Raw genomic sequence first — 57,671 nt, 5'->3', positions numbered from 1 at the left:
CCGTTCCATCGGTATAGCCAGCTGCGTCACCCTCACCCCAGGTAGCATTGCTGACCAAGTTGAATTCTCCATACAACGAAGTGTTTGCAGAACCTGGAAAGACCTGAGTTCCGCTCATCCCGTAGCGTACAAAACCCTCTTGCCATGCCACTGAACCTGGTTTTATCGGGCCACCCTGATTGTAACTTTCGTCGCTATGAAAGAAACCCACAGCCCCTTGAACATTCAATTTCAATGTAGTGTCAGAATCGGAGTATAACTCGTAGGCCCAAGCACCTGAGTTCATGGTACTCAGGGCGGAGAGCAACAACACGCTACGGTGAAACTTGCACATATCGAACCCTCTTTATGCTTATGTGTTGTGAAAGGCAGAATGTTTTGCATATAGCCATCTCACCACAAAAAAATTAGAGGGTCTTGACGATAGCAGCCATGCAACTTGTACCAGCCTGCCAGCCCGAGGGGTCAGTACGCTGCTATCGGGCAACTTTATGTACAAAGAAATTGATGGTCGAGCGAACAGCGACTCAGAGCAGTGGCTGAGTGAATCGGGTCAGAAGTAGTCTACGGGCGGCGGCAAACCTCGAGAGCAGCACCCAGCCAATCCGGTACAGAGTGTCCATGCTTAATCATGAACTCAGTATCAAAAGACGTATCACGCGTCCAACGTCACAAGAGTCGGGGTCTGAGGCAACGAGCCATTGCCAAGATGCTTGATGCCTATGGCGCACCCGTCCTCAATGTTCTTCGATCGTAAGCGTCCGGTCATCCCGTCTGGTTTCTTTGACTGTGGCTGTCAAACAGCGAGATGTCCAACGTCAGCCAGCGGGTCATGGGTAGCCTGTACTATATTGAGACTGCAATCTGTCTGATCGCATGGTGTGAGGCTTGGTGCCGTGTCTTGATAGACTTCTTACCTTCTCCACTGCTCCCTATCCGAGGATCTCTAATGACAAATCAACCCATATTGATCGAGTTGGTTCGAGAGACAAATCCGGTATTGCTCAAGTCTTTGAATGACCTACTCCCCCAGCTTTCCATGAATGCGAAGGCGATGACAATGCAAGAATTGCAGCAGATCGTAGGTGCAGAATGCTCGGATTTATTAGTCGTAAAGGGGGCAGGTGGAGAAAATATCTTGGGAGCGCTAACCCTCATTCATTTCCGTATTCCGACAGGAGTTCGTGCGTGGATCGAGGACGTTGTTGTGGATGCTGGTGCCCGGGGACAAGGGGTCGGCAAAGCACTCATTCAGGCAGCTGTAGAAAGAAGTCATGCTCTGGGCGCAAAAACACTGGATCTCACGTCTAACCCAAATCGAGAATCTGCTCATCGTTTATATGAGGGAGCAGGATTTTCTGTTAGAGAAACAAAGGTCTATCGCTATCTTCCCGCTTGATGGATGTTCCCAACGATCAGCCTCCCTGTTTGACCCAGCGAAAAGGGAGCAAGTCGGTAATTTCGCTTGCCCGCTGCGTCGGCAGCCGCATCAGCACGTCCTTCAAATATGCATACGGATCATGCCCATTCATGCGTGCAGACTGAATCAAACTCATGATTGCTGCCGCCCGTTTGCCGCTGCGTAGCGATCCGGCGAACAACCAGTTGGAACGCCCAAGTGCCCACGGCCTGATCTGGTTTTCGACTTGGTTGTTGTCAATGGGCACAGCCCCGTCGTCCAGGTAGCGCGTCAGCGCTATCCAGCGTTTAAGGCTGTGATCCAGGGATTTGGCTGTTGCCGATCCGTTGGGCACCAGATCACGCTGGGCCAACATCCAGTCATGCAGCGTTTTGATGATCGGGGCTGCCTTTTCCTGGCGTATTCTCCAACGATCCCTACGGCCATTCGGCGCATCGTCTGCATGAGACGCGTGCGAAATAAGACAGGCGATGACTGGGGGGCTCTCTTACGACTGCACGACCTGACAACCATGAGCAAGATGGTCGTTTGGATCTCCTGCAGTTATCCTCGCCCGACGTTGACGCGGACACATCCCTACCGATGTGCGATACGCACCAATCCCTGGTCATGCAACGCGCCGAACTCGCTACTGCTCAACCCCAGCACGTCCATCAACACCGCCTCGGTATCAGCCCCCAATTGAGGTGCCGGCTGCGGCGTGCGGTAGTGGCCGTTGAAACGCAGGGGCATGCCGGGGGTGAGTATTTGGCCGATGCCGGGTTGCTCCAGCATTTTGAACAAGGGGTTTTGCTCGGAGCAGGACGGGTCTTCTTCGAGCAGTGTGCTGATGCTCTGGTAGTGGCTCCAGCACACGCCGCTGTCTTCAAAGAGGGCGGTTATCTCTTCCAGGGTGCGCTCCGCCACCCAGGGGCTGACCAATGAGGCCAAGGCCTCACGGGCGTGGAAACGCTCACCTTCGCGATTTAGATCGACCTGTAGGTGTCGACCCAAGGCCGCCACCTGTTCGGTGATAGCTGTGACCTCGCAGAGGCTGCGCCACTGTTTGAGGGTCAGACCAACCACCATAATGCGCTGCCCGTCACGGGTCACGAAGTCGCGGCCAAAGGCGCCGAACAAGTCATTGCCGTGGCGTTGCCGTTGTACGCCGCGCTGGGCTTCGGCAAGAAAGCCCAAATGGCCCATCACTGCCAGCGCCACATCTTCCAGAGCCAGCTTCACCTGCTGACCAATGCCCTGCCGGCTGCGCTGACGCTCAGCAGCAAGTAGCCCAACGGCCGCCATTTGTCCAGTGATCAAATCCCAGGCTGGCAGCACATGGTTGACCGCGCCATCGACGTCTTGGGGGCCGGTGAGATAGGGCAAACCAATGCGCGGATTAATCGTGTAATCAACCGCCGAGCCGCCATGTCGATCGCCCTGAATGGTCAACTGAATCAGGTCCGCGCGCTGGGCACGCAGGGTGTCGTAGTCCAGCCAGCCTCGGGGCGGAAAGTTGGTCAGCAGCATGCCGGCATCCGTGCCCGGCGCAGTGATCAGAGCCTGGGCCAGCTCACGGCCCTCGGGGCGATTGATATCAATAGCCACCGAGCGTTTGCCTTTATTGAGACCGGCCCAGAACAAGCTGGTGTCGTCGTCGGTGACCGGCCAGCGGCGATAGTCCAGGCCGCCGTCGAGACCGTCGACGCGGATCACATCGGCCCCCATCTGCGCCAGGGTCATGCCACCTAGCGGAGCGGCGACAAAGGCCGATACCTCAATTACGCGCATGCCCTTGAGAATTGCCTCGCTCATCAGGCGACCTCGGCTTTCAGTGCGGCTTCCAGCAGGCTGCGGCCAATGACTTTCAACGCCAGGGTTTCTTCGGCGCCCTCAAAAATTGACAGCACCCGTGCGTCAACAAAGTAGCGGCTCACCGCCACTTCCTCGGCATAGCCCATGCCCCCGTGAATCTGCAGGGATTCGCGCGTCACCATTTCCGCGCTGCGGCAGGCAAACAACTTCACCAGGCTTGCTTCCATTCGGCCCTCGCCCTGAGCCAGCATGCGTCCCACCGAATAGGTGAGATAACGGCTGGCGACATAACGTGCAGCCATTTTTGTCAGCTTGGCGCCGGTCAGCGGATAATCCGCCAGTGGGGCTCCGAACACCTTGCGCTCCGTCGCATATTGCAGCCCCGCCAATAGAGCCGCCCGCATCACGCCGCTGGCCCGTCCGGCCGTTTGCATACGCCCGCCTGTCATCCCCGCCATGGTGTAGTAGAAACCTCTGCCCAGGCCCTGAGTCTCGCCAATCACATTACCGTCGGGCACAAAGAAGTCCTCGAACGACAGATCGAACGAATGCATGCCACGGTAGCCGATGGTAGGAATTGCCCGCCCAGTAAGGCGCCCTCCCCCCGGTTGACGAAAATCAAAGTCATGGCCGTCGTAACTAGGCTTCTCCGCCAGCAACAAACTGAGGCCGCGGTGCCCCAGTTTTTTGTCGGGATGAGTACGGGCGACCACCATCAGCACCCCTGCCTTTCCGGCAAAGGTACACCAGGTTTTCGCTCCATTCAGGCGCCAGCCGCCCTCGCAGGGAGTTCCTCGCAGGGTCAGGTTGGCCACATCGGAACCATAATCAGGTTCGGTAATTGCAATCGCGCACAACGGCTCTCCCACAGCCAGTCGCGCAAGCCAGTGCTGCTTCTGGGACTCAGTGCCGCCGCTGAGTAGCGCTCTCGAGAGAATTTCCGGACGAGTGATCAGGCTGCCTGCTGCAGCCAGTGAAGCCTGAGACAGGGCCTCGGTGACCACAATCATGGTTAACGGATCTTCCTGATCGTCTGGAGCGCTGCCGCCGTACTGCTCGGGAATGGACAGCCCGAAGACGCCCATATCGCGCAAGGCTGCCAGCAAGCTGTCGGGGATGGTGAGGTCTTCGCGATGAATGTGCTCGGCAAGTGGTGCCACGGTGTCAGTAGCGAAGCGGCGGAACTGATCCTCAATCATCGACAGTTCGTCCCCCATCGCCACCTGACCGATCTGCTCTGGACGTTCTGCCATTAAACGCGCACTGTCATGCAGGGCAGCACTCGATAAAACACTACGACGCAATGCACGCAGTCTAGGGTCTGCCGCGATGGCATGCAGGGCGCTATCAGCCAGATCCAGCTCTGCACAAATTGCCTCCAAGCGATTGCGCACCAAGGTGATGGCCTCCACAGCAAACACCAAAATCAGGCGTCGATCCACCGCGCTAGTACCGGCATCAATGGCCTGCAATGAACGCTCGGCGGCCAACAATTCGGCACTGGCCCAAGCGAGTTCGAAAGTCGGTACTTGCATCAGGTCCAGCAGGTCAGCATCCAATTGCTGGCCCTTGGTGCAGCGTGAAGCCAAGGCACTGGTGGCCTGCTCCAGTACGCCGCGCAACTGTAACAGCAGGCCCAGCAAATCGTTGGTAGCGGTAATTGGCAGCATAGGTCGAACTCCAAACATTATTTAGCTGGCAGTCGTTGGCAGTGAATGGCAGACATGTGGCGGGTCAGCAGCTCTCGGGCACGGGCGACGATCGGCGCATCGATCATCTTGCCGCGGAAGGCAAAGGCGCCTCGCCCCTCGGCTTCGGCACAGGCATACTCAGCCAGCAGAGCGACGGAGTATTCAACCTCGGCATCGCCAGGAGAAAACACCTCGTTAAGCACTGCCACTTGCTCAGGGTGAATGCAGAAGGCGCCGATCATTCCCAGCTGCCGCCCCAGTACGAGGGTCTGACGAAAACGTGGGATGTCACTGAAGTCGGCAATCGAGCCTGGAAAACCAAAGGGCAGAATTCCTGCGCGGCGGCAGGCAAAGGCCACCTGCTGGTTGGGCCACAGTAACGTTTCCGGCACAGGTTCCATTCCCGCGGACACGGAAAAATCTTCCGGGCCCAGGCTCATGCCCATCAGCCGTGGCGAGGCCGTGGCAATTTCATCCAGTAAGGGCAACGCCGCTACGTCTTCGATCTGCGCGAGGATCAGCGTTTGTCCCACGACCATACCGCGCTCGGTTTCCAAATGGTCCAGTTGCAAGGCCACGTGGCGCACCACCTCGGCAGAGGCCACTTTGGGCAGCACCACGGCACAAACGGCTGGGCTGACAATTGCCTGCAAATCCAACACCCCGCCGCTATCGAGCGTATTGATACGCACCAATACATCCAGGCCATGGTTGGAGATGTTCTGTGCGGCGCTGCTGGCAGCGTCGCGAGCTTGTGTCTTTTGCCCGGGAGCAACACTGTCTTCGAGGTCTAGGATGCAGGCATCAGCGTTTCGCTCATGGGCTTTTTCAGTGAACTTGCCAATATGTGCGGGGACAAACAGCAGCGAGCGCCACATTGGGAATGCACGACTCATTGCGACACCTCCACGTTGGCGGTGGCGATCATGGTGACAAAGCCATCCTGGTTCTGCGTCCACAGATCAACACGATCGCCACTGCGTTTGCTGCACAGCAATAAGTGGTCAGTGTCGAACACCGGGCGCACAGCACGAAAACCAAAACTGCTTACCCGTACCTCGGGCATTTGTATCGTCACCTGCTCGGCCAGTAAGGTCGCCAACAATGGGCCATGCACCACCAGCGCCGGATAATGCTCCTGCCGCGTGGCGTAGTCGCGATCGTAGTGAATGCGGTGACCGTTGAAGGTCAGCGCGCTGTAGCGAAAGAGCAGTACCGGGTCAGGTTGAAACGGCTGCTTGACATCCGCTTCATCTGGCGCCGGCTCGCCGGGCAGCGACGGGCTGGGGCCGTTGGCCATTTCCCGGTAGACCAAGTGTTGTTTCTCCACGAGACAGCGTCGTCCCCGCTGGCTGATCTGATGTTCCAGGCTGACAAACACCAGGGCCCCGGTTTTTCCCTCCTTCAGCTCAACAGAAGTGACCACCGAGCGCTGTTCGGCCAGTTCGCCGATGCGCAATGGTCGCTCACACATGAACTCACCCGACGCCCACATACGTCGAGGCAAGGGCACCGGTGGCAGGAAGCCTCCGGTTCTGCCATGGCCGTCAGCACCCAGGTTGGTACGCTGGGCGCAGTCATTGAAGTACAGCCATTGCCAGGTAGGTGGCAGCGTCTCGCCTTGCATAGGCACCTGTTCGCGATCCAGCGTAGCGCTCAGCGCCTGGACGGCGAACGGCGCCAACAGTTCTTCACGCACACGCTCGCGGCCTACCCAGCCACGCAAGTAGTCGATATCAATTTCAGTCATCGCGCGCTGTCTCTGCGGTGAGTAACGAGAGCCCCAATGCCGCGCGCCGGGCCAACCAGGGGCTGGGGCGGTAACGCGGGTCACCGCTGAGCTCATGCATGCGAGTAAGAATGTTCATCACCCGCTTGCCACCAATGGCATCGCCAAGGCTTAGCGGTCCTTGCGGGTAACCCAGACCAAGGCGCACCGCATCTTCGATGTCAGCGACGCTGGCGATACCCCGTTGAACAATATCGGCAGCGATATTGACGATAGTCGCCAACACTCGCTGGACAACGAACCCGCAGCTGTCGTTGATCACCGTCACTGGTGTGTCTTGTGCGGTCAGCATCGCCCAGGCGGCATCGCGCACCTCTGGACGGGTGACGCTGCTGAGCATCAGGGTACGGTGGTTTTCCAGGCCAGGCAGCGGGTCCACGGCCACCGTTCGGGTGGGGTCGAGACCGTGCACGGCGCAGTAACGCGAGACGTCATCGCCCCAGAACTGCACCAGCGATATATCCGCCTCATCAGGTAGATGGTGCAGCATCATGCCGACCTCCAACACCAGACCTTGCAGGCGTTCGTAGTCGTCGGCAGCCGGGTCCACCCAGACCAACAACTCGTGGTTGAGCGCAGGAACAGGCCGAGCAGGTGCCACCTGTTTTTTGAGGTTGTCGCAGTAGCGATACCAGCCTTCACCCGTCTTGCGTCCATAGAGGCCAGCACCCAGGCGCGGCGCGACCAGAGGCGATGGACGAAAACGCGGCTCTTGGTAAAACTGCTGGTAGATGGACTCCATCACCTTGCCGGAAACATCCAGCCCGGTAAGGTCGAGCAGCTCAAATGGGCCCATGCGAAAGCCACCGGCTTCGCGCATCAAAGTGTCGATGTCCTGTACCGAGGCCACCTGCTCCTCGAGGATGCGCAAGCCTTCGGTGTATAGCCCACGGCCGGCATGGTTAACCAGAAATCCCGGCTGGTCTTCGGCCACCACCGCGCGGTGACCCGCCCCCACTACCACTGACTGCAAGGCAGCGACTGTGGCGGGCGCAGTACGCACAGCGGCGATGACTTCGACGACCTTCATCAAGGGTACCGGGTTGAAAAAGTGCAGTCCGGCCACGCGTTCGGGACGGCGGCAACCGGCAGCGATATCAGCGATCATTAGCGAAGACGTATTGCTGGCCAGAATCGCCGTATCACCCAGCACCGCTTCCAGGGCACGGAACAACTCACGCTTGATACCGAGGTCCTCCACCACCGCTTCAATAGCCAAGTCGCAACCGGCCAAGTCTTCGATGTGTGTGCAGGCGGACATGCGCGCGATAATCGCGTCGCCTTGCTCGCGGCTGTAACGTTCTTTGCTAACAGCCCTGTCGATCAGGTCACGGACAAACTCGATGGCGCTCTGCGCGGCGCCCTCGACAGCGTCATAACAACGCACCGAATGGCCGGCTTGGGCGAATAACTGAACGATTCCGCGGCCCATGGTGCCGGCGCCGATCACGGCGATACTGTGGATACTCATATTTAGTTTCCCGTGTAACGCGGCGGGCGTTTATCAAGGAATGCACGCATGCCTTCGGTTTTGTCCTGCGTGTCGAACAGCAGTAGGAATTCGCGGTTTTCCAAGGCCAGTGCAAGGTCCAGCGATTGATCGGCGCCCAGTGCCAACACCCGTTTGATTGCTCGCAAGGCCTTGGGCGGCATGGTTGCCGTGGCTTGGGCGAGGACGATAGCGCGCGCCAAGGCGCTGCCCTCCGTCACCAACTCGCTGACCAAACCCAACTGGCTAGCGCGCTCGGCGCTGAGCAGTTCACCGGCCAACAGCATCAGGCTGGCCACTGGTTTACCCACGGCACGCAGCAAACGCTGAGTACCGCCAGCGCCGGGCATAATGCCCACCCTCGCTTCGGGCTGACCGAAGCGCGCCGAGTTGTCGGCGACCAGGATGTCGCACATCATCGCCAACTCGCAGCCCGCCCCCAGGGCAAAGCCGCTGACCGCCGCAATCAGCGGCTTCTGGCTTTTCGCCACAGGCGCCCAGTACTGGCCCAGGTCCAGCTCCGCCACTTGTTGGGCGTCTTTATCCACCAGCAGATTGAGATCGGCGCCAGCGGCGAACACGCTATCACCGCCGGTAATCACGATCACCGCCACACCGTTGTCACGCTCCAGTTCCTGCATGGCGCTGGCGATGGCGGCACGCATGCTGAGGTCCAGTGCATTGCGCTTTTCAACACGGTTCAGCCGCAAGATAGCCACCGCGCCATTGCGCTCTACCACCACCGGTGCGCTCATACGAGGTAGTCCACGGTGCTGGTGAACTGCGGCTCGCGCTTCTCTGCAAAAGCGGCAAAACCTTCGCGAAAATCGGCACCGAGCAACAGCACCGCCTGGTCGTCTTCCTCGCGCTGCAGCTCTTCGGCCAAGCTCGCCGACGGGTGATCCAGGCGATTTTTCATTCGAGAAAACGCGTCGCGCGGTAAACGACTCATCCTGCACGCCAGGCTGACTGCTGAGTCCATCACATTTAGACCAACACATTCATCCGCCAAACCCGCGACGACGGCCTCCTCGGCGGATATGTATTGGCCGTGGGTCAGCATGCGCTTTGCTTCGGCGACACCCACTCGGGCAGGTAGTGTTCGCAGCAATCCCCAATCGGGAGAGAGACCCAGCTTCAGAAAAGGGAACAGAAACCGAGTCTTGGTGCCGGCGAGCACAACGTCTCCCAGCAATGCCAGTCCAACCCCCGCTCCTGCACAGATTCCTTCTACTGCCGATATGACAGGCATCGGGAATTGCCCCAACAAACGGCAGAGCTGATGGATGTGCTGCATTCGCTCACGCGCACCGGACTCGTCCAGATCGGCCATGGTCGCGATGTCGCCACCAGCGGAAAACATTCCTCCAACGCCTCCCAAGATAATGGCTCGACAAGCCGCCTGCTCACGCGCCTCAGTCAACGCATCGATGAGTGACTGGCGTACGTCATGGTTTATCGCATTGCGCTTCTCGGGGCGATTAATCAGCAACCGCCGGACGCCGGGGGCGGGATCATCAATCAGGATGGCCATCAGTCTTCTTCTCTACCAATGATGGAAATCGAGCAAACGTTCTGTGATGGCTGCCCGCCAAGGTTGTGAATCAACCCAGTACGCGGGTCTGGCAACTGTCGCGGACCGGCGCGCCCTTGTAGCTGCAAGTAGATTTCGTAGAGCATGCGGATCCCGCTGGCGCCAACCGGGTGACCGAAGCACTTGAGACCGCCGTCAATCTGGCAAGGCGCTCGGCCTTCAGCGTCGAAGTCGCCATCCAGTACGTCGCGCACCGCCATACCTGGCTCAGAGAGAAACAGATCCTCCATGGTCACCAACTCGGTGATGGAGAAGCAGTCGTGTACCTCAGTCAGACTGATCTGTTCGCGTGGCCGGGTGATGCCGGCTTCGGCGTAGGCTTTCCTGGCAGCAATGCGGGTGGTATGCACATAGCTGCCATCCCAGCCATTGCCCTGCATTTCCCAACCGTTGGAGACCGCCACTTGCAGGGCCTTGAAGGTCACCAGATCGGTCTTGCCCATGGCCCTGGCAATGTCCGGGCGGGTGACGATCACTGCCGCTGCCCCATCGGAAACCCCACAGCAATCAAACAAGCCCAGGGGCTCAGCGATGATCGGCGCCTTCAGGCACTGCTCTTCAGTGATGATTTTGCGCAGGTGCGCCTTGGGGTTTTTGGCACCGTTGGCGTGGCTTTTGACCGACACATGGGCGATGGCCCGTTTGAGTAGCTGCGGGTCAACGTTAAAACGCGCCTGGTAAGCCGAGGCCAGTTGAGCGAAATTGGCCGGGGCCACGGCGCTGGGGTACCACTGCGGAATATAGGTACCGACTGTTGCTACCGGCAGGCCGCCGTAGCCGGTGTCTTTCAGCTTTTCCACGCCCAGGGCCAAGGCGATATCGCAGGCGCCAGAGGCCACCGCATACACCGCCGCGCGAATGGCTTCCGAACCTCCGGCGCAGAAATTTTCTACCCGAGTTACACCAATATTTGGCAACCGCAAGGCAATGCTCATCGGTGTACCGCCACGGCCGGTGCCCACATCTTCCATGTGGGTGGAAAACCAGGCGGCGTCGATTTGCTCCGGGGAGATGCCTGCATCAGCCATGGCCTCACTGTAAGCCTCGACCATCAAATCTTCCGGGCTGGCGTCCCAACGCTCGCCGAAGCGGCAGCAGCCCATGCCGAGAATCGCAACTTTGTCTTTGATACCAATGGGCATGACGAATTACTCCAACGGCGCTTGCGGCGCGGGGGTGTGAACGGGGGTGGCTTTCCAGAAGTAGCGCTTGAAACCGCGCAGGTCGTCGATGTCTTTGATGCGAAAGACCATCTCCACCTCGAGCGCGGTCTGCACTTCGCCCTTGGCGACGTCGGTGAATTCCATCAGGATGCGACCGCCCCCCTCGAAGTCGATTTGCCCGTAATGATGGGGCGGCGCCATATAGGACGACAGCGACTCGGCGGACCAGCTCAGCACCCGGCCAAGGCGGTCAGCCAGGGGATGGGCGTCCTGCGTATCCAGGGCGGCGGCATCGGGGGTGTAGGTCAGCCGTGAGGGTGGGAAATGCACGTCACCACTCACACGGCAACGCCCGGCCACCAGGCCGAGAATGGCGCGACGATGGCGATAGGCTGTGCTCAGCGCGGTCTTTTTGTCTTGCTCACCGCGCACACCGCGCTCCAGTTGCAACTGGCCCTTGTAGGTGAGAAAGCGCGTATAACTGAGCTCTTCACGGCCACGGGCCAGCCAGCCGGACACGCCACGGCGAGCGGTGAAGTGTTTGATTTCATCGGTCACCCGCAGTACCACGGCGCGAGCACCGCTGCCAAATTGGGCGAGCACGATCACCTGCCCCGGCTCGGCACTTTCCAGGACATTGGCCAGCAGCAACAGGCCATGGCCGACGCCAGTGTTACCCACTTCTGCCGCCAGGCCATCGACCACCGCTTCGGCAGGGATGCCACAGGCCTGGGCCAGTTGCGCATCCATCTTCGCCAGCGAGGTGGGGAAGATGAAATGTGCCACCGCTTCGGCGTCCACGCCGCTGTCGCTCAGGGCGCGTTTGATCACCTGGGGCATGCAGCGACTAACGCCTTCATCACGCACCCAACGCTCTTCGCCGAAATAATCGATCTCGCGGCCAGTGAGGCGGAAGTGGTCGATAAAGTCGACGCTCGACGCCGCCTGGCCGAGCACTTCTGCGATCACCTGTTCACGACCGAACAACAGCGCGGCAGCGCCATCACCGTAATCCAGCTCCTGCGCGCTGGCGGCGCGGGTGCGGCGGTTGTCGGCGGCTGTCAGCAACACAGTGCCTGGGGCGCTAGCGGCACTGGCCAAGGCTTGGGAAAAACCGGCCAGGGCCGCGCACTGCGAGCCGGTGACGTCACTGGCGCCAGTGTACTCACCCAGGTTTAGCGCTTCGGCAACCACTGCCGCGTTGAGGCGCTCGGCAAACGGCAGGGTGCACGAAGCGAGAATCACCTCGCGCACTCGGCCCTGCAGGTCCTGTCCGCCCAAGGCATCGCGTGCAGCCGCGACCGCCATGGTAATGCTGTCCTCATCCCAGTTGGCCATGGCGCGATGGCCACGGGCTTTGCCTTTCAGCTCGGGGGCGTACCAGGCATTGGCCGCTACCACGGCTTGCCGGCTCAAACGCAGGCGCGGGATATAGGCGCCGAATCCGGTGATACCGATACTCACAGTGCAGTCCTCATTTTAGGTTCCAGTGCTTGCGTAAAAACGCACCGATGCAAGCGATGGCCTCGCGTGCTTCCGCCAGCTCGGCGGCGAATTGTTGGAAAACGTGGAACATTTGCGGCCATACCTGCAACTCAACCGCAACCCCAGCTGCGCGGGCCTTGGCGGCAAACAGAGTGCTGTCGTCCAGACCGGTTTCGCGGTCGCCGACTTGGAGCAGCAACGGCGGCAAACCGGTCAGATCGCCGTGCAGCGGCGAAGCCAAAGGGTCGAACGGATCGCCGTCCTTCCCCAGATACTGCGCGGCCAGGGCAACAATCATTGGGCGTTGGTGAATGGGGTCAGACTCGGCCCGGGTCAGGTAGCTTTCGCCACTGGCGCTGAGGTCGGTCCAGGCCGACAGCAACACAGCGGCGGCCGGCAGCGGGCGGCCTTTGTCGCGTAGGGCCAGCAAGGCCGCGGCGGCCAACCCACCACCCGCGGAATCCCCCGCGATGGCCAGTTGATCGGGTTCAAAACCCTGGGCCACCAACCAGTCGTAGACCGCAAGTACATCAAGCAGGGGTTCGGGAAAACCATGCTCAGGCAGCAGGCGATAATCGACACCCAGGATCCTGCAACCCGCGGCCACAGAAAGGCGCACCATCAGGTCATGGTGAGAGGTGAGCGAGCCCATTTTGAATCCGCCGCCATGCAGATAAATCAACACCTGCTGCTCGGCGGCACCGGACGTTTTGATCCAGCGCACCGGCACACCGTTGGCCCTGGCGTCTTGGGTTTCACACGTCAGCTTATCGGCCCAAAACAAGTCATCCCAATCGCGGCGCAGGGTTTCAATCGGCGTGTACCGACGCCAGCGGCCGTACACGGTCTGGATGCGGGCAATTACCCGTTCCACCGCCTCGTTTTGACCGCGCATCAGCAACCCATCCCACCAGAGACACCAAGGGTTTCGCCGGTAATAAAACTGGCGTCACGACTGGCGAGAAACACCACGGCAGCTGCCACTTCATCCGGCTCGCCCAAGCGCCCCACCAGGGTGGAGGACTCCATGGCCGCCAACAATTTTTCACCGCCACGGTCGAGGGCTTTGCGCAGCAAAGGCGTATCCACTGGTCCTGGCGCGACCACATTGACAGTGATGCCATAACGGGCATTTTCCCGGGCAATGGATTTACTGAAGGCGATCACGCCGCCCTTGGCAGCGGCATACACGGCACCACCTTTGGAGCCCTGACGGCCAGCCTCTGACCCGACATTAATGATTCGCCCGTAGCCGGCCGCCTGCATCGCCGGTAGCGCGGCGTGGGTTGAGGCAAATACGCCTTCGAGGTTGACCGCCAACAAGTAGCGCCACTGCTCCACCGTGGTTTTGGTGAAGAAGTCATGCTGGTCATAGCCAGCGTTGTTAACCAAAATTTCGAATGGACCTAGCATGGTCACCACACGCTCTACTTCGAGCAGGTCGGTGACATCCAGGCGAACGGCCAGGCCGCCCACTTCATCGGCCAGCCGCTCGGCGCTGATCATATCCTGCGCGGCAATCACGACCTTGGCGCCCTCGGCTGCCAGACGCCGCACGATGGCTTCGCCAATACCTTTGGAACCGCCGGTGACAAAAGCCCGTTGACCGGTCAATGCACGCATGGTCATTGGCCCTCGAACTGCGCGGTGCGCTTTTCGATCACCGCCGCCAGCCCTTCACGCACATCACGGGTGCGGCACAGCTCGGCAACGGTACGGCTTTCTTCCGGCATCGCGGCATCGACGCCAAGACCAATGCCCGCCCACAGCAAACGTTTAGTCGCGGCCAAAGCCAGGGGAGCAGCCTCGGTCATCTGCTGGGCGTAGGCCATGGCGGTGGTCTGCAACTCAGCATCTGCGACGACTTGGTTGATCAAGCCCATTGCGAGCGCTTCCGGGGCTTTCACCACCGGGTTCATGAGCAACATTTCAGTGGCTTTGCGTGGTCCTACCAAGCGCGGCAAGGTCACCGACAAACCAGCGTCCGGCGCCATGGCCACGCGAGTGGCGCCGGCAAGAAACTTGGCTGACTCACCCGCGATCACCACATCTGCCGCACACACCAGCCCCATGCCGCCGCCACCCGCAGCAAAGCCCTGCACAGCGGCAATTACCGGTGCATCCAAATGGATCATGGCGCTGATGGCAGCCTGCAAATACACCGTGGCTTGGCGGATGTACTCCGGTAAATCGTCACCCTTGCCGACAAAGGTATGCACATCGCCGCCGGCGCAGAAGTTAGCGCCGGCCCCGGTGAGCAACACCACACGCACACGCCGTTCGCCATGACAGCACATTAGCGCCGCGATAAGGTCTTGCAGAGTGGGAATATCCAGACCATTGGCGGCGTCCGGGCGATTCAGGTGCAAGTGGGCAACGCTGCCATGCAAGCTCAGCAGCACGAAGCCGGAGGTGATCAACAGTTCAGGCTGGCTCATCAAAGGGCACTCAAATCAGGAATGAAAGGGTGTAGAGGGCTTTGTCGGTGTTGACCAACACCACCTTTTTTTGCGGGCCATGCGCAGGCCAACTGATTCGCGGCGCGCCAGACTGTTTCGGCCCGCAGGTTGGGCTCGAAGACCCTGACGTTGGCCGTCACGCGAATTTCGTCGCCACCGGTTTCAACGCTTCGTACTTTAGGGATGGAGGGCGCGCGTCCAATCGTCGTTTTGGACGAATTTCGTTCGAACCATTGGTCAATCGACCTTTGCGGGTCGAGGCGGAATCGGAATACCGCCCATCCCTCCCACGACAAAGCGCATTCCCTGTACGGAGACTTCAGCCTCGATGCTTTTGATCCTGGGAGATGGAGGCCTTAAGCGCGGTGGCAACTCGGCCCGTGACATACAGTTCGCCATGCAGGCGCGATTGAGGTGGCGCAGGGATGCCGGCAAGCCGCGAAATGCTGGATAGACACACCTCCAGGGCACGCGCTTCGGGCAATGCCTCGCCAGCGCAAACACCCTGCAACACGCAGAACATTGCCAAGCACGTGTTACGCAGGTCCTCAAACTGAAAAAAACCTCGCTGTTCACCTGTCTGCAGGATCGTTTCCAGCTCAGCGTCATACTGCGATCTCAGTTCGCTGACCTGCGCCCTACCCGCTTCATCAAGGCTACGAAAATCCAGCTGAACGATGCGGCTTTCAGCCCGCCTTGCGTAATGAAAGCTGACGTAGACGCTCACAAAGCGTTGCAACATCCGCACACTGTCCAAGCGCTTTGGGCGTTGTTCCAACCAGGTAGAAAGTAGGTCTTCCAAGAACTCACAGTGCACATCCAAGAGCAGTTGACCTTTACTTTCGTAGTGGGTGTACACCGAACCGGAGCGCACCCCGAGCGCCGCCGCGAGCTGGCGCAACGACATGGCCTCGAAACCCTTATCCGCCATCAGGCGCACAGCCTGTCTTTTGACTTCTTCCACCCTGCTCATATTTTTCACGCCCTCTGCTGATTTCTGAGGGCGCTCAGAGTCTGCGCGAGGTGTCTGGGTCAACTCGTCGGTTCCGACGGTTTTGCAGCGGGTGAAGAAAATTGTCCGACCGGGGGCATAATCGCTCAAGGACGGCGCTTACAAGCAATCCCCCATGGATTTCCAAAAGTGGATTGGCACGATGAAAAATTACTAACTGATTCATTGAGTTAGCTCGTCGCTGCGCCAGCTCGCCGGCGGCGATGCAGGCCGGTGCCAGCGGGCGTCCGGAAGCCTCGAAAGTGATGACGATAAAAAGCGATGGGCTGGCCGAGGCCCTATCTCGTCGGAAACGACGACAGGTAACCCGCCGTGAAGATTGAAAATAACCCAAACAAAACCCGGCGGCGGATAACCGGGAACAACAAACTGGAGTGCTCCATGAATCAGAATGTTCTGTTCATTACCGGTGCCGGTAGTGGCCTCGGGCAACTCAGCGCCAAGCGCGCGCTGTCCGATGGCTGGGCTGTCGCAGCCATGGACATCAACGAAGCCGGCCTCAACCAATTGGGCTCCTCACCCAGGCTGCTGAAGCTGGTAGTTGACATCACCGACCCCAGCGCTGTGGAAGCAGCGGTCGAGCGCTGCGAAACCGAGCTGGGCCCCATCACCCGACTGACCAACGCCGCCGCAATCATGCCGCTGGGGCTGCTGATGGAACAGCCGCGCGAGGTCATTCAGAACATCATGGCGATCAACTTCGGCGGCATGGTCAATCTGTCCAAGGCCGCACTGCCTAAGATGATCGCCCGTGGCCGCGGGGAGTTCGTCAGCTACGCCTCCATGGCGGGTCATTGGCCGATCATCTACATGGGTGCCTACAACGCCGCCAAACATGCAGTCACCGCCTACACCGAAGTGCTGTTCCACGAGACCCGCAACAGCGGAGTGCGCATCGTCTGCGTGTGCCCACCCATCGTTGCCACGCCGCTACTGGATCAAGCCAAATCGACGGTATGGCCAAAGATCTTCGACGTGTTCCCGCCTATTACCGCCGAAGTGGTACTGAACAAGATTGAGCGTGTACTCAAGGGCAACAAATTGTGGGTGTTTCCCGGACCGATGACTGCCATGTCCTGGAGACTGCGGCGCTGGATACCCAACATCCTGTGGTGGACTGTGCATCAGGTCGAAAAAATCTAAAGCTGTTGGGTGCGCTTCGCGCATCCGTCGGTCTGCGCTTGATAGCCTTGGTGCATACAGCCCCATGCATGGAGCGCGACCACCCTCACAGATTCGTCGGATGCGACGATACCGCCGCTCCCCGCTGTTTCCACAATAGCTGCCAGGCCGCTACGCATGGGCGTTGCGGACCTTTATTGAAACAGCGAAGGAGCACCATCGATGTCCGAAACCAATGCAGCAGAGTTTCCCACCCATAAGTTTGTCACCCATCGGCGCACCATCACCGAGACCGACATCGTCAATTTCGTCAACCTCACGGGCTTTCATGAGCCCTATTTCATCGACATGGAATACCTGAAGGCCAACATGTCCGGCGCCCACCAGAACCGCTTTGCCCCGGGGCCAATGATCATCTCCTACTCGATGGGTTTAGTCTCACCGATTCTGATGAAGGTTGTCGCCGACGTCCTCGAAGGCCATGCCGTGGGCAACTTTGCAGGCATGACTGGGCTGCAGGCACGCATTCATTCCGCCGCATTCCCTGGTGACACCTTGCACGTAGAAGGCGAAGCCAAGATCAAAGCCATCAGCAGTAGCGGCTTTACCATTCTCGACCTGCTGCACGTTACCAAAAACCAGCGTGGCGAAAAGGTCGTGGAATTCACCGAAACCGTACTGTTTCACAAACCCGGTACGACTGAGTAAACCGCACTACCCCGCTCGCCCCCCCCTACCTCGTCAGCGCATCAAGTTTTCGCGACATGGGCGGGTTGCCCGCGAGCGGCGGCAGAACCTTATGTTGCGGCCTGCTGTATCAACCTTGCCCTCCTGCCCTGACGGGCGATCTCGCTACGCGCATGCACCAGACTAGCTCGTGTCGATGCGCGTAAACGGACTTGCGCACCCATGCTGCATCGCCACAGCATAGGTGCGGAAAACGTCAGACAGATGCCCTCACACTCTCAGCACGGGTCGAATGGCCAGTCGCCTGAAGCCTTCCCATAGAATTGCCTTGCTCGGCAAAAGCCTTCGCCTGGAATACATGAAAATGCCGGCCATTAAGCAAAAAGTGCGACAGCGCGGGAATCAGCACCAGCGCAGCCAGCATGTTCCAGAGGAACATAAACGCCAGCAGGATCCCCATATCGGCCTGGAATTTGATCGGTGACCATACCCAGGTGACTACACCCACCGCCAAGGTGACGCCGACCAGGGCTACCATCTTGCCAGTAAATTGAATGGCCCGACGGTATGCCTGCTGCAGGGAAAGTCCCATACGCTGGCCTTCCAATTGGACGCTGAGCAGGTACAGGGCGTAGTCCACCCCGACGCCAACGCCGAGTGCAACCACTGGCAAGGTGGCCACCTTAAGGCCGATGTTCAACTGCACCATGAGCGCTTCGGCCAGCAGGGAAGTGAGCACCAACGGTAGGAGGGCTACCACTACAGCACGCCAGCTGCGGAAGGTCATCAGGCACAGCAAGGCAACGGCGAAATAGACGGCCAGCAACATTTCCAACTGCACACTTTTCACAACGATGTTGGTCGCCGCCTCGATGCCCGCACTGCCGGCAGCCAGCAAGAACTGGCGGTCCTTCACAGTGTGTTGTTCCGCGAACTCGCTTGCCACCTTCAGCACAGCCTCCAGCGTGGCGGCTTTATGGTCTGAAAGGTAGGCCAAAACAGGCATCAGTGAGCACTCGCTGTTGAGGAACTGGGAGTTCCACACCAAGGCATTATTGACCTGCGGCCAGAGAACCCCCTTATTGTCGCTGATCGTGAACCACTTCGGACTGCCTTCGAAACCACCAGAGGTGTAGGCTCGTACCGTATCGGCCAGCGAGGCGGTGGCCTGGACGCCAGGTACTTGGGACAGCTGCCGGGCAAGTCGGTCAGCCTCGATGAGAGCCTCGTACGAGCCACACTGGTCTGCGGGCGTCTTTATCATGACTGCAAACACATCGCTGGAGACGCCGAACCTCGAAGTAATGAAGGCATTGTCTCGGTTGTAACGCGAGTCGGGACGTAGCTCAGGACTGCCGGCGTGCAGATCGCCCACCTGCAGTTTGCTGCGCTCTACCAACGCCAACACCGTAAGGCCCAGCGCCACGGCAATCGCCAGGACAGCCCAGCGGCGCTCGGTGAAACGGTCGAGGCTGTTCCAAACCCGATCGATGCCCAGCTTATGGATAGTCGTATCGTGCTCGATGATGTGTCGACGCGCCGCTTCCTGGCTGATACCGGTAAACGACAGCAGCACCGGCAGCAGGATCAAGTTGGTGACCACCAGCATGGCGAAACCGAGACTAGCCGACAGTGCCAACTCGCGGATGATCGGAATATCCACCAATACCAGCACGGCAAAACCGACGCCATCGGCAATCAGCGCGATCAGCCCCGGCAGGAACAAGCGACGGAAGGTATAACGGGCAGCGACCCAGGGGTGGGTACCACGGGCGATATCCTGAGCAATGCCGTTCATTTTCTGAAGGCCGTGGGATACGCCAATGGCAAATATCAGGAAGGGAATCAGGATGGTGAAAGCGTCCAGGACACCACCGAAGGCGATCACCAGCCCCTGCTGCCAAAGCACCGCAATAACCGAACAGAGCAGCACCAGGGTGGTGCTGCGAACACAGCGGGTGTGGAAGTAGATGATCAGCGCCGCCACCAACGCGGCGACAATGAAGAACAGCATAACCTTGTAGATGCCATCGATCATGTCACCGGAGATTTTGGCGAATCCGGTGATGTAGATGCCGAGATCAGCCCCCTCGTACTTGACGCGAATGCGTTCGAGGGCCTCGGACAAGTCCTGGTAACTCAGCGGCTGGCCGTCCACGGTCGCCAGCAATGGAATCTCGATCATGCTGGAGTGATAGTCGGTGGAGATAAGACTGCCCACCACCCCCGCACGGGCGATGTTCAAACGCAGTTGTTCGATAGTCTCGGGAGAACCATCGAAGTTGCCCGGCATCACAGGACCGCCGACAAACCCCTCCTCGGTGACCTCGGTCCAGCGCACCACAGGCGTCCAGATCGACTTGACCCAGGTCCTGTCTACGCCCGGGATACGGAAGAGTTCATCGTTCATCTGGCCGAGCGTCTTCAAGTATTCGGCATCGAACACGTCGCCCTTGCGGTTCTCGACCACAAAGCGCACGGAGTCGCCGAGCCCGCGCAGCTGCTCGCGGTTGTCCAGAAAATTGCGAATGAAGGGATGACTGTGCGGCAGCATCTTGTCGAAGCTGGTGGTCACTGTCAGGTTACGTGCCTGCCAGGCTGAGAGCAGCGTGGCGATGACGCAAAAGGCAATGATGAGCAGCCGATGGTTGAAGATCATGCGCTCGAAAAAGTTGCCGGAAAGCCGGTTGAATAGCGCGGGATCACGGATGACGCTCATCAGTCCCGCGCCTTCATGCTTGCTGTCGATCATCAGGTTCTTCTCATTGTTGTAGAGGCAGCGATCAGAGGTCTTCGACCCTGATCCCCAAGGCACCGACAAGCGCCAGGCGGCTGTCGCCCAGCAGAACGGCACCGTAGTAAGGCATCGGCTGGCTCAGACGCAGCGGCTTGAAAATCTGGGCTCCGTCGTCACTCAACAGCGCCTCTCCACTCTGCGCGACTACAAGTAGACGCTGCGCGCCGAGCGGCAGTACCCGCATCAGATTGCTGCCCAGTGGCAACGTGGTGCGACTCCAGTTTTGCCCCTGATCCGCGCTGCGGAAGAAGCTACCGCGCATCCCATAGGCATAGACCTCGCCCTCGGTCGCAGTAACGCCGAACAAGGTGCCGTTGTAGGGCGTATCTATCGAGACGAAATGCTCGCTCTGTGCATCGCGACGCCAGACATGGCCCTGCTCTCCAGACAGGTACAGCTGGCCATTGCGTCCCGTGACAGCGTAGAAGTGCCACTCCTGTGGGTTATTGGTCAGATGCATCTGCGGAAGCCAGCTACGCCCACCATCCTCGGTAGCGAAGATGCGATTGAAGGTGCCGACCACATAGCCGTGAAGCTCGTCGGCAAAGTAAACGTCGAGAAATGGCTGGGTCTCATGATCGACCGCCAGCCGCTTCTCCTTCTCCAGGTAACCCGCCGCATCCGCTACTCGAGCGGCGCTCGCGGTATAGAAATCGATGGCCAGCTGGCTGGCCTGCAGGCCATCGAGCTGTTTCTGCCAGGTGGCTCCAGCATCATCGCTGTGCAGAATCACCCCACCGTGCCCTACGGCCCACCCTTGGGTCGCATTAGCAAAAGCAACAGCGACCAGATCCACACTTACCGGAACCTGCGCCTGACTCCAACTGCGCCCTTGATCGTCGGAAAACAGGATGGCTCCACGCAAGCCAACGGCGACCAGACGCTCACCGGCGCGGGTAATCGCCAGCATCGGACCGGCAGCCATGCGCTCGCTATGCACGGCAGCGACCTGTAGCGGAGGCTCGAACGCGTGCACAAAGGGCGTCGCCAGAGACAAGCAGACAAATAGCAGACGCCCGAGAATCGAGCGAGGCAGAGGGGCAGAATAAAACAGTATTCCAGCAAGCATGACAAACCTCACTTCAGGGCTTTCGAAACGCACACCCATCAGGAACGACCGTCCGCGCGCGCAGGCGATCGCTCCTGGTAGTCGACTCGACCTGTCAGAACGTGGTCTTGAAGGTCAGAGATACCCAGTCACGATCCCAGTACTTACCCAGGGAGGAGTTATTCAGGCTGCCAGCACCGAGCTCATCGTCCGAATGCTTGGAGATGAAACCGTTGTACTTCAGATCAACGCTGTACTGGGCATAGATGTCCGCAGACACGCCCATGCTCCAGGTGCCCTGCCCTTCGTTGCTACCGAACATGACCGGCGAGTTACCGTGCAAACCGATATCGACAAACAACGGCATGGACAAATCGATTCCCGGCATTACCTGGTACCAGGTCGGCCGGAACATCAGAGACGCGCCTAGAGCATCGCGAGTCTGGCAGGCAATCTTGGTGGCGTTATGGTCGTCGGCGCAATTGTAGCCTTTACCATTGTACGTCTGCGCGTTCTCGGTGACTTCGTCCAGATAGGAGTAGTTCAGCTCAGCGGTCAAGGAAGCAGCATCATAGAATGGCGTCTTACTGAAGTAGGCCACACCGTTGAACACGCCGGACCACAGTTTGCCGCGTGGCACCCAAGTATCCGGGGCGGTACCTTCCGGCACAAAGTTAGAAAGCGGCGTAGTAGCCAGCACCGCATCCTCGCGGTAAGTAATGTCGGTACCCCAGGAAATACCCCAGACCTGCTTGGACAGGCTCACGCCGTATAACTTCTCCCGCTTGTTCGAGGAGTAGTCGATACCCGCTCCCGCCGGAAAGGCACCCACACCGGGAATGACCACCATCTTGGTCAGCACCAGCTGTGGGAAGCGGTTGGTGTACTCGCGGTAATAGAAACCCAGGGTGCCATCGAGCCACTGCGGCGACCAGCGGGCCGAAACGCCCCAGTCGCCGTGTTTCTTGTCCGGCTCATCGGTGACCTCAAAGGGCAAGCCGAAGACGCTGCCCCCACTGCCCAAGCTCAGGCCATCGATCGCGCCAAAATAGGTACCGCCGTTGGGGACCAGCATCGGCTTCCAGTCCAGGAGGTACTGCGCGGCAACGGTCAGATCCGGCTGCAACTGGGCGATCATGGATATCTGGTTGAGCGGTTTGAACAGTTCCTTGGCCTCGGTGCCCGGCGTGGCGAGCGCCTTGCGGATATCCACCGGGCCCTGCTGGTAAGACACGCCGTTGACGAAGGAGAACAGCGATTCGCCCCAATACACGTTATGTTGGCCGGCCTTGAGGTTGACCGGCACGCTGCCCAGGTCGAAGCCGGTAAACACGAAGGCATCCAGGATCTCGCCAGAGGGGCCGTTGTTCCAGCGATCGGTGTAGCGGCTGTAGTTGTCACCGTCACGTCCCGCACCGTTGCCAGCACCACTGGCATCGAGTGCACGGTCGCCCTCGACATCACCGTCATAGGCCTGATCGTACCAGCCGCTGGCACTCAGACGCGCACCGTGACGGTCTTTGTAAATGAAGTCCATCTCAGTGAGGATATCAACTCGATTGGTGACCACGTCGCCGGCATCAGAGAACTTGCGGTCGGACTGGTAGGCCGTCACATCGCCCGCGCCCGCGTCGTTTCCACAAATATCCTTATCGCAGTCATTCACCCGAAAACCCACGTTGTAGCGCACGGTGTTATCCCAGCGCAGCGACATATCAGGATTGCCGAGATCGACCGTAACCGCATTTGCCGGCCCAGCCACACAAAAAACCATCATTGGCGCGACCAGCAGGTTGCCGCCCACTGCCCGGTATCGACTTGCCATATTCATAGACTTGGCTCCTTCTTGTTATTTATTAGCCCACTCGCACATCCCGAACATCGCGGCGGAACACTCCTGGCAGAGGAGCATGAATGCCCCGTACGATGACTACTGGCAGACGACGTTACGCTCCACGGCCCCCACCCCTGTCGTCGGAACCGACGAATCCAGTTAGCGGGACGTGAGTCGATAGAAGTGGCCATAGGAAGCCCGGAAACAACAAGGCCCGCCGAAGCGGGCCTGTCTGCAGCCATCCATCGTCCAAATACATCGGATAGGCAGGCATCTGCACCTAGGGAGCGGCACCTCCGGCCTCCAGCGATCCTTTTTGCAGATAGCACCAGGCCGCCCCCGAAACGAATTGCGGCCTGTACCGTTACTCATTCAACGGATACCCGTCTGCCCCATGTTTTCGGGGGACCAGGTGGACTCCGGGGGTTTGCCAATCGCTGCGTAGCCGCCCCCCTTGAAACCCGTAAAGGACGGCAGAATGTAAGCACCTCGCTCCAGATCGAACGTCAGCGTATTGTCCGGAATCAGTCCATAGCCGTACACATAGTTCGGGATGGTCAGCATGCTGTCGATGCGAATCAGCTTGCCGGTGACATCGTAGCTGTCGGCAGTACCGGCCCCGCTCGCATCTTCATCGATGTAGAAGCGCCGCTTGGGTAGCAGATGACGGAAGCCCGGTTTCAGCGTGGCCTCGACCACCCGCACACGGTGCAGCTCCCAGCGGATGCACTCCGGATTCGGGAAACTCTTTGTGAACAGCTTGTCTTCCGAGCACGCCTTGTAGTCGTAGACGGCGAAGTTGTTGTAGTTGATCAGCTTCTCCTCCACTCCCAGATACTTGAAGTCGTAGCGATCCTGTTTCCCCAGGATCAAACGCTGCTGATCCATGGTGGTGATGCCGCCCGCCACTGGCGACGGTGTGTCATAAGCCAGATCCGGGGCCAATTTGACCCGACGCTGGCCAGGAAGGTACTGCCAAGCGCGCTGTTCGCCGCTAACCTGGTAGCGTGCCAGCGTCTGCTCGCCGTTACGCCGGGCCGGGTCGTACACGAAGAAGCGTACGCGCCAAAACTCGGCACCGCTGCCTTTCGGACCGTTGTCGGTGGTATCCAGAAACTCGCTGGATTCCAATACCTTCAATGCATTCAGCAAAATCCGCCGAGCACTACCATCGACCAGATAGGATCGGGCGTTAGCTTGCAAGGGCGGGGAGTACTGCAACTGGTGGTTCCAGATCACTTCGTTGCCGGTCTTCGGCAGCGGGAACGGCAGACCCGCATAGCAGCCCTCGATACTGACCCCGGCGTTGGCGGTCTTACAGGCGTCCACGTTCTTGCGCGTATTGTCCTGATAGGTTTGCGGGAAACGCACAGTACGCCGAGTCTGGTACACATTCATCTTGTACTCGGGGTAGCGCGCGAACAGCGCCTTTTGCCCCTCGGTCAGGCGCTCGGCGTACTGGGAAAGGTTCTGCGACGTGATGGTAAATATCGGCTTATCGTTCCACGGATCACAGAAGTTGGTCGGCTCACCCTTGTCGTAGCAGGCTGGCGGGCTGAGCGGCTCGTCCGAGTAGGCCGGGATACTGCCGTCGGCATTACCGCTACGCTGCGCACCGAACGCCGTCAGCTCAGGCCCACCCAGTTGCCCGGCCTCGCTGGCGAAAGCTGATTGAACGGCGCCGGCCAGGGCGGCAAGCGCCAATACGCTGGCTAGGTTGCTTCGCTTCATGTTTCCCTCTCTTGTTATAATCATCGGGTGGCGCCACCGCGGCAGCACCAGACTAGGGGTCAACGGGCTCGAGGACTTTCGCCCAGTACCCGCAAGCATTTCAGGCATTGGTGCAATCCGTCCGCCCCCAAGCTACGCGCCCGGGTCGCGGGGGGGCGTTGAATTTAACTTACGCTCAGCCCCTCCCGTTTCGGTCGTCGAAAGCGACGAATTGCGCCGCCACCAGGGTTAACGCAGTTCTTCACCTTTGGCGGCCTTCTCCAGCAGCAACACCGGTGGCGTAAAACGCTCACCATAGGTCTGCGCAAGCTCACGGGCACGCTGAACAAAACGCTCGACGCCATAGCCGTTGACAAACTGCAAGAAGCCACCGGTCCAGGTCGGCGCACCAATGCCGAGGATCGAGCCGACGTTACCGTCCGCCACCGAGCGCAACACACCCTCCTGCAGGCACTTCACCGCCTCGATAACCTGACGGAACAACAGACGCTCCTTGATATCCTCGACCGGCAGCACCACCTCCGGCCTGACGAACAGCTCGTAGAGCCCCGGCCAGATGGTCTTTTCGCCGCCTTCCGGGTAGTCGTAGAAGCCACCGCCATAGTGACGCCCCGGGCGGTTGTACTCTTTGATCAGGATGTTGCCGACCGCGTCGCTGTGGCTGTTGTCGAAGACGGTGGCAAACACGCCCATCTCCTTCTGCGTCTCGTTGACCTTACGCATCAGCTCCAGGCTGACTTCGTCGAGTACGGTCAATGGCCCTACCGGCATGCCGATCTGCTTGCCTAGGTTGTCGATCAGCAGTGGATCAACACCTTCCTGGAGCAGCTTGCAGCCTTCGTCGAAGTAGCTGCCGAAGGTGCGCGAGGTAAAGAAGCCCAGCGAATCGTTGACCACGATGGCGGTCTTGCCGATCTGCCGGGCAAAGTCGAAGGCCCTGGCCAAGGCCGCGTCACTGGTCTGCTCACCACAGATGATTTCCACCAGCGGCATTCTCTCCACCGGCGAGAAGAAATGGATACCGATGAAATTGGCCGGGCGCTTGGAGGCCTTGGCCAACAGGGAAATCGGCAGGGTCGAGGTGTTGGTGCCAAACACGGCAGACTCAGGCAACTGCGCTTCAGCCTGCTGGGTGACCTTGCCTTTCAGATCGACGCTTTCGAACACGGCCTCGACGACGAAGTCGACGCCCTGCAGGTCGGCATAGTCCACGGTGGGCTTGATCAGGGCGAGAATCTCGTCCTTCTTCGCTTCGCTCAGGCGCCCCTGGCTGACCGTCTTGCTCAGCAGCTTCTCGACATTGGCCTTGCCGCGCTCGGCGGCCTCCAGACTGACATCCAGCAGCATCACCTCGATGCCGACCTTGGCCGACACATGGGCGATGCCGTTGCCCATCATGCCGGCGCCAATGATGCCGAGCTTGCTCACTTTGCTCTTGTCGAAACCTGTCGGCCGGCTGGAGCCACCGTTCACTTCGTTCATCTGGAAGAACATGGTGTTGATGATGTTCTTCGCCTGCACGCTGGCGGCCAAGTGGGTAAGGCCACGGGTTTCCACCAGCAGCGCGGCATCGAAGTCCAGCAGGGTAGCCTCCACCGCCACAGCGAGAATACGCTCCGGCGCCGGCAGCAGGCCGCGGGTGTTCTTCGCCGTCATCGCCTGAGCCCCGGCGATCATCTGCGCCACATGGGGTTGCTGCGCAGTACCGCCGGGAATCTTGTGCCCCTTGTGATCCCAAGGCTGCAGGCTGGCGCCATCATCGCCGACCTGCGCCTTTATCCAGGCCTTGGCCGCCGGCACCAATGCATCAGTCTGCTCGATCAGTTCATTGACCAGCCCCAGGGCCAGCGCCTCCACTGGCTTCATGCGCTTGCCTTCAAGCAGCAACGGCAGAGCTCTTTCCAGACCCAGATGGTGCACCAGACGAACGATGCCTCCGCCCCCCGGGAGCAGACCGAGGGAGACTTCGGGCAGGCCGACCAACGCGGCAGGGCTGTTGAGCAGCACCCGGTAGTTACAGGCCAGGGCGATCTCGAAGCCGCCACCCAGGGCCGCGCCATTGATCGCGGCGACCACCGGCACCGGCAAACGCTCAAGACGACGCAGGTCATTCTTCGTCAGCTCGATCTTGGCCTGAAAATCGGCTTCGTCACCGGGCTTGAAATCGGTCAGCTCGTTAAGGTCGCCACCGGCAAAAAAAGTGCTTTTCGCCGAGGCGATGACGACACCGGTCAGGCCGTTTTCCTGCTCTAGGCGATTCACGGTCGCGGCCATGGTTTCGCGGTACAACTGGTTCATCGCGTTGACCGGCCCCGGCATATCCATGGTCACAGTGACAATGCCGTCGGCGTCCTTCTCGTAATTGAATGCGCTCATAGGTTGTTTCTCGTAGAAAGAGTGATCCGCCACGGCACAGACTCGCAGCGGCTTTGAAGTGGCTCAGAGGCGTTCGATGATGGTGGCGATACCCATGCCGCCACCGACGCATAGGGCGATCAGGCCGCGCTTGAGGTTGCGCCGCTCCAGCTCATCCAGCACGGTGCCGACCAGCATCGCGCCGGTGGCGCCGATCGGGTGGCCGAGGGCAATGGCACCGCCATTGACGTTGGTGACTTCCGGCGAGATATCGAGGTCGCGCATGAAGCGCAGCACCACCGAAGCAAAGGCCTCGTTGATCTCGAACAGATCGATGTCCTGCACGCTCAGGCCCGCCTTGGCCAGGGCCTTCTTGGCAGCCGGACCGGGGCCGGCCAGCATCAGCGTCGGCTCGGTGGAGAGCACCGCGGTGGCGACGATCCGTCCGCGCGGAGTAAGCCCCAGTTGCTGACCAATACGTTCGCTGCCCAATAGCGTGGCGCTGGCGCCGTCGACGATGCCCGAGGAATTGCCGGCCGTATGGATGGGCTCGATGCGCGCCACCTGAGGGTACTTGCGCAGGGCTACGTCGCTGTAGCCGAGCTTACCCATGGCCGCGAATGAAGGCTTGAGCTGGCTCAGGGCCTCCAGGGTGGTGGCTGGTTTAATGAACTCGTCGCGCTCGAGAACGACCAGACCATTAAGGTCGCGCACCGGCACCACCGAGCGATCGAAGTAGCCACTGTCGCGTGCATGAGCGGCACGCTGCTGGGAAACCAAGGCGAAGCGGTCAACATCCTCGCGCGAATAGCCGTCGAGCGCGGCCAGCAGGTCTGCCCCGATGCCCTGGGGTACCGACTGCAACTTGAAGGCGATTTCCGGATCCTGAATCCAGGCCTGGCCGGCGGCGCCCATTGGCAGGCGCGACATCGACTCAACGCCACCTGCCACGATCAAGTCCTCCCAACCGCTGGCAATGCGACTGGCCGCCTGATTCACCGCCTCCAGGCCAGAGGCGCAGAAACGGTCGATCTGTACACCGGGCACGCTCTCGTCCCAGCCGGCGTACTGAACCACGCATTTGGCAACGTCGCCACCCTGCTCGCCCACGGGCTGGCCACAGCCGAGCACCACGTCATCGACACGCGAGGTATCCAGATCGTACCGCTGCTGCAGCTCGGTCAGCAGCCCGGCGGCCATGTGCACGGGTTTGACGCTGTAAAGCGCGCCATCTTTCTTGCCCTTACCACGCGGCGTGCGTACGGCGTCGTAAATGAATACTGCCTGTGACATTGGGAGGCTCCTCTTGGCGATTTCGGTTGCATGACCGAAGCCTATGAGCCTCCCTGACCGACCACATCGTCGGAAGCGACGATCACCGCAGTACTGCCGCACCAGACTATGCCAACCCGTATCTGCCGCCAGTGCCATACGACCGCGGGCGGTAGCCCGATAACCAGCCCAGAACTCGTTCACGAGTTCCTGGCCGTCGGCCATACGGTGTTTGAAACAGCCTCGAAATGCTCATTTACACCTCGTAGACTCCGCTTCCTCGGCTGCTTTAACCTTGTCTGGTTTTAGTCACAAGCGTTGAAAGGGCTTGCGCCAGGTACCGCTTGCCCCATAGTTTAAGAAACCAATAAGAACAGGCGGAGGCATCGCACCTCCATGAAGGACTCATGATGTCGTCGAATCACCGCTCCTTGCCCTACATCTCGCGAGCCAAGGTGACGCCTCCCGCCACCTCGCACTTCGAAGTCCCGCGTCAGGCCATGCTCGACCGCGCGGGCCAAGCCGAGACCAGCCGTGCCGTACTGGTGCATGCACCAGCCGGCTTCGGCAAGACCACCTTCATGACCCAGCTGCTGGCCCGCTATCGCCAACAGCGCATGACCACCGTCTGGCTTACCCTCGACGCTGGCGACAACGATGTTTCGCGCTTCCTCAGCGGTTTCGCCACCGCCATCGCCGGCCTACAGCCAGACGCGCCGCAACAGGACCTGGGCCAGTTGCGCAACACCGATCTGGTTGCCTGGATCCTCGACCAGATCGGTACACACCAGACCCCGCTGGCCATTTTCTTCGACGACTTCGAGGCCATTCGCAACCCTGTCGTACTCGGCCTGGTGGCTCGCGGCATCGAGGCGATTCCGCACAAGACCTGCCTAGTCATAGGCAGCCGCACCTTGCCGGATATAGGCCTGGCCCGTCTGCGCGCACGTGGCAGCCTGACCGAGATCGATGCCGCCAGCCTGCGCTTCAGTGTCGAGGAAACCCAGGATTTCCTCACTCAGCGCCGCGGTGTCGGCCTGAGCAGCACCCAGGTCGAGCGCCTGCAGTGCAGCACCGAAGGCTGGGTCACTGCCCTCTGGCTGGCCTCGCTGGCCCTGGAGAACCACGGCGACACCGACAAGTTCCTCGATTCCTTCTCCGGTTCCAATGCGGCCATCGCCGCCTACCTAGCCGAGGATGTGCTGGCCGCCCTGCCCGAGCCACTGCGCCTGTTCCTGCTGCGCAGCAGCCTACTCGACGAGTTGAGCCCGGCTTTGTGCAACGCGATCTGCGGCTGCAGCGACAGCCTCGACATGCTGCGCGAACTGGAGCGTCACCAACTGTTCCTCGTCCCGATCGACGAGCAGCGCGACCTTTACCGTTATCACAGCCTGTTTCTCGACTTCCTCCGCCACCAGATGCAACGCCGTTACAACGAAGAGCTGCCAGCCCTGCACCTGGCCGCCTGCAATGCCTATCTTGCGCAAGGACGGGTCATTCCGGCCATCCGCCATGCTTTGCAGTGCGGCAATACACAGATTGCCATCGACCTGCTCCACCAGCATGTCGACATGCTGCTCAGCCAGGGCCGTCTACGCCTGCTGGCCGAGTGCATCGGTCAACTACCGAAGGCAGAGCTTCAGCGTCACCCCCGACTGCAATTGATCCGCGCCTGGTGCACGGCCTTCACCTGGGGCCCCAAGGAGGCCCTGACCCTGGTGGCCGATATCGACAGCAGCACCCTCTCGGGCGAGTCCGCAGCCTATCTGCTGGCCTTGCGCCCGATGCTGCTGGTGATGATGGACCAATCCGAACAGGCCTACGAGATGGGCACGCAGTCCCTGGCCCAGGTAACCACCGCATACCCCTTCGCCTGGGCCATGCTCAACCAGGCGCTGACGCAGACCAGCATCCTCCTTGGCCGACATCAGGAAGCGCACCAATACGTCGATGAGGCTCGTCGGGCGCAGAGCGATTCCGCTGGCGCGTTCGGTTTCGTCCTCGCCGAATCGGCCGAAGCGCTGCTTGACATGATGGCCGGCCGCCTCAAACAAGCGACCGCGCGCCTGCGCCTGGCCACGACCATGCTCGAAGGCTCGCGCCGACGTGATCGCAATGGCAACGCCCTGGCCGCCGTCCAGCTGGCCGAGACGCTCTATGAAAGCGACGAGTGCGAGGAAGCCCTGCGCCTGTTACTGATCTATACCCCCCTGGTGCAAGATCTCGGTCTCTCCGACGGCCTGATCACCGCCCATACCCTGCTGGCCCGCATCGCCGACGACAAGGGCGACCGTGATCGCGCCCTGCAAATGCTCAGCGAACTGGAAAACGTCGGCCACCGCCTGGGTCTGCCCCGCGTCTCGGCCAGTGCGCGCCTGGAACGGGCCATGCAAACGCTGGCCCATGGCGACCAGAACGGCGCCCTCGAACAATTGGCCCTGGCCGAACAGACCTTTCCCTGGACCGAGACCGCGACCCACTGGGGCATCGCCAACGACACCCTGACCCCGACCATCGGCCGCCTGCGCTGGATGATCCGCAGTGGAGCGTCCGGCAAGGCCATCGCGCCGCTGCGCAGCGAGTTGGCCGAAGCCGAACGCCTGCAACGCGGGCGCCGGGCGCTGAAACTGCGCATTCTGCTGGCCGAGGCGCTGTACCGCGACAACCAGGCGAAAATGGCCCTGCGCACCTTGGAGCGGGCCCTGAAGTTCGCCCAGACCGAAGGCTTCGTGCGTACCTTCCTGGAGGAAGGCGCGACCGTGCAGGTCATGCTGCGCGAGCTGCACAACGAACGCGAGGACAAGGACGCAACGGATGACAGCAGCCTCGAACGCTGGCTGCGCAGCAGCGCCACCGCTCAGCCCGCAGCCGGCAGCAACGGCACACTGGTCGACCCGCTGACGCAGAAAGAGCTGAAAGTGCTCAACCTGCTTGGCCAAGGATTGTCCAACGCGGCGATGGCGGAAAAGCTGTTCGTCTCCGACTCGACCGTGCGCACCCACCTGCGCAACATAAACCTCAAGCTGCACGCCAGCAGCCGCACCCAGGCCATCGCCATCGCGCGACGCATGGGCCTGTGCACCTGAACGCAACACCACTCACCAGCGAAAAGACCGCCCTTGGGCGTAATGCCGATCAGTTAAGCCTCAAACCTGAGGGAGCAAGCTTGCTCCCACAGGTTTTGTGTCATGTGATCCTTGACTGACTGGCATTAGCCCGTGCGCCTCATTTATCTGAATGAATCAACCCGGATACAAACACTTGGTAGCGGCTGGTAAAAAATCAGTTGCAGCGCCACAGCCCCCTGTGGCGAGGGAGCTTGCTCCCGCTGGGGCGCGAAGCGGCCCTAAAACCTGAATCCCGGTTATGCCAGATACAATGGTGTCGCCAGCCTTGGGTCTGCTGCGCAGTCCAGCGGGAGCAAGCTCCCTCGCCACAAAAGCGGCCCTGGCGCCTAATCCCGATCAGTTAAGCCTCAAACCTGAGGGAGCACGCTTTGCTCCCACAGGTTTTGTGTCATGTGATCCTTGACTGACTGGCATTAGCCCTTGGGCGGCCTTTTTCGTTATGGCACGGTGCTCAGGCTAACCGGGCACGGTATTCGTCACGCAGCAGGCGCTTGAGCAGCTTGCCGTTGGGCTCACGCGGCAAGCTCTCGGCGAAGTCAATCACCCGCGGACACTTGATCGGCGACAAGTGCTCGCGGCAGTAGGCAATCAGCTCATCGACCAGCGTAGGGGAAGGTTCCACGCCCGATTCCAGTTGCACCACCGCGCGCACCTCCTCACCAAAGTCACGGTGAGGCGTGCCGATCACCGCCACGTCGAACACCTTGGGGTGAGTGATCAGTACGTTCTCGGTCTCCTGCGGGTACACGTTGACCCCACCGGAAATGATCATGTTGTTTTTGCGGTCGGTGAGGTACAGGAAGCCATCGGCATCCACATGTCCGATATCGCCCACCGTGGCCCAGCCGGCCGCATTGTAGGCCTCGGCGGTTTTCTCCGGGTCCTTGTGGTAGCTGAAGCGCGGGCCGTTGGCGAAATACACCAAGCCATCCTGACCCACCGGTAGCTCCTGACCGTCCTCACCGACGATATGCAGCTCGCCAAGAATGGCGCGACCGACAGTGCCGGGACGCGCCAGCGCGGTCTTGCTATCGACCATGGTGGAACCGATGCTTTCAGTGCAGGAATAGAACTCAGCGAGGATCGGGCCCCACCATTCGATCATCGCCTGCTTGGTCGGTACCGGACATGGAGCCCCTGCATGCACCGCAACCTTCTGACTCGACAGGTCATAGCGCTCACGCACTTCCTGCGGCAGCGCCAGCAGGCGGTGGAACATAGTTGGCACCCACTGACTGTGGGTGACGAGGTAGCGCTCAATGGCTTTGAGGGCGTTTTCGGAGTCGAACTTCTCCGCCAGCACCAAGATGCCGCCCAGGATGGTCATGCCTTGCCCCCACTTCATTGGCGCGGCGTGATAGTAAGGCGATGAAGAGAAATACACCGACTCTTCGTTAACACCAAAACCGCGCTGCATAAGACCTGCGATTACCGCCGTACTACCCAAAGGCAAACCGGTAAGGTTCGGCTTCACCCCCTTTGGCCGCCCGGTAGTACCCGAGGAGTAGAGCATTTCGCTACCCTCCACGGCATCACGAATGGGGCTGCCATCGAACGCTGACAACGCGTCATCGAATAGCTTGACGCCAGGCACCGGGTCGAGGCTGTAGATCTGCGGTGGCCTTGACAAGGCGCGCACGGCATCAAGGATCGCCGGTGCTGTCTTGGCACTGACCAGCAGTACCTGGGCTTCGCAGTCAGCCACAATATAGGCCGCCTCGAGAGCAGTCAGACGCGTACTGATAAAGGTGTAATACAAGCCAGCATAATGCGCTCCCCACTGTACTGCTGGACACTCCAGGCGATTTTCCAGGCAATAGGCCACGTGATCACCTGGCTTCAGACCCAACCACTGGTAAAGGCGGCCGAGCCGGTTGGCATAGGTATCCAGTGCGGCGTAGGTCAGCGTGGCGCCTGTTTCAGCCATGATCACGGCGGGTTTTTCCGGCGTACGCATAGCATGCACGCCTGGGTACAGTTGGGGTTGCTTGTCGCTCATTGCAGCGGCCTCTTGACAGTTGGCATTGCTTACGCTCGTGTGGCTGCACACGATTATGGTTGTTATGCAGTGGTTCACAGATGCTTGAGTATCCAGCCGAGTATCTTGCGCACTCGTGGCTTGTAAGGCGGAAAGAACATAGTCGCCAAAAGCACCTGCGTCTTGACGATGGCGCGCTCATGGGAAAATGCGCGAATACCCCATTCGCCATGGTAACTGCCGATGCCGGAGTTATTGACTCCACCAAACGGCAGGTTGTGGTGCAGAAATTGTGCGGCAATGTGGTTGACACAAGTACCACCAGCACTGGTACGGACAATCAGCGCATCGACACTGGCCGGGTCGCGACTCCAGATATACAACGCCAGCGGTTTGGGCGCTGCGTTGATGCGTTCGATCACCTCATCCAGATGATTGAAAGCGATAATTGGCAACACTGGCCCGAAGATTTCTTCTTGCATGATCCGCGCGTCATCAGGTACGTCCCCCAACAACGTCGGCGAAACAAAATGCGCGCCGACATCCACTGCTCCGCCATAAATCAGTCGCGCACCGCGGGTCTTGGCGTCGTCGATCAGGTCGGCCACACGCTGGGTGTGACGCACGTTGATAACCCGTGACAGTTCAGCATCCATGGCGGCCAGTCCCTCGCCGTACCAGGTGTCAAGGTGGGCGCAAACGCGCTGCACAAACTGCGCACGGATGCTGTTGTGAACATAAATGTGGTCTGGCGCGATGCAGGTCTGCCCGGCATTGATGAACTTGCCCCAGGCGATGGTCTTGGCCGCAAGCTCGATGTCAGCGCTCTGGTCGACCACCACCGGCGACTTGCCGCCCAATTCCAGGGTGACACTGGTGAGATGCTTGGCTGCAGCGGTCATCACCACCTTGCCAATCGACGGCGAGCCGGTGAAGAAAACATGGTCGAAGGGTAGCTCGAGTAGCGCCTGTGCCACACTGGCATCGCCCTCAAACACAGCCACTTCAGACTCATCGAACACTTCACGAATGATCTTTACCAATACCGCCGACAGGTTTGGTGCAATCTCCGAGGTTTTGATCATTGCCGTATTACCACTGGCAATGGCCGGGATCAGCGGCCCCAGGGTCAGCGTTACCGGGTAATTCCATGGCGCCAGAATCAGACAGCGCCCCCGCGGCTCATAGCGAACCCAGGCGCGAGTTCCCAGCATCATCATCGACTGTCGCACACGGCGTGGCTTTAGCCATTTCTTCAGGCGCCTGCAATAGTCCGAGATATCCATGATCACCGGCATCAGCTCGGTGAAATCGACCTCCACCGGTGGCCGTTTGAAATCTTTCCCGGCGGCCTCGACTATGGCTTCGCGATGCATCATCAGGACCTCACGCAAGCGTCTCAGCTTGGCGATGCGCTGCTCGACAGTGGAGCTGCGCAGGCTTAGTGCCGTCTGGCGCTGAATCGCAAATATCCGCTGGATATCCGCCGCCAACTGCGGCGTCAGTGTCTCGGTAGGGAAGATCGGTGCCGGGGCAGCGGACATGGCGCAACTCTCTGGTGTAGGACTGACTGACCCTCATCATCGCCAACGCTTCGAAGATGGAAATCGTCGTAAACGACGACACTGAACAATCCCCCCTTGCCTAGCATGCAGGCATCAGCCCAAAGCAAAGCATGGACATTCCTATGATCGACAGTTACCAACCGCGCTGGATGAACGAAGAGCTTCTGGCGCTGCAAGATCTTGCCAGACGTTTCACCGCCGAAGAAGTTACCCCCAATCAGGAGCGCTGGTACGAACAGGGCGCCACCGACCGCGAAGTCTGGCTCAAGGCCGGTGCCGCCGGCATCCTGCTACCGGACATCTCCAGCGAGTACGGCGGTTCCGACGGCACCTTTGCCCACGAAGCGGTACTGGCCCAAGAACTGTGCTTGGCCGGTGATACCAGTTGGCGCTGTGGCCAGCAGATCCATGTGATCGCCGCCCACTACATCGAACGCTACGGCAGCGAAGAGCAGAAACAGCGTTATCTGCCAGGCCTGGCCAGCGGCGAACTGATTGCCGGCATGGGCATGACCGAACCCAGCGGAGGCACCGACCTGCAGAACATGCGCACCCGCGCCATCAAGCAGGGCGACAAGTACATCATCAACGGTGCCAAGACCTTTATCACCAACGGCTCCATTGCCGACATCCTGGTGCTGGCGGCAAAAACAGACCCCAAGCAAAAAGCCAAGGGCGTCTCGCTGTTCATCTTTGAAACCAACAACCCGGGCTTTCGCGTCGGCCAACGCCTGAAGAAGATCGGCTTGCACGGCTCTGACACCTGCGAGCTGTTCTTCGAAGACTGCGAGGTGCCCGAAAGCGCGCTGCTCGGAGGCGTCGAAGGCCGCGGTTTCTACCAGATGATGCAGGACCTCACCTACGAACGCACCTTGACCGGCATCAACTGCGCCGCCGTCATGGAACGCGCTTTCCGCGTGACCCGCGACTATGCCCACGACCGCACCATGTTCGACAAGCGCCTGATCGATCTACAACACCCGCGCTTCGAACTGGCCGAGATCAAGACCGTGGCCACTATTGCCCGGGTGTTCTCCGACTTCGCCGTCGAACGCTATCTAGATGGCACCATCACCGCCGACATTGCCTCGATGAGCAAGTGGTGGATCAGCGAGCAGCAATGCGAAATCATCAGCCGCTGCCTGCAGTTGTTCGGCGGCCACGGCTATATGCTCGAGTACCCGATTGCCCGCATGTACATCGATGCACGCATCGAACCAATCTACGCTGGCTCCAACGAGATCCTCAGGGAAATCATCGGCCGCGGCCTGTAACGCCCCCTTGGCGCAAGGAGACAATGATGTCGGATAACCTAGAATTTGACGCCTTAGTCATTGGCGCGGGTGCCGGTGGTCTGTTTACCGCAGCACTGCTGGCAAAGCGCGGCTACCGCACATTGCTCGTGGAGCGGCTCGGCGAAGTCGGAGGCCGCGCATCGACTCGTTACAAAGATGGCTTCGCCGTGAATACCGGGGCACTCGGGATTGAAATAGGTACAGAAACTGAAGAGGTGTTCAACGAAGTTGGCGCACGGTTGATAGTGCGTCAACCCTCGCCGGGTATAGTTTGCCGGGTCTCAGGCAAGGATATAAACATCTCGGCGGGCCTTCCTGGCATGGCAAACCGTGTTGCTATAAAGCTACTGCGGCTTGCTCTCCACGTTATCCCACCACTCCAGCCCCGCACAGGTGAGTCCAGTCATGCCTGGGTTACACGCTTCACCAACAATCCGACGGTCCTGGGTCTACTTCACAACTTCATTGGATCAATCTTTGCCACCACACCACACCTGTTACCCGCCGATCTTTTTTTGCACTACCTGACGACCAAAGGAGCATTCAAGCAATTCGGATTCCCTCCTGGTGGAACTGTAACGGTATGGCAGGAACTCCTCACGTCCTACAAACGTCACGGCGGCGAGATTTGGTTGAACGCGCAAGTACAGCAACTGAGTTTTGCAGCCGACGGCACAGTGAACGGTGCAACGGTCAATCGCGATGGAATCCCACGGCAACTGACAACCAAGCTGACGGTGAGTGACATAGGGCCACAGGCAACCCTTGGCCTGTGCGGGGACGCAAACCTTCCCGCCGACTACATCACTACGGTAAAGCGCCAGTACCAGCCAAGCGCTATCATCACGATTTACTTTGCCAGTACTACGCCCCTGGCCAGTTTCCCAGGATTTGCCTGCTTCAGCTCCACCCGGAGGCTCTGCTACGCAGCGAATTTCACGCAAACCTGTCCGGAAAACTCGCCGCCAAACTGGCATGTTTACTGCGGAGCCAGCGTACCGCAACCCTGCACCGGTGACTTCAATGAAACCAATGAAATAGAACTCCTGAAAGCCGACCTGCTAGACGAGTTCCCTGGCTTCGCGCAGGCACGCATTTTGGACGTGGTAGTGACCCGCGACGAGTGGCCCGCGCAACGAGCCATGGCTGGCGCGGACTTGCCGAATGAAACCCCCATTGCGAACCTCTGGAACGTCGGTGATGGCGTCAAAGAATGGGGTAGCGCGGCAACGACCGCCTGTGCCGAAACTGCCATTCTGGTAGCGGCCAAGATTGAACGAGCATACCCCTGGCAAGTAGCACAAGCGGCGCTCGAGCCCCAACAACAAGAACATGCAAAAGCCGTATCACAACCCATCCCACAATCCCACGCTGTTGACCACACCAGCAGTAGTCCTAAGGAAGCACTATGAACCAGCGCGTTTTCAGCATCAGCGCCTGGAGCGGTACTGCCGCATTAGTTGTTACCTGTCTCGGGTGGCTGATCGCAGGAATACTGCCACTCCCCCTAGGCCCCTCAACCAGCGCTATAGAAGTCGCCGCGTTCTTCATCGACGATGCGACGGTGACGAAGATGGGCTTTGTCATTGCTTCCGTAGGGGTTGGACTGATGCTTCCCATGTTGGCTGCTATCTCAATGCACATGTTGCGCATGGAAGGTCGTTACCCATTGCTCAGTTTTACCCAGATGATTGCCGGCGCAGTTACCGTGATACTTAACACCCTCCCCCAGTTACTGTGGGCGACCATCGCCTTTCGTACCGATCGAACACCCGAGGAGTATCAAACACTGAACGATATCGCTTGGTTGTTGCTGTTCACGGGGATCATACCTTTCATGATCCAAAACATTGCCATCGGCACGGCAGTGCTCAGCGCCCCCCACAGAGTTTTTCCACGCTGGGCAGGGTTCCTCAATCTGTGGGTTGCACTGGCCTTTGTACCTGACGTACTCGCTTACTTCTTCATGAGCGGACCATTCGCCTGGAACGGGATCTTCGTCTTCTGGTTGGCATTGGGGGCTTACGCGGTATTCCTGGTAGGCATGGGCGTTGCAATCAAACACGCCAATGCACAAATCATTGCCCTCGCCAAAATGGAAAGCGCCTCTGCATGACCTCTCAGGTCCCGGACTTTCTCTGCAACGACGTCGCAATGCCCATAGAGGGTAAACCGTCGCATGCCACCGATAACAACCACCCTGGCGAAGCGGGAATCTGGGTATTCATCTTCGGTGACATGATGATTTTTGGTGCCCTCTTTTTGACGTTCCTTTGGAACAACCGCCAAGATCGTAGTGCCTTTTCAAACGATGCAGGCAGTCTGTTTCAGAGCATCGGTGGCATCAACACACTCATCCTACTCCTCAGCTCATACTGGGTTGCGCTCGCTGTGGGCGCACAGCGTCGCGGTCATACCGTCCGCGCCGGCCGCCTGATACTAGGCGCTTTGGTCTGCGCGTTAGGATTCGCCAGCCTCAAGGCAATCGAATACAGCATTGAAGTAGCCAATGGGCATACACCTACAAGCGCCTTGTTCTTCACCTTTTACTTCGTTCTGACTGGCATCCACTTATTGCACGTTCTGATTGGCGTATGCCTGCTCAGCCTCTGGTGGAGCAGATGTCACAGCCAAGCGCCTTGGAGCGATGAGCGCGTCTTTGTCGAAATCTCGGCGGTCTACTGGCATATGGTCGATCTGCTGTGGATCCTCATCTACACGCTGCTCTATTTGGTATGCATCGCATGAGTGCTTCTTCGCAGCAACATGTGACCATCGTCTGGCTCTCTCTGGTATTAGCCACCTGCGCTACCTGGTGGCTGAGTACCAGCCATCCTTTTTCCGCCACCAGCGAACACCTGACGTCCTCCATTGCGATAGCCATCGCCTTCATCAAGGTCTATTACATCGGCATGGACTTCATGGAGCTTCGCGGGGCTCCTCGGGTACTGCGCCACATATTCATGGCCTGGATCGGACTGACTGGCGGTGCAGCAATCGCACTCTATGCCATCTAGGTGCAACCATGGTTACCGCCAGGCCGCCGGTCTTCGTGATCGTGAAGTGTGTTAGATCAATCCATTCAACTTCGTAGCCTCGCTTGCTGAGGCAGGCTTACAGGAAGTCTGCACATCAACCCTGGCTCACTGGAATCCTGACCACCAGCCCATCCCACTCCTCGCACATTTTCAATTGGCAGCCCAGGCGGCTGCTCTCATTGACCTCGAAGGCGCCTTCCAGCATGAAGGTTTCGTCGCTGCTGCGCGCCGGCAACAGTGACTGCCAGGCGGGATCGACATACACATGGCAGGTTGCACAGCTGCAGGCCCCACCGCATTCGCCGTCGATGCCCGGCACCAGATTGTCGACGGCGATCTGCATCAGCGAGCGGCCTGTCTCGGCCTCAACGCTGTGCACCACATCAGAATGTTCGATAAAAACGACTTTCGGCATAGTTCTACTTCCTACTGTTCTGGCAACGGCGTCAGAGCGCTGCGGCAAGTAACGACTTGAGGTCAATACTTTCGTCCGCCAGCACTTGTGGATCGACTTGAACCCGCTCGGCAACCAGACGCTTGCCGACCATGAAGTCCTGCGGCCGGTTGACCGCGTCGACGGACAACACCACCCCCTTGCGCAGGTAAAAGGCGCAGAAGGATTCAGCAGCCATATCGCCCCGCAGCACCAGTTGGTCGTAGCCCTGGGACAGGCCGACTATCTGCAGCTTGAGATCAAATTGGTCGGACCAGAACCAGGGTACGGCGATGTGTGGCAGGTTCTTGCCACAGATCGTATGAGCGGCCGTGCGCGCCTGCTCCTGGGCACTCGGCACCGATTCGATGCGGATGAGACAGCCGAGGAAACCGTTGACGTGTCGGGCGCAGTCGCCAACCGCCAGGATGTCTGGATCAAGGGTCTGCGCGTAAGAGTCGACGACGATGCCGTTGTCGATCTCCAGACCGGCGTCACGGGCCAGTTGGTCATTGGGCAAGATTCCGATGCCGACGATGATCAAGTCGACCGGCAACTCACTGCCGTCGCTTAGCTGCACCGACTCCACTCGCTCGGCACCCTGGAATACCTGCACGCTGGTTTCCGTACGCACATCCACGCCCCGGCGGCGATGAACGCCCTCGTAGAACGCGGAAATCTCCGGAGCCGCGACCCGTGCCAGCACCCGTGGCGCCGCCTCCAGGACGGTGACCTGCAGGCCGTTCTTGATCCCGACCGAAGCGGCCTCCAGACCGATGTAACCGCCGCCGATCACCAGCAGACGCTTGCCCGCGACGAAGTCCGGCTGTAACCGTTCGATATCCGCCAGGTTACGAATGTAATGGACATTGGGCTTCTGCGCAGCCGGCTCCTCCAGGCGACGCGGCCGCCCGCCGGTGGCCAGCACCAGCTTGTCATAGGCCTGAGTCCGGCCATCACTGAGCGTGACGGTCCGCCGCTCGCGGTCGATGGCGCAGACCTGCACGCCGGTCCAGCACGCCACCTGCAACTTGTCGTACGCGGCCGCACTGCGAATCAGCAACGACTCGCGGCTCGCCTCACCGGAAAGGTAGGTCTTGGACAACGGCGGGCGCCGATAAGGAAGCTCGGGCTCATCGCCGATCAGGATAATCCGGCCGGGATAGCCGTTCTGACGCAGCGTAGCCACCAGTTCGGCACCTGCATGACCGGCGCCGACAATGACGGCAGTTTCGTTCTGTGGATACATGGGGCGGCTCTCTTCGAGATGACTATGGCTTGCATTTTTCAGTCATGCTCGCCCGCCGCCGGAAGCCGCACATCGTCGTTTGCGACGAACTCGTGGCGGCTCCCTTACCTGCCATCCAGGGGTCAGCAACGGGCTCACGCCTGGTTGATCGAGCCGCCTGAACAACGGGGCTGCCCGGCGCAGGAAGCGGCTTCAGGCAGCAACTGCATGACGCACTGGTAGCAGCCCCAGCACGCCTCCCAGGCCTCGTAACCGACATTGATGACCCGCCCTCAACCCGCCGCCGTGCAGCCCCAGCACCTGCGCCATTCCATACTGCTCATGGAAGACGAACTCAGATTAGGAAAGACAGGGTGAAAAGGGCCTTGTCGTTGTTAACCAAGACCACTTTCTTGCGCGCCATGCGCAGGCCGCCTTCTTCTCGACGCAGCAGGTATTCGTTGCGGGTGCACCACACGGTGTCGGCGCGCAGGTTGGACTCGAAGACCATGGCATTAGCCGCCACCCGAATCTCGTCACCACTGGCCTCGATGATCTCGACGTTGGACAGCACCCGCCCCAGGCGCGAGCGCGGAGACTGAGTGTGGCGCTTGCCAGTATGGAACTGCTTGATCCGCAGGGCGATGCGCGAGCGGTTGTCATAGATAATCGACATCTGCGTTTCCGGGTCGATGTCATCGCCGTTGGCCGGCACCCAGTACACACCGTCGGTGGTCCATAGAGCCTCCCAGTCGTCGTACTCGTGAGTATCCTGCAGGCGGGCTTCGCGGTAGAGGAACTGGCTAACTTCGACGATCAGGTTTTTTTCCGGGATAACTGCACTGCCCATTTATTGCGCCTCCATCAGGGAGCGGTAGTGGCTCCAGATGCCACGTGTGGTCACTTCGTCGGTAGCGTCACCGATCAGGAAGCCGTCAGCATCGCGGCGCTCACGCGCCAGGCCGCGGCCGAGGTAGTTCCACTCCGGATTGCGGCTGCGAACCCCACGTTGGGTGCGCTCGTACATTTCCGAGTCGTCGGCGAGCAGGAAACCAGCCGGCCCGACCGAGCCCATTGTCTGCTGGCGCAGGCGCCGATTGAGATCGGGCGCGCCCTTGAACTGCAGCGCGGTGACGTGTTGCACGGTCTCGTCGACCGCCAGCGGTTGGATCACGAAAATCTGGATTTCGGCGATGAACAGGTTGGGGAAGATCATGATGTGTGGCGTGCCATCGATCATGATTTCGTTGGCGCGCTCGGTGCCATATGCTTCACGCATCTTGCTCACGTACTCGGGCAGGCGTGCTTCGGTGGTGCCAAACCAGCCCATGGGCTGGCCGATGCGGCGGAACTCTGGTCGCAGGTCGATCTCGGTGTGGCCACCGCCCATATCCCGGGCCACGGCAGTGGAGTCAGCACTGTACAGATCGCCGATACCGCTGGAGGCGACATCGAAGATCGAGGCATGAACGAACTGAGGATGGTAACCATCGGTCTCGTTCTCGACGATGAACTTCCAGTTAGACTTGGCCTTGTGCTGCAGGAAGCCGGCAGTGATTTCCACCTCACCCTCGGGCGACGTCACCACCAGCGCATCGAGCGCGCCACGGGCCGCACCCAGGTGCTCCTCCAGCGTCGGCCCCTCCACGGCCATGCTGCCGAACACAAAGCCCTGGTAAATGCCGATGCGCGCCACCTTGCCCAAGCCCAGAGTGCTTCGGTCGGTGCCTTCGTAGCCGGCCGCGAACGGATAACCGCGCAAGCTACCGGTATTGGAGAAGGTCCAACCGTGATAGGGACAGGTGAATGACTTGCGATTACCCGCATGCTCCAGGCACACCTGGTTGCCTCGATGCGGGCAACGGTTGAGTAGCAGATGGATCTGCCCCTCCCCGTCGCGGGTCATGATCACCGGTTGCGGGCCGATCGACTTGACCACGAAATCGTTGAGCTTGGGAACCTCGCTGACATGGCCAACGTAAACCCAGGTGCGGTACCAGATCCGTTCCAACTCGAGCTGGAAAAGCTCTTCGTCGGTGTAGACCGAGCCATGCACGCGGTCATGCTGGACCAGGTCATCCCAGTTACGGGTGGGAATTAATGTCGTCATCGCGAACCTCTGAAGGGGAGTGAAGACTCGATAGCCGGCACTGTATCGATGTCCCCGAAACCCCAGATCGTCGTTTTCGACGAATTCCCCAACACCCGCACCAGACAGTCCAGTCGCTGCCGACTAACTGCTTAATTGAACGACCCGTTTCTTAACCTCTTCAATACGACTCACGCTCCTGCATTCGCCCAGAAAACCAAGGGCGCCAGGGTCGAGCACACCCTACATTCCCGCTCGTCGGATTCGACGATTTTCAACCACCTGCCGAAACCGGCAAGCAGGCGAAATCACTTTTTTATTCAGATAGATAGCAGCAGATCAGCGGCTCTCAAAGATTAACAACGTTATTTTTACACAGTTAACAATACTGAAAAATGCTGTTAATTTGGCCCCACACCCCACTGAACACGATGATCCATGGCCCGCCCAGTCTACTCAGCCGATGAAACCGAGAACCTCCGCCAGACCCTGGTGCGAGGAGCCCTGGAGCTGTACCTGGAAGAGGGTATGGACAACGTCACCCTGCGTCGGATCGCCAAGCGGGTGGGACTAAGCCACACCGTCGGCTACCGCTACTTCGCCAATAAGGAAGCCCTGGTCGCCGAGATGCGTCGCGCATGCCTTTTGGAGCTGAAGGCCGCCGCAATGCCGGCCAGCGATGACGAAAGAGATCCGATCGAACGCATCCGCTCGACGCTTCGGGAGTTACTGGCGTTTGGCAGCAGCCAACCAGCCAAATACCGGCTCATTTTTTCTGACACTCAGCCGGATCTCACCGAATACCCACCGCTGCTGACAGAACGCTGGGAGTTTTTCGCCTCGTGCGTCGATCTGGTACAGACCGCCATTGACCAGAAACGCCTGCATGGCAATGCCCTGTTACTTACCCACGGTCTATGGAGCCTGCTGCACGGGATGCTCTCTCTGCACACGGCTAACCAGCTGGTGCATGGCCTGTCTCTGCGCGAAATGGCATGGCCGCTGATCGACAGTTTTCTGCACGCAGGCGATATCGCCCCCCCAACAAAAAACCCGCAGCCACCGACTAGCCAGTCGTCGCATAGCTGATGTAGAGGAGAAGACCTGTGACTATCAATGCCCTGGCTCGCTTTACCGTCCCCCTGGAAAAGCGCGCGGCCCTCGAAAAATTGTGCCGTGTCCCCGGCGCTTCCCCCATGGTGCTTGGACTGCTGATCGCCTCCACCGGCGGCGTGATTGTTGCCGACATCCTGGCCGTGCTCGGCTACTTCAACCTAGGCTGGACCTGCCTGCTCAATACCTTCCTGATGTACTGGCAGTTCACTGTGGCCCATGACTCGATTCACCGTTCAGCGGCGAAGAATCAGAAGCTCAACGACCTGTTTGGCCATATCGGCATGGCCACCTTCGCACCGCAGATCAGCTTGGGAATTTTCCGTTGGGCGCACATCCAGCATCACCGTTTCACCAATGGCCCGAAAGATCCTGACAACTGGATGCACGGCCCCTGGTGGAGCCTGCCGGCACGCTGGTCCCTGCTGGAAATTGGTTACCTGCTATTCATCATGAAAAACCGGGATCCGATCGCCATGCGCCATCTGCGCGGCACACTGCTCAATGCCGCGATCACCCTGGCCATAGCCGCGGCGTTGACCTACCTGGGTTACGGCATGCATGTGCTGCTGTTGTGGTTCATCCCCTCGCGCCTGGTCTTCATCTTGGTGGGCTGCGTGTTCTTCTGGCTGCCCCATGTTAAGGACGACGTGGAATCCGCGCAGGACTTGACCCTGGCTACTTCCATGCGCCTGGGCCACGAGTGGTTGCTGACGCCGCTGTGTCAGTACCACAACTACCACCTGATTCATCACCTGTTCCCGACCATGCCCGCGTATCAGCATGTGAAGGCCTGGCAGCTGCTGGAGCCGGAGCTACGACAGCGCAACCTGCAGATTCAGCATGGCTTCGCCATTCAACCCGTCATCCATCTGGCCACCTGAAGAGGAGCCGACCATGAAACGTTGGCAATGCAGTTTCTGCTCACACATTTACGATGAGCGTCTTGGTGATCCGGACAACGGCATCCCTCCCGGCACCCCGCTGGAAGACCTCCCTGACGACTGGATGTGCCCGGACTGCGGAGCCGGCAAGGCGGACTACTTCGAGATTGTATGACTCATCATCGCCCGGGCCACTTTGGCCCGGTGTACCTGCACAAATGCGTTGAATGAGACTCCCCTACGCCCTCCAAGCTGCCCAGAAGCATCCGCCAGAAGCCAAGGAGCGTCATATGCGCAATCTGTCCGTGCGTGCAAAGCTGTACTTTCTGATGTTCTGCTTCATCACAAGCCTCGCCGTCGTAGGGACCGCCAGCCGGCTCGGTATCCACAATGCCGGCCACAGCATGGAAGAGGTCAGCGGCGCGCTAAGTGCCGTTGATGCCTTGGCATCTCTGCGTCACGCGCGACTGATCTCCATCGCCGCCATGCAGGAGGGCGCCAGTTGGCGCCCCGAGGCGTTCGACTCGATGAGCGACAAGAGCGACGCCCTGGCCGAGGCCCACGACCTGTTCAACGACATCCTCACGCGCCACCGCCAAGCCTTGACACAGGCCGAGCTGGCGTTCAAAGCCTACGATACCCAGACCAAAAGCAGTGAAGAGCAGGCCCTGTGGCAGGAATTCAGCGCGCTGTGGAACGAATTCCAAAGCGCCGACCAAGTGCAGACCGAAATCTGCGAGACCCTCGCTCAAGCGAAGAGCTGGGACGACGTACATATTCGCTCGTTGGAGCTGGTAACTAACACCCTACCCTGGGCAGCGGCGATCCACGCCTCCAGTGAGCCGCTGGAGAAACTGCTCAAGCTTGGAGTCACCGATGCCGCGCAGGCGCAGGCTGGCGGCGAGTCGGTAATCGCCACCGCCAACAGCCTGATCGCCAGCGTACTAGGGGCCACCATGCTGATCCTCGGTATTCTCGCCGCCCTGATCGTACGCAGCGTGGTCAATCCGCTGCATCAGTTGCGCTCGACCTTCGAACAGGTGCGCAGCAGCAACGATTTTTCCCTCCGTGCACTTAACCATGGCGGCGACGAGGTGGCGCAAGCCGCCAGCGCATTCAACGCCTTGCTCGAACGGGTGCAGACTGCCTTGCTCGAAGTGATGGTCGGCGCTAATCGCATCGACCAAACGGCCCAACAGACCAGCACCATGGCTAAACAGGTGGCCAAGAGTTCGGTGCAGCAGAACGAAGCAGCCACAGACATCGCCAGCGCGATCGAACAGATGAGCGCGTCCATCGGCCAGATCAATGCCAGTACCCGCGATGCTCACGCCCGAGCCCAGGATGCTGCGGACGCCGCCGGTTGTGGCGCGCAGGCAATCAGCCGCACAGCAGAGGAAACCGACCAGGTGACGCGCCAGGTCGGCCGAGCGAGCGAGACTATCAGCGCACTAGGCAACGAAACGGATCGCATCACCACCATCGTCGAGGTGATCAAGGCGGTTGCCGAACAGACCAACCTGCTCGCCCTTAACGCCGCCATCGAAGCAGCAAGGGCCGGCGAGCAGGGCCGTGGCTTCGCCGTGGTGGCCGATGAGGTACGCCAGTTGGCCGAGCGCACGCGCACTTCGGCCGAGGAGATCCGCGATATGGTCAGTTCCATGCAGGCCTCCGCCCGCCAGGCCGTCGCGGAAATGGCCATAGTGACCAGCCGCACTCGCGAAAGCCAGGCGCTATCGGAAAACGCGGCGGCCAGCATGAACGAGATCCTGCAGAGTGCCAGCCTGGTATCGGAGGGAATCAGCGCGGTTTCCCAGGCACTGATCGAACAGGACCGCACCACCCAGATAATCGCCCAACGGATCGAGGCGGTGGCGCAGATGAGCCAGGAAAATTGCAGCACCGGCGAACACGCCGCAGCGGTCTCCCGCAGTTTGGACGGTGCCGCTGCTGACCTGCGCCAGGCCATTAATCAGTTCAAGGTCTGACCCCCATTAATTCGTCGATTTCGACGACGCCGGGTGAACGTCAGGGGAAGAGGATAATACCTAAGTAACAGTGCTCACGATTCATCGCTCAGGGAACGCCTGAAGAAGACTTAGCGAATTTAGTGAAATGCGCCGATCTCGTTGCCCGGACTTTTTGACGATGCAGACCGTCTTCCGACCGACGCAAACTCCGCGAAACTATATTCACCCTGACAGACCGCATACTGAATTTCATGAAACAAATACAACAAGCGCATAGCCATCGGAGAAAAACCATGAAATCCATATACAACATCCCCCAACGCCCCCACTTCACAAGTTGGCGCTGGTGCGGCTGGGCAGGTTACCTATACTGCATTATCGTCCTTATAGCCTGGGCTGGAGTTGCGGGCTTTTTACCGCCTCCCGCACAGAGCCTTAGCGTAGATGAAACCCATCAATACTATATTGACAACAGCCTTCGCATCCGAATCGGCATGCTAATGATACTTCTATCCACCCCCCTCTATTACATATGGGGCAGTGCAGTTTCCAGAACCATGCAATATGTCGAAGGCCCTAATGGCACGCTTTCCCTCATACAATTAATGGGGGCCTTCGGCACTGTAGTGGCGACCTGGGCCTCATGCGTAGGCTGGGAGGCATCCGCCTATGACCCCGAACTGAAGACAGCACAAGACATAAAATTGCTGGCCGATTACTCTTGGTTGTGGTTTGACACCACAGTCATGGTATCCGTCACCCAGTTTGTTTCATTTGGCTGCCTGTGCCTAATTGATAAAAACCCAAGACCGCTATTCCCCAAATGGCTGGGATGGTTCTCGATTGCCATGGGCCTATCGTTCCTTATGGCGGTATTAATTCCGTTCTTCCGGACAGGCCCATTCGCGTGGAACGGTCTTCTTTGCTACTACGTTGGCCTGTTTGATTTCTTTATATGGATCATCATCGCCACTCACTATGTACTGAAAGCCATTAAGCGCATCGAGCAGGATTCTATTGGCATCGCTTGACTGCAATTGTTTACCGAGCACCATTGATTCCCTGCAAAAAATGATAGAGCGACCGTCCTATTGCACACTCGCGGGCGTGCAATTGGGCTTCAAACTTCCATAACAGAGCGATTTGAAATGGTTGCCAGCATTGAGAAAGTAAAAAACAGACAGTACAACTACCCGCTCGGAGCACTACACAGCTCTCGCCCAGAGCAACATGAAACTATTCCTACTCGAACAGAAAACAAGCACGCCCCTGGCGAGGAAGGAGTGTTCATCCTTGTCCTGATGGACATGATGTTATTTATGATTATTTTCTGCTCTTACTTTTATGAAAGAGCCAAAAATCCTGACAGCTTCATTCAATCTCAATCATCGTTATCCGTAAATGCGGGAATTTTCAACACGCTCATTCTCTTAACCAGCTCATGGTTTATCGTATTGGCCATACGTAGCCTGTCCAAGCTGAACCGGCGCACCTGCATGGTGTTTATTCTCCTGACTCTAGCGTGCAGCTTGGCTTTCACGATTTCAAAGATCCTAGAGTACAAAGAAAAACTGTCTGCCGGCATAAGCATGCTCACCAACGACTTTTTCATGTTTTACTACATGATTACCGGCCTGCATTTTATGCATGTACTCATTGGATCAATTGTTCTAATCGTCATGTTTTTTCGCATAAAAAATGGCTCATCGGGCGTTCACGGACTTGAAAGCTCCGCCACCTTCTGGCACATGGTGGATTTACTGTGGATTATAATCTTCCCCCTGCTCTACATCATGAGATAGAAAGATGACTTACTCATTCACATCTCGCGAAACTTTTGTCTGGCTGCTTCTGATAATGGCCACGCTAGTGACTTTTTATTTCTCGGGCAGCACGCTTGGCAGTGCGATCACCAGTAGTGAGAGCCGCTTGATCATGATCGCTATTGCAGCATTTAAATGCAGGCTAGTCATGCGGGAATTCATGCAGATCAAGAACATGGCACTGCCATGGAAATTAGCGTTTGATGGCTGGCTGCTGCTTGTTTCCACAATCATATTTATTGGACTCAGACTAGGCCAAGATTAAACACTTCACTTCCAGCAACCCAGTAAAAAATGCAATCCAAAGCGTTTATTTATACGCCTCACCGACCCAACCGATCACGCACAAATTGAAGGGGCAACATGAAACCTATCATTCGCAATCCTGCAGAGTTTACCCCAGCCTGGTTAACGGACACCCTTACCAAGGCCGGTGCGCTTACAAAAGGACATGTGTCCAATCTTACGGTGGAGACCGTTGGCACAGGGCAATTGGGCTCTGTCGTACGCCTGACGCCTACTTATGAGGGAGCCGATGAATTTGCCCCCAATACCATTATTGCCAAACTGGCTTCCGTAAGTGAGACCAGTCGTCAAACGGGCGTTGCCATGGGAGTGTATGAAGCCGAAGTACGCTTTTATCAGCAAATCAGTCGCACCGTTGAAATCAGAACGCCACGCTGCTGGTTCGCAGAGTTCGACCCGACCGAAGGCTGGTTCACTTTGCTGTTCGAAGATCTTGGTACCTACAGTGTGGGCAATGTCATTGAGGGAGGAACCGTCGAGCAAGCACGTCTCGCGCTACAACAACTTGTCAGGTTACAGGAACCGCGCTGGAACGACCCATCGCTCCTGGACCTGCCATGGCTCGCGGACCAGCGACGCACCGTGGGCTTGTTCTCTCTCTTCCCTGGTGCTCTGGATGGGTTTTCCAAAACCTTCGCGCCTCTTATCGACCCCGAGCTGATTCGCCTGGCGGAGCGCGTAGTGCCTCGCTCAGTCGAATACATTAGTAGGTTGGACGGCCCCCGAGTCATACAGCATGGTGATTACAGGCTCGACAATATGCTCTTCGGTCACGATAGCGAGCATTCGCCATTGATAGTTGTTGACTGGCAGACGGTGCGCTTAGGGTCGCCGATGGTCGACGCCGCGTTTTATCTCGGAGCCGGCCTCTCCACGAAACTCCGCCAGCACCATGAGCAAGAGTTAATCCGTGACTATCACGAACAGCTGCTTGCCATGGGAGTAAGGGGCTTTTCTTGGCAAGCCTGTTGGGATGGCTATCGCCTGCATGCCCTGTATGGCTTTTTCATGGCGGTGGGTACTTCCATGCTAGTTCAACAGAATGAGCGCGGCTTAGCGATGTACAAAGCTTCGCTGGAGCGTCACGGCGCGCATGTTCTCGAGCTGAATGCAGAAGCACTCTTCAACTAAAACTGAAGTGAGCATCCGTCGAGAACTGCGTCATACGTCCGGACAGGCAGCACTCTGTAGCAAGGCGCTGCCCTGTAAATACGATAATAATCAGGAGTGGACATGAACAAGGTAGGTAATAAGTCTTCAACAGCAGCATTTTCCCTAGGACCGGAACACGACCTCCGTCATAAATTAGGTAACGAATCCCATGCGCGCGAGTCGCTGGTTTTCATGTTGCAGCTTGCCGAAGAAAACATCGCCGCTTTCATTTACACCTGGGTGAGCGGGGACAATAAAGCAGGCGCCGCCTTGAGCGTTTACGGTTCCGGCGTGGGCAAAGAGCCCATATTTGAGATTTGCGACGGTATTCTTGTACCCAGTGATATGGATTTTGACGATTGGCACGTGGGTGATGTCCAAGTCCGCCATCGCTTACCGCTTGAGTCTGCGGAAGTTCACTACTCCGGCCAGAAAGCCAGTATCGAATACCAGTTCGAAGCGATGCACCCAGCCTACAACTATGGCTCCAGCCCGGAAGGATGTCCAACCTGGATGGCGACAGACCGTTTTGAGCAAAGTGGGCGCGTAAAGGGCGTGCTTCGCCTTGGCGAGCGCACGATTCCCTTCGAGACGTTTGGTCATCGTGACCACTCGTGGGGGACGCGTGATTGGGGGCAAGTGCAGCAGTCGAAGTGGCTCGAAGCTCAGGCGGGCCCCGATGTGGCCTTGAATGTCTTTCAGTACATGGCTGTTGGCCGCACTGGCTTCATGGGATACATCCAGAAAGAGGGACGCATTGAGCAGGTGACGGACGTGCGGGTCGACTTCACGCTAGACCCAATGTTTTATCACACCGAGATGGCGTTTGTTATCGAAGATGCAGCCGGACGCGTCACCACTGTACGTACCAAGCTATTTGCCTTGTTTGAGTTCGAAGTCAGCCCTCTGTACACCCTTAACGAGGGTTCGATGATTGTGGAGATTGATGGTGAACCAGGTGTAGGTCACGTCGAAATGGGGTGGTCGAAGGCTTATCTTGATTATCTGCGTCAAAGTGAAAGCTAAGAACCAGAGCTGTAAATAGAGTTTTGCACGTAACGGCGGGATCACCCAACAAGGGGATGCTTACCAGCGCTGGATAGTGGGTTTTTCATGGGTAGTTAGCAGATACCGTGTCAACCACCTGTGTTGGCGCCGCATATTTTCGAACTATCAGCAAACAATCCAGCGCTGTTACACCAAATCGTCGTAACCGACGATTGGCCACGCAGCGGAGATGGCTAGCTTTCGTGGTATCGACTAGATGCAGTCTCACTCGCGTAACCAGACCCCATGCTCGACGCCTACCGCCCCCACCGGATGAACGACGAACTCGATCCCTGCGCAACCTTACTCGCCGCTTCGGGACGAAGCAGGTTGTGCCGTACCAGGAGCGCTGGTGCGAGCTGGGCGCAACCGACCGAGCGGGTGACTGTTCGACAATTGCTGCCTTACCCGCCGCAGCTGTTCGGGACGTGGAAAAGCGAGCGCCAATAATCGGGCCGACCTACACCTAAACCAACGAACTCCTCGAGAAATTGATCGGACAAACTCTATGATGCTTTCGCCAACACAAGAAAAACTGACTATTCGCCATAAAAAAGGACCTCTCGCGATGACGACCGAACGCTCGGCAAGTTACCGAATCCTGCATCTGTGCAACTACTCTGTTCTGATCGTCGCGCTTGGTGGACTACTTGGGTTTGCTGTATTCGCGGGCTTCTGGCCCCCGCCTCCGGCCTACCTCAGCGCAAGCGAAATCAGCAGCTATTTCCGAGATAATAGTTTCGGTATTCGAGTGGGCATGATGGTCATGTTCGTCTGTATGCCCTTCTACCTGACCTGGACTGCGGTCATGGCCAAAATCATGGAACGCATCCTGACGGACTCCATGAGCGTTCTCTCGCAGGTGGTGCGTACTAGCGGCGTAGCTGCCATGTTGACCTTGATGCTGCCTGCACTCTACTGGATGACCGCCGCCTTTCGGCCCGACAGCCGCTCCGATGGGGAGATCCAGATGCTCTACGACCTAGGCTGGTTCATGTTCGATCCACCCTTTGTGATCTTTGCGATCGAGTGGTGCGCCATTGGCATCTGCATGCTGATGGACAAGCGGGAGCAGCCCCTATTCCCATCCTGGATCGCGTGGTTGGGTTTCTTCACCTGCGCAACTTTCATCTCGGTCCTACTGATTCCTTTCCTGACCACCGGCATCTTTGCATGGCACGGCCTGATCACCTTCTGGCTCGTGTTCGTGACGTTCTTCGTCTACCTCTTTTGCCTTGTGCCGTTGACCCGGAAGGCTTTGCTGCGACTCGAAGCGGAAGATCGGGGGAAGAATTGAAGTTAATTCCGTCACGCCAGCGTGTTACCGCCAGGCTCATCTCGCCCCCCATGTGCACGCCACAAGTCCGTCGCCTGCCGGGTTTGGAAGGTATCTGGGTATTCGTCGGCCTGGACATGATGATCTTCGCGCTGCTGTTCGGCTCATTCATGGTCGAGCGCTTAAAGAATCCTGGCACCTTCGAGGCTTCACGTCAGGCTCTAAACCTCCACTTTGGAGGAGGCAACACGCTGATCTTACTGACCAGTTCCTGGTGCATGGTCCGCGCCGTCCAGGCGGCGCGCCGGCGCACCGCGGTCGGTCCGTGGCTGGCGGCCGCCCTCGCCAGCGGCATCGCGTTTGGCATTTCGAAAATCTTTGAATACATGGGGAAGATTCAGGCCGGCTACACCATGCTGACCAACGACTTCTTCATGTTCTATTTCGCGCTGACCGGCATCCACCTCCTGCATGTCGTCGCCGGCTGCGTAGCGCTTGCCGTATTTTGGGCACACGCTCGGGCGGGGACATACGCCAGAGACAGCAGCCTGGTTGGTATCGAGAGCATGGGAATCTACTGGCACATGGTCGATTTGCTTTGGATCATCCTTTTCCCGCTACTTTATCTCATGAGGTAATACATGGACCGCGCACAACGATGGGTGACCAGCGTGTGGTTGTTGCTGAGCATCGCGACAATCGTCACGACCTGGGGCTTGTCGAAAGACAGCGTCACCGCAGCAACCGCCACGATCGCGACGATATTGATTGCCGCCTGGAAGGTGCGTATGGTCCTGCTCCACTTCATGGAACTGGATCACGCCCCCTGGCGGGTGCGGCTCTTGTTCGAAAGCTGGACGGTGCTGGTGGCCGTCGTCATCCTCGCGCCCTATTTCCTTGCTCCGCTGTTGGCGTGACGCGCGCCAATGACCGCTCTGCTCGAAAAGTCTGACCCATTCTTCAGATCATGACCTGCGAACACAGAATCGCGATATGCGCCTTGGTTCAGCCCTGTTTAGCCAGAATCTGGTCGTCCTTCTCGCCAGCGCGAACGGGACCATGGGCCACGCGTGGAGGAGTAAGGCTGGACAGCCTGCGCGGTCGACTCGAACGAAATGGCCACCACCTGCAAGGAAGCCAAACAGCCAGTCAACCTGCTGTCCCGGGCGGACTGCCCTCCCCCGAAGAATTGAAGCGCCTGGGCGTTAGACGACTCAGTGCGAGTTCAAGAAGCGCCGACCTCTCACACCACCGTCCAAACAAACTTGCTCAAGCTTAATGACGCGATAGAGGCGACGCATGCCGGAGAGGAAGCGATCCTCAGGCTTGCGTGGGGCGATTTCGCCTATAAGCCATAGTTGTGCTCATCCTCAACACTACCTGTTTCGCGTCGCGCAAACGCCAGTCGCCGTCGCCGCAGTGAGCTCCACCCAGATACCACTTCCATCCGTCGAAACTTAATGTGTGAGTGGTACTACCCCCCTCCGCGCCTTTGGTAGTAGGCGCCTTTGTACAATTGACGCTTCTGGTCAGCCCTCCCAATACTTCACGCCGCAAAACCAGCCAGTCACAACAATAATAATTACTGCCGGGCGCCTAGATGCGCCGATGAGACAAGGAGTTCTTAAATGCTTGGTTACTATGCGCAATACAGCAAGGAATACATCACAACCCTGATGGTGGTGACCACCCTCTTCTTTGCCTTACCCATCTTTTTCGCCCCGCTCCAATGGGCCCGGCTCATGCGCTGGACCGTCCCCGAACACGAACATCTGGCTATCTATTTCGGTCGTTGCCTCGGTGCGTTCATCCTTGTCGTTGAAGTAGCGATGTTGCGCTCGGCCACCACAGGCACCAGTTTCAGCTATGCCTTCGATATTCTTTTCGTCGTCTTCACGCTGATGTTCGTTGTGCATGTCTACGGCGCAATCAAGAAGATCCAGCCTATTACCGAAACACTGGAAATCGGTTTCTGGATGATCCTCTTCGTACTCAATATTTTGTTCTACCCCACCCCCAACATCACGCTGTAAACCTTCGCCGGACCGCGGTCGGAAGTTTGCCGGTCGCCGTTCAACCCCATTGAAAGTCCGCATTGCCTGGCGCCTTCGCGTCGGCGGCCCCGTATCCGCCGAACGCTGCGCCATGGTCAGTTCAAGGGGTGAACATGATCCAATCCAGGGAAGACGCCGTGCTCAAGCCGGCGCTCAAGGAATTAGTGCGCGACCTGCTCCTGCAGGCCACCGGACTGGCCCCGGCATCGCTGCACGATGAAGCGCCGTTTCATGAGATCGGCCTGACCTCCCTGGCGATCCTCGACTTCAACGAGCGAATCCAGCCGGTGTTCCTCGGCCTCAACAAGACCTTGCTCTTCGACTGGCGGTGTGGTCGAGCACCTGCTGCGCGAGCATCCCGAGGCCTGCAACCGCTACTTGCAACTGCAGCTATAGAACATACGCCTTCCCCTGTGCCTCCACATTTTCCAGCCCGAGGGCTTGATCGATCGCGCTCAGTGCGCGCAGCATGCACGGTCGGCACGCTTGAGATCGTCTTGTGAGGTGGCGGATGTCACCGGACCGGTGATCGTGAGATTGCCTTTGCGCAACAGCTGGCCACTGACGTAGACCACCCCGCGGTGCACCACGTCGGGTACGTAGTCGCGGCGCGGGCGGGTCGGGGAGCACGACACCGAGTTGGGCAAGCTTTGCGCACGAGATCATGCGGGCTCCATGTGATGGGCAGACCGTCGGGAGCCGACAGCCTACCATCCGGAAACCTGCGGTTTACTTGCCCAGAATGTTCTTCAACGCAGCGGTATGGCCGGCCGGGTCGTTTACGCTGGACATCACTTCGATGATGGTGATCTCCTGATCGTTCATCGTCATCAACGAGGCCATCAGTAGTTTCAGGCCGTTGAAATCGTCGGTGCCGTCCAAGCGGTACATCTTCAAGCCGTTCACCTGAATGGTCTTCTCGCTAGTCATGCGAAAGTTGGGTGACGCGGCCTGCTGCTTTTCGTTCAAGGTATCCACGGCAAGGCGAAACGCAGCGTCCGGGGTAGTGCCCGCAGTCGGCGCCGGACCTTCAGTAACGATGATGGCCCGCTCGCTTTTCGGATCGAAGTACATCGTGCCGCCGTTCTCGCTGTTCAAGGTACGGGCCTCGACACCTTTCAGCACGAACTTCAGCTTGCCGCCTGCCAGGGACACCGATTGCGTGTCCGATGCCGCCGTAGCGGTTTTTTCAGGCTCGGCGGCAACTGCCATGGTGACCGCGCCGCTCAAGGCAGCAAGCACGCACAAGGAACGGGTCCAGCCCAACAGCAAATGTTTCGACATTGATAGCGCCTTTGTTTTCAGGCCGTCGAATACCAACGGCCAGTCGTGCGAACAGCCTAGCTTACTTGCCTGCTCACTTGCCCAGGATGTTGTTCACAGCCGCGGGTGACCGCGTCTGACTACCCGACAACCAGATACAGCCTCGGGCGCTGGGGCGCAAGAACTGGCTCTTTGCTGGGTCGCTACGCAGCGGGCGAGTGAGATTGCAGCGCTGCTACCGCATAGGTGGCGTCCGGCTTAGTCGTGCAAGACGGTTTGCCCGTGCGCTTACAAATAGTCCCCCTATTGCTGGTTCCAATGCATGGCGGTTGCTCAGAGGCAAGGGCGAGGGTCGTGGGACCTTTTGCGCTCCTTTCGCTCTCCAGAAAAGCGCGCGCCCACCGATTGAACGATTACTCCTGCTGACCCAATGCGGTTGTTACCCGAGGAGAAGACACAATGGAGAGTAAATCTGCTGTTGCGCCTACAGAAAATCACCTCAAGGAAATGCTGAGGTATTGGAAAGCAGCTGCGAGTCGTAGATCGCTCCCCGCCGGACCTTGCGTTTTTAACTCCAACCCTCCCCGAAGTGGCATGCTTACGTCACAGATGCCCCATACTTAAGCAACGTGCATTGCACAACCGGCCTCTAACACACCGTCCCTCGCCATTAAAGGCACAACTTTCAAAGGAATTGGATTGTCATGACTGCACTGGATACCGCTTTTCACAATCTGCATCAGAACGGACTGCTGGTCTTGGCCAATGTGGCCGATGCGGGCGGTGCGCGCATCGTCGAAAGCTTGGGCGGCAAGGCGGTAGCGACCAGCAGCGCGGCCATGGCCTGGTCCCACGGTTATCAGGATGGCAACAAGTTGCCTCTCGACCTGCTGAGCACCACCGTCAAGTCGATGGCACGGGTGCTCAGCGTACCGCTCACGGTGGACATCGAAGGCGGCTACTCCGACGAGCTGGAGCAGGTCGGCCGAGTAATCAACACAGTCATCGCCGCCGGGGCGGTCGGGATCAACATCGAAGACGGCCTGGGCTCTCCAGAGCTGCTTGTTCGCAAGATTGACGTCGCGAGAAAGGTGGCAAACCAGGCGGGCGTCAAGTTGTTCATCAACGTACGGACCGACGTCTACCTGAAGAACCTTTTCCCCGCCGAACAACGCCTGGAGGAACTCCTGAAGCGCACCGCACTGTATTCCAGCGCCGGGGCGGACGGCCTGTTTGCCGCTGGCGTGGTCGATCCGAACGAAATTGCCACCCTCTGCCAGGAGACCA

51 protein-coding genes and 2 pseudogenes (1 of these 53 running past the window's edge) are annotated in these 57,671 nt (G+C 58.9%); 25 read left to right on the top strand and 28 right to left on the bottom strand.

The annotated features are described in order from the left end of the window. Positions 1-334, bottom strand: partial view of an alginate export family protein gene (locus BLU76_RS28565; protein ID WP_072339363.1) — the beginning only. It extends 989 nt beyond the left edge of the window; 334 of the gene's 1,323 nt are visible here — the first part of the coding sequence; it begins with the start codon at positions 332-334; the stop codon falls past the left edge of the window. A gap of 615 nt (positions 335-949) precedes the next feature. Between BLU76_RS28565 and BLU76_RS28560 the strand changes: the two genes are divergently transcribed. After that, positions 950-1,399 (top strand): GNAT family N-acetyltransferase, encoded by a 450-nt coding sequence (locus BLU76_RS28560; RefSeq protein WP_092225462.1) that lies wholly within the window; start codon positions 950-952, stop codon positions 1,397-1,399. Between the two features lie 16 nt (positions 1,400-1,415). On the opposite strand, the pseudogene BLU76_RS28555 reads toward BLU76_RS28560, so the two are convergent. The 14 genes and pseudogenes from BLU76_RS28555 to BLU76_RS28490 all read right to left on the bottom strand — a co-directional run. Continuing rightward, a pseudogene (locus tag BLU76_RS28555) lies at positions 1,416-1,835 on the bottom strand (transposase); the annotation flags it as partial. A gap of 161 nt (positions 1,836-1,996) precedes the next feature. Beyond that, a complete protein-coding gene (locus tag BLU76_RS28550; protein ID WP_092225460.1) occupies positions 1,997-3,214 on the bottom strand; it encodes a CoA transferase in 1,218 nt (405 codons plus the stop codon). Next, on the bottom strand, positions 3,214-4,884 hold the full coding sequence (locus tag BLU76_RS28545; RefSeq protein WP_092142460.1) for an acyl-CoA dehydrogenase family protein: 1,671 nt from the start codon (positions 4,882-4,884) through the stop codon (positions 3,214-3,216). Before BLU76_RS28545 ends, BLU76_RS28550 begins: the two co-directional genes overlap by 1 nt. 17 nt (positions 4,885-4,901) lie before the next feature. Next, positions 4,902-5,801 carry an HpcH/HpaI aldolase/citrate lyase family protein gene (locus tag BLU76_RS28540; protein WP_218190256.1) on the bottom strand — a complete coding sequence of 300 codons (900 nt, stop codon included), beginning with the start codon at positions 5,799-5,801 and terminating at the stop codon, positions 4,902-4,904. Beyond that, on the bottom strand, positions 5,798-6,655 hold the full coding sequence (locus tag BLU76_RS28535) for an HTD2 family dehydratase (protein ID WP_092225458.1): 858 nt from the start codon (positions 6,653-6,655) through the stop codon (positions 5,798-5,800). The genes BLU76_RS28540 and BLU76_RS28535 overlap by 4 nt, the downstream gene beginning before the upstream one ends. Next, positions 6,648-8,165, bottom strand: coding sequence for a 3-hydroxyacyl-CoA dehydrogenase (locus BLU76_RS28530; protein WP_092225456.1), 1,518 nt, complete (start codon positions 8,163-8,165; stop codon positions 6,648-6,650). Before BLU76_RS28530 ends, BLU76_RS28535 begins: the two co-directional genes overlap by 8 nt. 2 nt (positions 8,166-8,167) lie before the next feature. Further along, a complete protein-coding gene (locus BLU76_RS28525; protein WP_092225454.1) occupies positions 8,168-8,938 on the bottom strand; it encodes an enoyl-CoA hydratase-related protein in 771 nt (256 codons plus the stop codon). After that, positions 8,935-9,717: an enoyl-CoA hydratase/isomerase family protein gene (locus tag BLU76_RS28520; RefSeq protein ID WP_092225452.1), complete on the bottom strand. Its 783-nt coding sequence runs from the start codon at positions 9,715-9,717 to the stop codon at positions 8,935-8,937. The genes BLU76_RS28525 and BLU76_RS28520 overlap by 4 nt, the downstream gene beginning before the upstream one ends. After that, a complete protein-coding gene (locus BLU76_RS28515; RefSeq protein ID WP_092225450.1) occupies positions 9,717-10,919 on the bottom strand; it encodes an acetyl-CoA acetyltransferase in 1,203 nt (400 codons plus the stop codon). Before BLU76_RS28515 ends, BLU76_RS28520 begins: the two co-directional genes overlap by 1 nt. Before the next feature lie 6 nt (positions 10,920-10,925). Then, a complete protein-coding gene (locus tag BLU76_RS28510; protein WP_218157838.1) occupies positions 10,926-12,404 on the bottom strand; it encodes a hydroxymethylglutaryl-CoA synthase family protein in 1,479 nt (492 codons plus the stop codon). A 10-nt stretch (positions 12,405-12,414) separates the two neighbouring features. After that, the gene (locus BLU76_RS28505) at positions 12,415-13,320 is read right to left on the bottom strand and encodes an alpha/beta hydrolase fold domain-containing protein (RefSeq protein ID WP_092225448.1); all 906 of its coding nucleotides are present in this window, start codon (positions 13,318-13,320) and stop codon (positions 12,415-12,417) included. Beyond that, the gene (locus BLU76_RS28500; protein WP_092225494.1) at positions 13,320-14,048 is read right to left on the bottom strand and encodes an SDR family NAD(P)-dependent oxidoreductase; all 729 of its coding nucleotides are present in this window, start codon (positions 14,046-14,048) and stop codon (positions 13,320-13,322) included. Before BLU76_RS28500 ends, BLU76_RS28505 begins: the two co-directional genes overlap by 1 nt. A gap of 2 nt (positions 14,049-14,050) precedes the next feature. Then, the gene (locus tag BLU76_RS28495) at positions 14,051-14,863 is read right to left on the bottom strand and encodes an enoyl-CoA hydratase/isomerase family protein (RefSeq protein WP_170867334.1); all 813 of its coding nucleotides are present in this window, start codon (positions 14,861-14,863) and stop codon (positions 14,051-14,053) included. 340 nt (positions 14,864-15,203) lie between these two features. After that, entirely contained in the window at positions 15,204-15,986 is a 783-nt protein-coding gene (locus BLU76_RS28490) for a TetR/AcrR family transcriptional regulator (RefSeq protein WP_139197637.1), read from the bottom strand. Positions 15,987-16,277: 291 nt separating this feature from the next. Here BLU76_RS28490 and BLU76_RS28485 point away from each other — a divergent pair, with 291 nt between their 5' ends. Both BLU76_RS28485 and BLU76_RS28480 read left to right on the top strand, forming a co-directional pair. Beyond that, positions 16,278-17,039 (top strand): SDR family NAD(P)-dependent oxidoreductase, encoded by a 762-nt coding sequence (locus BLU76_RS28485; protein WP_072339383.1) that lies wholly within the window; start codon positions 16,278-16,280, stop codon positions 17,037-17,039. Positions 17,040-17,240: 201 nt separating this feature from the next. Beyond that, a complete protein-coding gene (locus BLU76_RS28480; protein WP_063321836.1) occupies positions 17,241-17,726 on the top strand; it encodes a MaoC family dehydratase in 486 nt (161 codons plus the stop codon). Positions 17,727-17,961: 235 nt separating this feature from the next. On the opposite strand, the gene BLU76_RS28475 is transcribed toward BLU76_RS28480, so the two are convergent. The 6 genes from BLU76_RS28475 to BLU76_RS28450 all read right to left on the bottom strand — a co-directional run bounded on the left by BLU76_RS28475 (position 17,962) and on the right by BLU76_RS28450 (position 28,763). Continuing rightward, positions 17,962-20,457 carry an efflux RND transporter permease subunit gene (locus tag BLU76_RS28475; RefSeq protein WP_218190255.1) on the bottom strand — a complete coding sequence of 832 codons (2,496 nt, stop codon included), beginning with the start codon at positions 20,455-20,457 and terminating at the stop codon, positions 17,962-17,964. 31 nt (positions 20,458-20,488) lie between these two features. Then, positions 20,489-21,610, bottom strand: a complete 1,122-nt coding sequence (locus BLU76_RS28470) for a YCF48-related protein (protein ID WP_092225445.1) — start codon at positions 21,608-21,610, stop codon at positions 20,489-20,491. A gap of 55 nt (positions 21,611-21,665) precedes the next feature. Next, the gene (locus BLU76_RS28465; RefSeq protein WP_092142490.1) at positions 21,666-23,381 is read right to left on the bottom strand and encodes a DUF1302 domain-containing protein; all 1,716 of its coding nucleotides are present in this window, start codon (positions 23,379-23,381) and stop codon (positions 21,666-21,668) included. 375 nt (positions 23,382-23,756) lie between these two features. Further along, entirely contained in the window at positions 23,757-25,115 is a 1,359-nt protein-coding gene (locus tag BLU76_RS28460) for a DUF1329 domain-containing protein (RefSeq protein ID WP_170867333.1), read from the bottom strand. 228 nt (positions 25,116-25,343) lie between these two features. Beyond that, a complete protein-coding gene (locus BLU76_RS28455; protein ID WP_092225440.1) occupies positions 25,344-27,491 on the bottom strand; it encodes a 3-hydroxyacyl-CoA dehydrogenase NAD-binding domain-containing protein in 2,148 nt (715 codons plus the stop codon). A gap of 63 nt (positions 27,492-27,554) precedes the next feature. Beyond that, positions 27,555-28,763 carry an acetyl-CoA C-acetyltransferase gene (locus BLU76_RS28450; protein ID WP_092142496.1) on the bottom strand — a complete coding sequence of 403 codons (1,209 nt, stop codon included), beginning with the start codon at positions 28,761-28,763 and terminating at the stop codon, positions 27,555-27,557. A 389-nt stretch (positions 28,764-29,152) separates the two neighbouring features. On the opposite strand from BLU76_RS28450, the gene BLU76_RS28445 reads away from it, so the two are divergent. Next, entirely contained in the window at positions 29,153-31,828 is a 2,676-nt protein-coding gene (locus BLU76_RS28445; protein ID WP_170867332.1) for a winged helix-turn-helix domain-containing protein, read from the top strand. A 493-nt stretch (positions 31,829-32,321) separates the two neighbouring features. Here the strand turns inward: BLU76_RS28445 and BLU76_RS28440 are convergent, their stop codons facing one another. Both BLU76_RS28440 and BLU76_RS28435 read right to left on the bottom strand, forming a co-directional pair. Beyond that, a complete protein-coding gene (locus BLU76_RS28440) occupies positions 32,322-33,869 on the bottom strand; it encodes an acyl-CoA synthetase (protein ID WP_092225436.1) in 1,548 nt (515 codons plus the stop codon). Between the two features lie 74 nt (positions 33,870-33,943). Then, positions 33,944-35,392 (bottom strand): aldehyde dehydrogenase family protein, encoded by a 1,449-nt coding sequence (locus tag BLU76_RS28435; RefSeq protein ID WP_092225434.1) that lies wholly within the window; start codon positions 35,390-35,392, stop codon positions 33,944-33,946. A gap of 143 nt (positions 35,393-35,535) precedes the next feature. Here BLU76_RS28435 and BLU76_RS28430 point away from each other — a divergent pair, with 143 nt between their 5' ends. From BLU76_RS28430 to BLU76_RS28410, 5 genes are read left to right on the top strand one after another with little or no spacing between them, the layout of a single operon-like run. Further along, positions 35,536-36,687, top strand: coding sequence for an acyl-CoA dehydrogenase family protein (locus tag BLU76_RS28430; protein WP_203417420.1), 1,152 nt, complete (start codon positions 35,536-35,538; stop codon positions 36,685-36,687). Positions 36,688-36,713: 26 nt separating this feature from the next. Next, on the top strand, positions 36,714-38,120 hold the full coding sequence (locus tag BLU76_RS28425; RefSeq protein WP_092225432.1) for a phytoene desaturase family protein: 1,407 nt from the start codon (positions 36,714-36,716) through the stop codon (positions 38,118-38,120). After that, positions 38,117-38,824 (top strand): hypothetical protein, encoded by a 708-nt coding sequence (locus BLU76_RS28420; protein WP_092225430.1) that lies wholly within the window; start codon positions 38,117-38,119, stop codon positions 38,822-38,824. Before BLU76_RS28425 ends, BLU76_RS28420 begins: the two co-directional genes overlap by 4 nt. After that, positions 38,821-39,456: a cytochrome c oxidase subunit 3 gene (locus BLU76_RS28415; RefSeq protein ID WP_092225428.1), complete on the top strand. Its 636-nt coding sequence runs from the start codon at positions 38,821-38,823 to the stop codon at positions 39,454-39,456. Before BLU76_RS28420 ends, BLU76_RS28415 begins: the two co-directional genes overlap by 4 nt. Beyond that, positions 39,453-39,725, top strand: coding sequence for a cytochrome C oxidase subunit IV family protein (locus BLU76_RS28410; protein ID WP_170867331.1), 273 nt, complete (start codon positions 39,453-39,455; stop codon positions 39,723-39,725). The genes BLU76_RS28415 and BLU76_RS28410 overlap by 4 nt, the downstream gene beginning before the upstream one ends. Positions 39,726-39,840: 115 nt before the next feature. Here the strand turns inward: BLU76_RS28410 and BLU76_RS28405 are convergent, their stop codons facing one another. The 4 genes from BLU76_RS28405 to BLU76_RS28390 form a co-directional block, all read right to left on the bottom strand. After that, entirely contained in the window at positions 39,841-40,161 is a 321-nt protein-coding gene (locus BLU76_RS28405) for a 2Fe-2S iron-sulfur cluster-binding protein (RefSeq protein ID WP_092225424.1), read from the bottom strand. A 31-nt stretch (positions 40,162-40,192) separates the two neighbouring features. Beyond that, the gene (locus tag BLU76_RS28400) at positions 40,193-41,428 is read right to left on the bottom strand and encodes an NAD(P)/FAD-dependent oxidoreductase (RefSeq protein ID WP_092225422.1); all 1,236 of its coding nucleotides are present in this window, start codon (positions 41,426-41,428) and stop codon (positions 40,193-40,195) included. Between the two features lie 334 nt (positions 41,429-41,762). Further along, positions 41,763-42,257 (bottom strand): aromatic-ring-hydroxylating dioxygenase subunit beta, encoded by a 495-nt coding sequence (locus tag BLU76_RS28395; RefSeq protein WP_092225420.1) that lies wholly within the window; start codon positions 42,255-42,257, stop codon positions 41,763-41,765. Beyond that, the gene (locus BLU76_RS28390; RefSeq protein WP_092225418.1) at positions 42,258-43,517 is read right to left on the bottom strand and encodes an aromatic ring-hydroxylating oxygenase subunit alpha; all 1,260 of its coding nucleotides are present in this window, start codon (positions 43,515-43,517) and stop codon (positions 42,258-42,260) included. A gap of 417 nt (positions 43,518-43,934) precedes the next feature. Between BLU76_RS28390 and BLU76_RS28385 the strand changes: the two genes are divergently transcribed. The 15 genes and pseudogenes from BLU76_RS28385 (at position 43,935) to BLU76_RS28325 (ending at position 55,624) form a co-directional block, all read left to right on the top strand. Further along, positions 43,935-44,585, top strand: coding sequence for a TetR/AcrR family transcriptional regulator (locus BLU76_RS28385; RefSeq protein ID WP_092225416.1), 651 nt, complete (start codon positions 43,935-43,937; stop codon positions 44,583-44,585). Positions 44,586-44,602: 17 nt separating this feature from the next. Continuing rightward, on the top strand, positions 44,603-45,493 hold the full coding sequence (locus tag BLU76_RS28380; RefSeq protein WP_092225414.1) for a fatty acid desaturase: 891 nt from the start codon (positions 44,603-44,605) through the stop codon (positions 45,491-45,493). 13 nt (positions 45,494-45,506) lie between these two features. Then, a complete protein-coding gene (locus BLU76_RS28375; RefSeq protein WP_063321856.1) occupies positions 45,507-45,668 on the top strand; it encodes a rubredoxin in 162 nt (53 codons plus the stop codon). A gap of 52 nt (positions 45,669-45,720) precedes the next feature. Beyond that, positions 45,721-46,623 (top strand): annotated as a pseudogene (locus BLU76_RS32455) (Tar ligand binding domain-containing protein); the annotation flags it as partial. A gap of 30 nt (positions 46,624-46,653) precedes the next feature. Next, complete coding sequence (locus tag BLU76_RS32450; RefSeq protein ID WP_371914683.1) at positions 46,654-47,481, top strand: methyl-accepting chemotaxis protein; 828 nt, start codon at positions 46,654-46,656, stop codon at positions 47,479-47,481. 275 nt (positions 47,482-47,756) lie between these two features. Then, complete coding sequence (locus BLU76_RS28365; RefSeq protein ID WP_092142536.1) at positions 47,757-48,494, top strand: hypothetical protein; 738 nt, start codon at positions 47,757-47,759, stop codon at positions 48,492-48,494. Positions 48,495-48,611: 117 nt separating this feature from the next. After that, on the top strand, positions 48,612-49,265 hold the full coding sequence (locus tag BLU76_RS28360; RefSeq protein ID WP_092225412.1) for a cytochrome c oxidase subunit 3 family protein: 654 nt from the start codon (positions 48,612-48,614) through the stop codon (positions 49,263-49,265). Between the two features lie 4 nt (positions 49,266-49,269). Further along, positions 49,270-49,551 carry a cytochrome C oxidase subunit IV family protein gene (locus BLU76_RS28355; RefSeq protein ID WP_092225410.1) on the top strand — a complete coding sequence of 94 codons (282 nt, stop codon included), beginning with the start codon at positions 49,270-49,272 and terminating at the stop codon, positions 49,549-49,551. A gap of 98 nt (positions 49,552-49,649) precedes the next feature. After that, the gene (locus BLU76_RS28350; protein WP_092225408.1) at positions 49,650-50,723 is read left to right on the top strand and encodes a phosphotransferase; all 1,074 of its coding nucleotides are present in this window, start codon (positions 49,650-49,652) and stop codon (positions 50,721-50,723) included. A gap of 102 nt (positions 50,724-50,825) precedes the next feature. After that, positions 50,826-51,770, top strand: a complete 945-nt coding sequence (locus BLU76_RS28345; protein ID WP_092142549.1) for a DUF7064 domain-containing protein — start codon at positions 50,826-50,828, stop codon at positions 51,768-51,770. A 589-nt stretch (positions 51,771-52,359) separates the two neighbouring features. After that, positions 52,360-53,088, top strand: coding sequence for a hypothetical protein (locus BLU76_RS31635; protein WP_158265798.1), 729 nt, complete (start codon positions 52,360-52,362; stop codon positions 53,086-53,088). Further along, on the top strand, positions 53,085-53,705 hold the full coding sequence (locus BLU76_RS28340) for a cytochrome c oxidase subunit 3 family protein (protein WP_170862001.1): 621 nt from the start codon (positions 53,085-53,087) through the stop codon (positions 53,703-53,705). Before BLU76_RS31635 ends, BLU76_RS28340 begins: the two co-directional genes overlap by 4 nt. Before the next feature lie 3 nt (positions 53,706-53,708). Beyond that, positions 53,709-53,984 carry a cytochrome C oxidase subunit IV family protein gene (locus BLU76_RS28335; protein ID WP_092225404.1) on the top strand — a complete coding sequence of 92 codons (276 nt, stop codon included), beginning with the start codon at positions 53,709-53,711 and terminating at the stop codon, positions 53,982-53,984. Positions 53,985-54,695: 711 nt separating this feature from the next. Further along, positions 54,696-55,100 (top strand): hypothetical protein, encoded by a 405-nt coding sequence (locus BLU76_RS28330; protein WP_092225402.1) that lies wholly within the window; start codon positions 54,696-54,698, stop codon positions 55,098-55,100. A gap of 134 nt (positions 55,101-55,234) precedes the next feature. After that, positions 55,235-55,624 carry an acyl carrier protein gene (locus BLU76_RS28325; protein ID WP_092225400.1) on the top strand — a complete coding sequence of 130 codons (390 nt, stop codon included), beginning with the start codon at positions 55,235-55,237 and terminating at the stop codon, positions 55,622-55,624. A gap of 226 nt (positions 55,625-55,850) precedes the next feature. Here the strand turns inward: BLU76_RS28325 and BLU76_RS28320 are convergent, their stop codons facing one another. Beyond that, positions 55,851-56,405 carry a DcrB/PsbP domain-containing protein gene (locus BLU76_RS28320; RefSeq protein WP_092142563.1) on the bottom strand — a complete coding sequence of 185 codons (555 nt, stop codon included), beginning with the start codon at positions 56,403-56,405 and terminating at the stop codon, positions 55,851-55,853. A gap of 683 nt (positions 56,406-57,088) precedes the next feature. Between BLU76_RS28320 and BLU76_RS28315 the strand changes: the two genes are divergently transcribed. Next, positions 57,089-57,671, top strand: a 583-nt coding sequence (locus BLU76_RS28315) for an isocitrate lyase/PEP mutase family protein (protein ID WP_092225398.1), incomplete at its 3' end; no start/stop codon positions are given.

This window comes from Pseudomonas sp. NFACC08-1 (assembly GCF_900106735.1).
GTDB classification, from domain to species: Bacteria; Pseudomonadota; Gammaproteobacteria; order Pseudomonadales; family Pseudomonadaceae; genus Aquipseudomonas; species Aquipseudomonas fluorescens_Q.
This window is presented reverse-complemented; position numbering and strand designations above follow the sequence as displayed.

Coding starts and splice junctions, on each gene's coding strand:
- BLU76_RS28465 (WP_092142490.1), bottom strand. CDS start 23,381: ATGAATATGGCAAGTCGATACCGGGCAGTGGGCGGCAACCTGCTGGTC.
- BLU76_RS28325 (WP_092225400.1), top strand. CDS start 55,235: ATGATCCAATCCAGGGAAGACGCCGTGCTCAAGCCGGCGCTCAAGGAA.
- BLU76_RS28550 (WP_092225460.1), bottom strand. CDS start 3,214: ATGAGCGAGGCAATTCTCAAGGGCATGCGCGTAATTGAGGTATCGGCC.
- BLU76_RS28515 (WP_092225450.1), bottom strand. CDS start 10,919: ATGCCCATTGGTATCAAAGACAAAGTTGCGATTCTCGGCATGGGCTGC.
- BLU76_RS28330 (WP_092225402.1), top strand. CDS start 54,696: ATGCTTGGTTACTATGCGCAATACAGCAAGGAATACATCACAACCCTG.
- BLU76_RS28505 (WP_092225448.1), bottom strand. CDS start 13,320: ATGCGCGGTCAAAACGAGGCGGTGGAACGGGTAATTGCCCGCATCCAG.
- BLU76_RS28495 (WP_170867334.1), bottom strand. CDS start 14,863: ATGAGCCAGCCTGAACTGTTGATCACCTCCGGCTTCGTGCTGCTGAGC.
- BLU76_RS28545 (WP_092142460.1), bottom strand. CDS start 4,884: ATGCTGCCAATTACCGCTACCAACGATTTGCTGGGCCTGCTGTTACAG.
- BLU76_RS28540 (WP_218190256.1), bottom strand. CDS start 5,801: ATGAGTCGTGCATTCCCAATGTGGCGCTCGCTGCTGTTTGTCCCCGCA.
- BLU76_RS28400 (WP_092225422.1), bottom strand. CDS start 41,428: ATGTATCCACAGAACGAAACTGCCGTCATTGTCGGCGCCGGTCATGCA.
- BLU76_RS28390 (WP_092225418.1), bottom strand. CDS start 43,517: ATGACGACATTAATTCCCACCCGTAACTGGGATGACCTGGTCCAGCAT.
- BLU76_RS28440 (WP_092225436.1), bottom strand. CDS start 33,869: ATGAGCGACAAGCAACCCCAACTGTACCCAGGCGTGCATGCTATGCGT.
- BLU76_RS28470 (WP_092225445.1), bottom strand. CDS start 21,610: ATGGGTGTGCGTTTCGAAAGCCCTGAAGTGAGGTTTGTCATGCTTGCT.
- BLU76_RS28445 (WP_170867332.1), top strand. CDS start 29,153: ATGTCGTCGAATCACCGCTCCTTGCCCTACATCTCGCGAGCCAAGGTG.
- BLU76_RS28520 (WP_092225452.1), bottom strand. CDS start 9,717: ATGGCCATCCTGATTGATGATCCCGCCCCCGGCGTCCGGCGGTTGCTG.
- BLU76_RS28535 (WP_092225458.1), bottom strand. CDS start 6,655: ATGACTGAAATTGATATCGACTACTTGCGTGGCTGGGTAGGCCGCGAG.
- BLU76_RS28405 (WP_092225424.1), bottom strand. CDS start 40,161: ATGCCGAAAGTCGTTTTTATCGAACATTCTGATGTGGTGCACAGCGTT.
- BLU76_RS28355 (WP_092225410.1), top strand. CDS start 49,270: ATGACTTACTCATTCACATCTCGCGAAACTTTTGTCTGGCTGCTTCTG.
- BLU76_RS28435 (WP_092225434.1), bottom strand. CDS start 35,392: ATGTCCGCTGCCCCGGCACCGATCTTCCCTACCGAGACACTGACGCCG.
- BLU76_RS28560 (WP_092225462.1), top strand. CDS start 950: ATGACAAATCAACCCATATTGATCGAGTTGGTTCGAGAGACAAATCCG.
- BLU76_RS28385 (WP_092225416.1), top strand. CDS start 43,935: ATGGCCCGCCCAGTCTACTCAGCCGATGAAACCGAGAACCTCCGCCAG.
- BLU76_RS28375 (WP_063321856.1), top strand. CDS start 45,507: ATGAAACGTTGGCAATGCAGTTTCTGCTCACACATTTACGATGAGCGT.
- BLU76_RS28525 (WP_092225454.1), bottom strand. CDS start 8,938: ATGAGCGCACCGGTGGTGGTAGAGCGCAATGGCGCGGTGGCTATCTTG.
- BLU76_RS28365 (WP_092142536.1), top strand. CDS start 47,757: ATGAAATCCATATACAACATCCCCCAACGCCCCCACTTCACAAGTTGG.
- BLU76_RS28460 (WP_170867333.1), bottom strand. CDS start 25,115: ATGAAGCGAAGCAACCTAGCCAGCGTATTGGCGCTTGCCGCCCTGGCC.
- BLU76_RS28480 (WP_063321836.1), top strand. CDS start 17,241: ATGTCCGAAACCAATGCAGCAGAGTTTCCCACCCATAAGTTTGTCACC.
- BLU76_RS28530 (WP_092225456.1), bottom strand. CDS start 8,165: ATGAGTATCCACAGTATCGCCGTGATCGGCGCCGGCACCATGGGCCGC.
- BLU76_RS28335 (WP_092225404.1), top strand. CDS start 53,709: ATGGACCGCGCACAACGATGGGTGACCAGCGTGTGGTTGTTGCTGAGC.
- BLU76_RS28500 (WP_092225494.1), bottom strand. CDS start 14,048: ATGCGTGCATTGACCGGTCAACGGGCTTTTGTCACCGGCGGTTCCAAA.
- BLU76_RS28320 (WP_092142563.1), bottom strand. CDS start 56,405: ATGTCGAAACATTTGCTGTTGGGCTGGACCCGTTCCTTGTGCGTGCTT.
- BLU76_RS28425 (WP_092225432.1), top strand. CDS start 36,714: ATGTCGGATAACCTAGAATTTGACGCCTTAGTCATTGGCGCGGGTGCC.
- BLU76_RS28475 (WP_218190255.1), bottom strand. CDS start 20,457: ATGATCGACAGCAAGCATGAAGGCGCGGGACTGATGAGCGTCATCCGT.
- BLU76_RS28350 (WP_092225408.1), top strand. CDS start 49,650: ATGAAACCTATCATTCGCAATCCTGCAGAGTTTACCCCAGCCTGGTTA.
- BLU76_RS28415 (WP_092225428.1), top strand. CDS start 38,821: ATGACCTCTCAGGTCCCGGACTTTCTCTGCAACGACGTCGCAATGCCC.
- BLU76_RS28485 (WP_072339383.1), top strand. CDS start 16,278: ATGAATCAGAATGTTCTGTTCATTACCGGTGCCGGTAGTGGCCTCGGG.
- BLU76_RS31635 (WP_158265798.1), top strand. CDS start 52,360: ATGACGACCGAACGCTCGGCAAGTTACCGAATCCTGCATCTGTGCAAC.
- BLU76_RS28410 (WP_170867331.1), top strand. CDS start 39,453: ATGAGTGCTTCTTCGCAGCAACATGTGACCATCGTCTGGCTCTCTCTG.
- BLU76_RS28420 (WP_092225430.1), top strand. CDS start 38,117: ATGAACCAGCGCGTTTTCAGCATCAGCGCCTGGAGCGGTACTGCCGCA.
- BLU76_RS28450 (WP_092142496.1), bottom strand. CDS start 28,763: ATGTCACAGGCAGTATTCATTTACGACGCCGTACGCACGCCGCGTGGT.
- BLU76_RS28360 (WP_092225412.1), top strand. CDS start 48,612: ATGGTTGCCAGCATTGAGAAAGTAAAAAACAGACAGTACAACTACCCG.
- BLU76_RS28455 (WP_092225440.1), bottom strand. CDS start 27,491: ATGAGCGCATTCAATTACGAGAAGGACGCCGACGGCATTGTCACTGTG.
- BLU76_RS32450 (WP_371914683.1), top strand. CDS start 46,654: ATGGTCGGCGCTAATCGCATCGACCAAACGGCCCAACAGACCAGCACC.
- BLU76_RS28395 (WP_092225420.1), bottom strand. CDS start 42,257: ATGGGCAGTGCAGTTATCCCGGAAAAAAACCTGATCGTCGAAGTTAGC.
- BLU76_RS28430 (WP_203417420.1), top strand. CDS start 35,536: ATGATCGACAGTTACCAACCGCGCTGGATGAACGAAGAGCTTCTGGCG.
- BLU76_RS28345 (WP_092142549.1), top strand. CDS start 50,826: ATGAACAAGGTAGGTAATAAGTCTTCAACAGCAGCATTTTCCCTAGGA.